The sequence below is a fragment of the bacterium genome, assembly GCA_023382385.1.
GTDB lineage: Bacteria > Electryoneota > RPQS01 > RPQS01 > RPQS01 > JABWCQ01.
The window spans coordinates 346,029-403,699 of the sequence record JAHDVH010000002.1; the positions used below are offsets into that span (position 1 = coordinate 346,029).

Sequence of the window (57,671 nt, forward strand, 5' to 3'; positions counted from 1 at the left end):
GCATTGCACCGAGTGTCACGATCCGCATCGCGGCACGGAAAAGAATCTGCTGAAGGCGTCATTGCCTTCCCTGTGTTATCAATGTCATGATGCGGCACAGTTTGAAGCAAAGCACAAACACAAGCCCCTCCAGCAAGGCTGCGGCGCCTGCCATGATATGCACGGCAGCGATCACGCAGCACTGCTGAATCAGGAGCAAACCCAGCTTTGCGCGAGCTGTCACGGTGGGCAGGACGCCACGTTTGCGAAGCAGCATGCGGGCTATCCCGTCGCGGGCAAGGACTGCTCAGCGTGTCACCTTCCGCACTCCTCGGAGACCAAAGCGCTGCTGCCCAAGACGGTACACGCGGTCATGGAGGGGCCGTCGTGCTCGGATTGTCACGTCGCGCCGACAGAGTCAAAGCCATTTGCGCTGAATGAGGACGAGCGAGCGATCTGCGCGACCTGCCACGATCCGCTTGAGAAACACGGTGCGAACACGCATGCGCCCGTGCAGGACGGAAATTGCACGGAGTGCCACAATCCGCACGTCACGACACAACCCGCACTGTTGAAAGCGAACGACTTGCAGGTGTGCGGCGAGTGCCACTCAACCGAGCTTGAGAAGACCAGACTTGCGCACGCGCACTCCGCCGCCAAAGACGCCTGTACGAACTGCCACGAAGGACACGGAAACTCCGAACAGAAACTCTTGAAGGACAAGAGTAACGGACAGTGCTTAAGTTGTCACGACAATATCTCGGTTGAGTTGAGCCAGCCGTTCACACATTCAGCAACAAAGCTTGGTAAGTGCTGGAGCTGTCACGAACCTCACGGCACAAACCGCGCGGGGCTGCTGAAGGAGTCGGAGGACAAACTGTGCCTGAATTGTCATGACGAATTGCGCAAGTCTTTTGCGCAGGTGGATGTTCACGATCCGTTCCGCAAGGGCGATTGCGCATCCTGTCACACCGTGCACGGCGGCACAAACAGCAAGCTGCTGAAAGCCACCGACAATTCGCTGTGCGCGACGTGTCATGCCACGGAAATGAAGATTGAGGAGACTTCGGTCGCTCATTCGCCGTTCGTGGACGGCGCGTGTCTCGATTGCCACCAACCGCATGCGTCCAATCACGACGGCCTGTTGAACATGTCGGTGACGACGACGTGCGGCGAGTGCCATTCGGACATCACGGATAAGATCAAAACGGCCAAGTCGGTGCATCAGCCGGTGGCGGACGGACAGTGCACAGCCTGCCACAATCCGCATCAAAGCTCGAACAAGCATTTGCTGCTTGCGCGAGCGGCTGACTTGTGCATCACATGCCATGCGGACATCGAGGGTGCGCGCACGGCGAAGTTCTCACACCCGCCCGCGGCATCCGGCGAATGCTTAAACTGCCATAGTGCTCACACCAGTTCGCACAAATCGCTGCTGACCTCCGCAATGCCGGGATTGTGTTTGGATTGTCACGACGTGACGACCGCTGATTTTCGCACAGCCCATTTAGGGCAGACCGGCGAAAAGATGAATTGTGCACTCTGTCACGATTCACACGGTTCCGACCGGGAACGGATGCTGATGCGCAACCAGCACGCGCCTTTCGAGTCCGGTGACTGCGCAACGTGCCATGTTGCGGAAGGAGACAAACGATGAGACAGTTTATCTTTTGGATAGTGCTAATCGCCGTTCTGAGTTTCATCGGCCTGACCGCTGCCCAGTTACCTAAGGTGGATCAGCGCAAGGTGTGTCTGGAATGTCATGACGATCTTGTGGCGACGCTCGCGAAGCCCAAAGTGCATCAGCCTGTGAAAGACGGCGAGTGCAGCGCCTGCCACGCTCCGCACGCGTCTCGACACGAAGCTCTGTTGATGGACAAGGAAGCGGAGCTTTGCGCAAGCTGTCATACGGAAGCTGCGGAGTGGCCGAAGCTTTCGCATCAACACGATCCGGTGGCTCGCGGCGAATGCACACGCTGTCACGATCCGCACGCCGCAGACAAGGCGGACTTACTAAATGTTGCGACGAAGGATCTCTGCATAACCTGTCACGTCGAAGTGCGGGATTGGCTTGCGAAGCCCAATACTCACGCGCCCATGCGCGTCGGGCAATGCGCGAAATGCCATAATGTTCACGGCGGATCTCATGACAACCTGCTGACTCAGAACCTGACACAGCTATGCAAGACGTGTCATGGGAACGAGCAGAGGCTGCGCGAGCGGCACGTCGGATTTGATCCTGTGAATGCGAATTGCTCGGCCTGCCACGACCCGCATGCGAGCGACTCTCCGTCGCTCGTCATGAGCAACAAACATGCGCCGTTCGAAGACAAGGACTGCGCCGCCTGTCACGTGGCCAAGCAGACCGCCGACGGCTATCCTTTGAAAGGTGCGGTTCAGAAAGTGTGTGGAGAGTGCCACGAGGCGGAGGCCGCACATTTCGCTCAATATAAACCGCACGGCGCAACGGAAGAGAATTCCTGCCAGATGTGCCACAACGGTCACGCGGCGGATCAACGACATCTGCTGACCGCCAATGAGAAGACGCTGTGTGTGAAGTGTCATGATCCGTCTAAAGGAGTGAAGGTGGTCGGAGATAATCCGCATGCGCGTTACGCCTGTGGAAAATGTCATGAAGCTCACGGCAACACGAATGCGGGATACTTGAAGAAGCCGAGTCTGGAACTCTGCGCGGAATGTCATAAGCATCAGCATCAGGTGGCGCATCCGATGGGCGAAAAGGTAACGAACCCGTTGACGGGCGGCCCGCTCGATTGCATCAGCTGCCACGATCTTCACTCCTGGACCGCCGCGCCGTTGATGATTGCGTCAGCCGATCGCGCACTTTGCGTGCGTTGCCACCGCGATAAGTAAGCGACTAAGTTAGCCAAGGAAGACCCGGGCGAAAGTCCGGGTTTTTCTGTTTGTGGTGCTGCAATCGGTATGAATTGATAAGTTTGCGCTGTGCTGCATTTCCGGACAAATTAAAATACCGCTCACTCCAGTATTCAGTGTTTTTGGAGGTGCGAGCCTCTTTTCGCAGGCCGTAGTATGAGACTCTGACGTAAGTGCCTTGAAACACAAGGGCAGGAGATGCGACCGATTTGGAGTTTTTTTTCCGTTTTTTTGTGAAGAACCTTGCAAACCAGTCACCATTATGCTATAATTTGCTGCTCAGCACATGTTTTGTAAGATATTAGTTTGCCATCATGAACATTTGAGGGAGAAGCAAGCATGAAAATGTGGAAAATGGTGTTAGCGGCCTTAGTCGTCGTGAGCACCGCGTGGGCGAACGAGCCTGCGGCTCCGGGTCAGACGCCCGACCCGGCGGTCGCGCTTCAGCAGCAGATAAAGACACTGTTGCTGGAACGCGAGCAGCGAGTTGCAGAGATGGACGCGCAGTATCCAACGCTGGCGCCGCACGAGCGGACGGCGTTTGATGTTGCGTACGCGAACCTGATTGAGTCCTATGAGATTCAGGTCCTCGGTCTGATGGTCGAATATTACGACCTGACGGGAAACGTGGAGCTTCGTCAGCGGGCCGAAGAGAGCCTTGCACAGCTGGCGGCAGGCCCTGTTACGGGAACTCCGCTTAACACCAGCCGCGATCGTGCGGGACAAGACGTGCAGGAGGTGAGATAAGATGAAGAAGCTTCTTTTGATTGTCACAGCTCTTTCCCTCCCGGTCTTCGTCCTCGCAGCCGATGTGGAAGTGAAGGGCGAACGCTCTGAAGTTATCAAGACGGTGCACTCGACACCGGCTCCGGTCAGCGTGGAGTCTATTCTCGAAGAAGTTGCTCTCGAAGCAGTACAGACTGTGCTGCAGCCCGAGTTCCAGCAGTTGGAAGATCGGTTTCAGAAGCAGATTTCCGAAGTGCGCGCGCAGATCGCACTTGCAACGGATGAGCAGGCTGAACTGCTTGAGCAGCAGATCATCGCTCTGAAGGCGGAGCAGGAGGAAGCGCGGCTAGTTGCGGTGCTGAATTATGTTCGCGCTCAGGGCAACCACGAGGCTGAGGCCCGTGTGCTTGCGGCCATCGAGAGTCGCAATAACCAGACACCGGTGCAGAGAGTGACGGTAGAACGCGACCCGCTGACGGGTGACGTCCGCGAAGGAGGTGCGAAGTGAAACTCCGCACACTTCTAATCATGCTGGCTTCCGTGCTGACGGCTTCGGCACTCTATGCCAGTGACACGATGATTGAACGCGACTTGGGAGAGATGCTTCCAAACGAGGAGCCGACCCGCGACTTTTCCAAGCGAATCGTTTTTGAGAAATATATTTGGGCCGAGGGTGTTGATCCTACGGCACGCAATCTGACTCGCCTGTTTGTGAAGTTCTTTGATGAAGACACAGTTCGTATCCGTAACAACGAGTTGGTGTCTTTGACGGGCCGCGACATTAACGGCACGAAGGCTTTCTTAGCCCGTCATCCGGAGATCAAGCCGCGCGTCATCATCACAAACCGCAGCGAGGAAGCCTACATGGCAGATCTCGCGCGCATCGAGAAGAAGTCCGGATGGGACTTGGTGGATCTATTCAGTTTCTACTGTTTCGATCTTCCGGAAGTGGCGGCTGATCCCAAGGGGCTGATCTATGAGATTCTCGAGAATCCGGAAATCGAAACGGCATATTATGAGCCGATTCCCGTGGATTTGCTGTGTCAGGACCTCGGCAATCCGACGCCCAATTTCATACCTAACCAGACGTATCATGATCCTGCCCCACTGGGCGTAGACCTTGATTGGGTTTTGGCGAATCATGACCCGGATGTCGTGGATGGGCCGGGAACGGGCAGGTGGACGGGAATTTTCGAGCGCGGTATGCAGACCACTCACGAAGATGTGACATTGGCCAATGTCGCCACGGCAGGAACGCCGGACAGCGATAACGATCATGGCACAGCGGTGATGGGCGTGCTCGGCGCGTGCGATGACAACAACGTCGGCTGTCTGGGCTTTGTCGCAGATCAGCAGATGCGATTGTACCAGCGCAATTCAGGGAGCTACGGATCTGTGGCGGACATTTATGATTTTGCCAATGGTCAGTTGCTTGCCGGTGAAATGACGAATTCATCCTGGGGATATTTTGCCAGCCCGCTGCCTCCGGGTCAGAGCTGTCCGTGCAACCCTTCGCAGAATGGTGTGGTGGCAGCCGAGTATGATGCGGCAGTGAAGTCTTCGATTCAGGCTGGCGTTGCCGACGGCATTCATTACTTTCTTGCATCGGGCAACGGCTGTGTCAATCTGGATCACGCGACATTCGGGACCACTTTCCGGAACTCGACAGATACGGGGTCTAATTACGTTTCCGCTGTTCAGTCTACGGTCGCCCACGATGCGTCATGCTTCACGAACTGGGGCGAGCGCTGCGACTTGAATGCGTGGGGTGATGGCAGCTTCACGTTGGGTTATTCAGATGATGGTACTCCGTTTAACCCGACATCGCGTGACGAATGGTATACGAACAGCTTTGGCGGAACATCGAACGCATCGCCCACAGTGGCGGGCTGCGCCGGAGTGATTCACAACATCGTTCACAATTACAACGGCACGACCATTTCGACGGCGTTGATGCGCGACTACCTGAACGACTTCGGCACGCTTCCGGGCACAACTCCGGGCAACATTGGCAGAATGCCGAATTTGTTCGGGATTCTTGCACCGGAATTGCTTCCGCAGTTGCGTGCGGGCTGGACGTGGTATATGGTGCCGCGCAACACGACCGGTGCGACCGGCTCGAGTTGCGTAATAACCTCCGATTTGGATCCTGCGCCGGCGACGACCTATTGGAACGGGGCAATCAGAAACTCGGCCCGCATCGGCTGGGCTGCGCCGGCACGCTATCGCATTTTTGTGGACGATGCGTTTGAGATTGGCTGGATTCAAGACACACTCCACGCTGCAGGCGAAGCCTTTGGTATAAATGCAGGAACGTCTGTCCGCGGCGGTCGTCATTTTGTGCGTTTGACCGCAGACCCGCTGGAGCAGGTCAACGAGCGGATCGAAACCAACAACCACGCTTACAATCAGTGGGCATGGGATCCGCGACAGATGAACGACGGCGAGATTCTGACGCAGTCCTCTCCTCCGATCAAGTATGCCACAGACCAGCTCGCGCAAGGCTACACCTACGAAAACGTGGATGGCTACGGCGGCGAGAATTTCTACAATACCGGTTGGTGGGACATCATGGCCGTCATGGCACAGACCTCGACCGCGGACTATGACGCCCGCATTTACAGCGAAGCGGTTAGCTCCACCAACGGTTTCGACGACTCGGAAGCGTCCTCTTCCTACGGCTCTTTTATGGACTTCGTCGGAGTCAATAACAACAACGTGGGACAGGCGCAGAGACTGATTGCTTCCGTACTGAACTTCGACGGCGAGTCCTCGCAGCATCGAGTGGAGTGCGGAACATCCACGATTCTTTCACCGAGTCAGCCGGGAATTGGCCGCAACGACTATGGTTCGCATTCGCTGAGTTCGACAGAGCTGTTTGACGTTTGGGAATTCTATGTAAACGAACTTGTACCGTACAGCATTGAAGCGGAAGTCACATCCGGCACGGCGAACATCGTCGTCTCGGTGTATGGTCCTGACGACACCTTCTTTGGACGCTCTGCATTCAATGTGCAGTCGAATTCAGGCGGCGCGGGCGCGAGCGAGCTGATTTCCTGCTGGACTCCGGCAGCAATCGGCTGGCATGCCATTGTGGTTCACAAGCACAACTATTTGGATTGGGACCAGAGTGCCAATTTCAATTTGTTTGTGGGCAAGTCCGGCTTTGATTTCACGCACGCGTTGGGTGTTGGCTGGTCGCATCAGTTGGTAGTTCGTCAGGCCGTAGGTGGTCAGCCGGCAATTCTTCCCGCGACGCTCACGGGCAATGCGCCAAACAACTACGTGAACATCTCGGCTCTCAATCAGGGCTGTGGTGCGGCGGTGGCGTCACTGGATGACCGCGTCTACCGCGATGGTCCGGCGGTCGGCACGTTTGCGAACTGGAACGGTCCGATCGTACCGGGCGGATCCGCCTTTGGATCGAATCGCAACATCGGCACGGTGCCAGGTGGCCGCCACCAGATCGGCAACGTGATTGACATTCTGAATGAGGGAGCCGAGTGGAATGAGACGAACAATCGTCGTGACGAGCAGTTCGTGTGGACTCCGGCGGTCTTGGCAAACAATGTGATGTTCACTTCCCCGAACGTGGCGCCGAACTGGAGAGACTTCCAAGCGGACTACTTCTTCCCTGATTACAACGTGGACGGATTCAGGTTTACGGGAAGTTCGTTCTGGAGCGGAGTGGGCATGATGCCGAACAACAACGTGGATGACGTATACAATTGCCTCCTGTATCAACCGGCGACCTCTTCAACGATCGGGTTCAGCAGCCCGCTGGTTCCTTCGTGGTCAGGCGGCGCGAATACGGAGTGGGTTTTGGAAAACGGCAACATCAACGGCATTTCCACATTTGACGTCGGTGTGCATAACAACACGGGGTGGCCGATGGACGTTTCGGTGGGGGCTTACCGCCTGCACCAGTCAAACCGGATTCACGACGTATTTGCCGGCGAACATTACGGTCCGTATCCTTTCCCCGACACGGAACTGATCAACGTGTTTGACGCCTTCTTTGTTGCGGGTCAGGCAACGAGAATCATTCTCGACAATCTTGGCGCAGGCGATCTTGGATTTGCACTCTACAATCCGAGCATGACTTACGGCAGCCGGTCGAGCTATACTCAGTTGATCAACATGAGCGGGGACGGTGCGGATGAAGTGCTTGTCTTCACGCCCACTGAAACCGGCTGGCACGGCTTGGTCGTGTTCAAGGAAGACATCACGGACTTGCCGAACAATCCGTATAATCTGATCATCGGGGATCGCACGCCGCGCAAACCTGAACGTCTCGTTATCAAGTGGGTGCAGAGCACGCCGAGCTTGATTCTTGAGTTGTCGTGGGATCCCGTGGTCGCCGACATGAACGGCGACCCGATCACGGTGGAGCGCTATGACCTGTACTACTCTTATGACTTGAACGCGGTCTATCCGACCGGCTGGGGCTACGGCGGCTTCGTGCCCGGCGCGAGTCCGACGGTTCAGGTTCCCATCTATCCGGATCCATCGCAGTTCGGGTTCCAGTGCCTGTTCCTCGCGGTGGACACGGACGGCTATGTGGTTGCGTCTTCGCCACTGCCCCCGGATATGCCGAGCGTGATTGGGCGGAGCGCAGACGAAGTTCGTGCAACCGCTGCATTTGAAGCGAATCTGTTCAGAACGAAGGAAGCGCAAGACGCATCAAAGTAACGTCTTAGCTTTCAGTCGACATATGAGGGGCTCCCGAGAGGGGGCCCCTCTGTTTTATGCGAATTTTCTGAATATGATAATATGTATCAGATTTTGATTTGAGAGGGACGGGAGTGCGTCAGGATTTGCAAGAGTGGCCAGCGAAGCGTAAATTATAGTTTGTTGCGATACAGCTATTGTAGTCATAATTTCATCATTGGAAGTAACTTGCATGATGCCTTCGGATTCGATTGATTTACTTGAAGTGAAACGGATTTTTCAGCCGACCTCGATTGCGGTGGTCGGCGCCAGCCGCCAGCCGGGTACGATTGGCCGCGATATGCTGCGGAAGATTCTCGATTTTGAGTTTAACGGGATTGTCTATGCCGTCAATCCATCTGCCAAGTTTGTAAATTCAATGCGCGCCTACCGGAATGTCTTGGAGATTCCCGATCCGGTGGACATGGCGGTGATTTGTGTACCAAAGAAGTTTGTGCTCCAAGCCGTTGATGATTGCGGCCGCAAGGGAGTCAAGTCTTTGATCATGATCACGGCGGGATTTGGTGAAGCTGGAGAAGAGGGCGCGAAGCTTGAACGCGAGTTGTTTGAGAAGGTGCGCAGTTACGGGATGCGGATGATCGGACCGAATTGCATGGGCGTGATCAACACCGATCCTGAAGTTAGTATGGACGCGACGTTTGCGGGTCCGATGCCGGTGCCGGGGAATATCGGATTTCTTTCGCAGAGCGGCGCGCTGGGCGTTGCGATTTTGGAACGCGCGGCGAGCATGCAGTTGGGACTTTCGTCATTTGTCAGTCTGGGGAATCGCACGGATGTTTCGGTGGACGATATTCTCGCGTACTGGAAGGACGATCCGCGCACGTCATTGGCACTGCTTTATATTGAGAGTTTCGGTAATCCCGCGCGGTTCATCCAGGTGTGCCGCGAGATGACGCGCACAAAACCGATCGTCGCGGTGAAGTCGGGACGCACAACGGCTGGCGCGCGGGCGGCGAGTTCACACACGGCAAGTCTCGCCGCGGCGGACGTTGCGGTGGACGCGATTTTTGAGTCGGCAGGGATTCTGCGGGTGGATACGGTTGAAATGCTGTTTGATTACGCGCAGGCGTTTGCGACGCAACCTATTCCACGCGGATCGAACGTTGCAGTCATGTCCAATGGCGGCGGCCCCGCGATCTTGGCGACCGACGCGGTGGAAGGCAACGGTCTGAAGATGGTCGAGTTTGCGCCGGAGACGACGGCGAAGTTGAAGAGTGTGCTTGCGGACCTGGCCAGTGCGAAGAATCCCGTAGATATGGTGTCCAGCGCAGGAGCAACACACTTTGAAGCGGTCGCAGATCTCTTGCTTAACGATCCCAACACCGATGCGATGATCGTCAATTTCGTGCTGCCGATCACATCGGATTCACGGGACGTCGCTGAGGCAATCGTGCGGGCTTACGAGAAGAACAAACATTTGAAGAAGCCTGTGCTGGTCTGCTTTATGACGCGCGACGGTGATATGTCCGGAACGCCGGTGCTGCGCGCGGCAGGGTTACCGGTGTATATTTTTCCGGAGTCGGCGGTGCATTCGCTGGCCGCATTGACACGATTCGGGAAGATTCAGAGTCGTCCGCAGGGCGTGATGCGAACCTTTGACGATGTTGACCGTGATCGTGTGCGTGAGATTATTGACGGGGCTTTAGCGGCTAATCGCGAGCAGCTGCAATCGGACGAGGTGTTTGGAATTTTGAAATCTTATGGATTTCCGACGCTGTCTCTCGATTATGTCGCCCAGCGCGAGGAGTTGGCTGCGACGGCCAAGAAGATTGGCTATCCGGTGGTGCTGAAGATTTCGGCGGAAGGAATCACGCACAAGTCCGATGTCGGCGGGGTGCGATTGAATTTACGGACGCAGCAGGAAGTGGAAACGGCGTGGGATGAGATTTCTGAAGCGATTGCGAAACTACCTTCGCCGCCAAAGACCTGGGGGGTGACTCTTGAGCCGATGGTCAGCGGCGGACGGGAGATAGTGATGGGAATTCATACGGATCCGACCTTCGGACCGCTGATCATGTTCGGCATGGGGGGTATCTACGTCGAGGTCTTAAAGGACGTGAGCTTCCGGCTTGCACCGCTCACAGAAACGGATGTCAAAGGGATGATGAAGTCGTTGCGGGGCTATCCGATTTTGGCGGGAGTGCGCGGCGAAGAGTCAATTTCCTTTGAGAAGATCACGGAGTTGCTGTTCCGACTGTCGCAACTTGCTGTGGACTTCCCGCAGATTGCCGAATTAGACATCAATCCGCTGCTGGCCTTCCCCGATGCGAAGAGATGCGTCATGGCGGATGCGCGGATCAAGCTTGGCAAGCCCGCTTAGGTAGACATTTGTTCAACTCTGGAGCTGTAGCAAAAGTTCCCCGGCCTGCTAAGTAGTTGTCCCATAATTAGGACACTTTGTAAGGCTACGAAATTGGGATGATATTGTTTACATTGAGGTTGTACTTGGCGTTCGGTGCGTAACTTTCTTGAGAATTTAAGCCCAATTCTTGCAGTTAGGGTGAGGGATTGGGATAGGTTATTATCAAATTTCTGTTTTTCTAAACTTAGCGGAGCGCGGCCAGAGTGTCATTCCATCGCCTGAGTCTTATCTTATTGTATTTATTGACTATCATGGCGACTGTTTATCTCGCATACGGGGGCTGGGAGTATTACTCATTGCCTCTACAGGAGCGGGCACGGCACGACAGCCACGAGGAGTGGCGCCCGAGCGGATTCATCGGCCATGGCGTGGGCGTGATTGGCAGCGCCCTGATGCTGATCCTGCTACTCTATTCACTGCGCAAGCGATGGCGGCCCATGCAACGGGGATGGGGCGACATTCGCTATTGGCTGAACTATCATATATGGATGGGAGTCACGGGACCGATATTGGTCTTGTTTCACACCAGCTTCAAGTTCGGCGGCATCGTTGCGGTGTCCTTCTGGTCGATGGCGGCTGTCGCACTGAGCGGAGTCGTCGGAAGGTATATCTACGTGCAGATTCCGCGCAGCCTGAGCGGCGAGGAGCTTTCTGTGACTGAGTTGCAGGAGCTTGAGAATAAGATGCGAGCACAACTATCCTCTGAAGCGGGGGGAAATACGAAGGCACTCTCGATACTTGAGGAGTTTGTAAACGACAGCATTCAGTCGGGCGGGGGACTGTTGAACTGGCTGCGGCGCGACTTGACCGCGACGTGGCGCTATACCGCACTTCGATCGCGGCTTGTTCGCGAGGCGAATCTCTCCGCTCACGATGCGAGGCATCTGGTGACGATTGCACGCAAGCGCGCCTTGCTGGATCGGCGCATCGCATTTCTCGGAACGGCGCGCAGACTTCTGCATCATTGGCATGTGTTTCATAAACCGTTTGCGATCATCATGCTGGTGATCATGGTCGTGCATGTGGTCGTGGCTGTGTCATTAGGTTACACGTGGATATTCTGAAGTGAGCGTTGAGACTTTGATCTACGTATTAACCACCGTGCTCGTGATCGCACTTCCGGTGGCGTATATTTGGAAGGAGCGCACGAGCAGCGCGCGCGCGGCAAAGACGTTGGAACAGTCGACGCTGGCGGGCCTTGACCAACCGGTGTCTTTGCATCCGGTGGTCGACCCCGACTCGTGTATCGGGTCAGGTTCCTGCACAAAGGCGTGTCCGGAACAGGGTATCCTGCAACTCATCAACGGGAAAGCTGCATTGGTCAATCCCGCGCGCTGCATCGGTCACGGGGAGTGCCAGCGGGCGTGTCCGGTGGACGCGATTACACTTGTTTTCGGCACCGAGAAGCGCGGTGTGGATATTCCGAATGTGAAGGGGACGTTTGAGACGAATGTTCCGGGAGTGTTCATCGCGGGCGAGTTGGGAGGAATGGGCCTGATTCGCAACGCGGTTTCGCAAGGACGTCAAGCTGTGGAGAATTTAGCCAAACAGATCGAACAGGATCGCGCGGGTGAAGCGCTTGACCTGATCATCGTCGGTGCGGGACCTGCGGGGATTTCAGCGTCATTGCAGGCGAAGAAAGAGGGCTTGAATTTCATCACGCTTGATCAAGAGGATCTGGGCGGCACCATCTACACTTATCCGCGCCAAAAGCTCGTGATGCTGCAGCCGATGGAGTTACCATTACACGGTTCGGTGAAGCTACGTGAAGTTGAGAAAGAGCCGCTGCTTGAGCTGTTGACGGAAGTGGTCACCAAGCATAATCTGGACATTCGCGCGGGCGAGCGAGTGACCGCCATTCAGCGGGTGAACGGGCACTTCAAAGTAACAACGTCCGTCAACGAGTATGTCACACGCAAAGTTCTGCTGGCGATTGGGCGCAGAGGGACTCCGCGCAAGATCGGCTGTCCGGGTGAGAAATCGGAGAAGGTGACTTACCGTTTGCTCGATCCAGGGAAGTATCATCACAAGAAGATTCTCGTCGTGGGCGGAGGGGACAGCGCGGTCGAGGCGGCGGTTTCGCTCTCTTCGCAGCCGGGGAATACGGTGCATATGTCATATCGCGGAGAGAGCATATTCCGAATCAAGGAAGGCAATCGCGAGCGTCTCGAGCGGGCCATTGATGAAGGGAGAGTCACGCTGCTGCTCAACTCGACCGTGACCTGCATCGAGCCGTCGCGCGTGATATTGGATCAATCCGGAACCGAAGTGACGCTGGCCAACGATCAGGTGTTTGTCATGATCGGCGGCGTGCTTCCGACGGAGTTTCTGCAGAGCATTGGAATAGAGTTCGAGCGCAAGTTTGGAACCGCCTAAGCATGACCAATTCAGTACACAGACCACCCAAGAACACCACACGCATCATTTTTGCGATCGCGCTGTTGGTGATTCCCGCTCTCCTGTTATGGATCTACTTTGCTCCGCAGCCGGGCGGCGAACCATCGTTTGAATCCCTGCAGCGCAAGCAAAGCCGACAGGAGCAGAAGCCGCCGATCGAGCAGATGCTGGAAATGTGGAAGACGGCTCCGGGTCACGGTCCAATTGCGCTGGAACTTGGCAATATGTACTTCATGGCCGGACAGTATGAGAAGGCGATCGAGTTTTACCGTGAGTTTTTGAAGACGGATACGACAGAGGACGGCTGGCTTGTGCGGCTGGACATCAGCAGGTCGCTTGCCGCGCTCGGCCGTGACAATGAGGCCATTACGGAGCTGAAGGATATTTTGAAAGATCATCCGGGCGATCCCGGAGCACTCTACAATCTTGGTGCGATTGAGGCGAACCGCGGAAACCACGATGTTGCACGCGACGCCTGGAGCGAGTTGATCAGACTGCACCCGAGCGACACGTTAGCGACTTACGCTCAGAAAGCGCTGCCAAGGCTCAAGCCTTCAAATCATCCATAAATCATGCGCATCTTCTGGCTTGTACTGCTTACACTGACTTCGCATCTTTACGCGCAAATCTCTCCGGGCAAATTGTCGCGCTTCCACGCGGCACTTGAAGGACTGAACAATTGCACTCAATGCCACGAGCTGGGCAAGGAAGTTACGGATACGAAGTGTCTGGCGTGTCACACGGCGATTGAGGAACGGCGTAAAGCGGGGAAAGGGTACCATGCCAGCGCGGACGTAAAGTCACAGCGCTGTGCGAAGTGCCACGGAGAACACTACGGGCGCGAGTTTGAGTTGATCTTCTGGAAGGACGGTCGGGAGAAGTTCGACCACTCGTTGACCGGCTATCCGCTTGTGGGTGCCCACGCGCGTCAGAAGTGTCAGGCCTGCCACACGTCCTCTTATCACAGCGAGGCGTCGCTGGCGCTGGATTCGACGACGAATCGCGCTCAGACTTTTCTTGGGCTAACTCCCGCTTGCATTTCGTGTCATGCCGACGAACACGGTGACCAGTTGACAAACGACTGCGCATCCTGCCACAATAGCGAGAAGTGGAGTCCCGCACCACAATTTTCTCACGACAAGTCCAAGTATCGGCTCACGGGCAAGCACGTTGAAGTGGCATGCGTGAAGTGTCACAAAGCGGAACTTGTCGAGTCTGCGCAGGCAAACCGGATTCCCGATCCCGTGCATCCTTCCGAGCGAACGAAATATCTGGGACTTGAATTCTCGAGCTGCAAATCCTGCCACAACGATGTTCATCAAGGAAAATTCGGAATCAATTGCAGCGGCTGTCACACCACGGAGAGTTTCGCCGTGGCGCGTATGGCGGCGGACTTTGATCACAACAAGACGGGTTTTCCGCTAACAGGCAAACATATCGGTGTTGACTGCGCGAAGTGTCACACGTCCGGGAAACTGACCGATCCGGTCGCGCATGCCGCGTGTAAGGACTGCCATAAGGACGAGCACCGAGGGCAATTCGCAGATCGCACCGACAAAGGCGCATGTGAGACTTGCCATACCGTGGACGGATTTGTGCCCGCGCGTTACGGTATCGCAGAGCATGCGGAGTCGATTTTCCCACTCGCGGGAGGGCATCTTGCCACGCCGTGCATTGCCTGTCATACCGCGACACTTTCGGACAAAGCCGGCACCTATGCCAAGTTCGCATTCGCGGATCGCACCTGTAAGGGCTGCCACACCGACGTGCATCGTGGGCAGCTTGACAAGTACATGCAGAATGGAAGCTGCGAGTTCTGCCACAATGTTGAGAGCTGGCGATCGATTACCTTCGACCACGCCTCAACGGGATTCCCCTTAGTCGGCAAGCATGACCAAACCGCTTGCATGGGATGCCACGTGCGAGAACGCACCGAAACCGACGAACAACTCATTCGGATGTCGCCTTTGGCGCGGGAGTGTGAGTTGTGCCATGCCGATCCACACCGTGCACAGTTTGTTATCGAACCGTTGTCCGAGATCAAGATCAATTGCAAACGCTGTCACACATCCGAGGCATGGAACGTACTCGCATTTGACCACAATCGCGACGCGCGGTGGGCACTGGACGGCGCGCACCAGAAAGTCGCTTGCAACTCCTGCCATAAGAGTCAGAGCGACTCGGAAGGCAGTTTCGTCGTTTACCGACCGCTCGCATCCGCCTGCACCGATTGTCACGGCGGAGCAACTCCCTCCAAACCATGAGACACACACCTGTTCTTCATCCCTGCGCGATCACACTGTCTCTGATGGCGATACTCATGCTTGCGGCACAGACGGCCACCGCCGCAATCGATTCCCCTCACGGTTCGCTTACACTCGACTGTCAACTCTGTCACACTACGGACAATTGGCTCAAGTTGAAAGATGACTCGGGGTTTTCGCACGACACGCAGACGAGTTTTCCGTTAGCGGGGAAGCACGTTGGGCTGAAGTGCGTGGCGTGCCACTCGTCTCTCGTCTTCACAGAAGCGGGGTCTGAGTGCCTCGACTGTCATACGGACGTGCATCGGGGCCAATTCAGCAATAACTGCGGAGAGTGTCATACGCCGCAACAGTGGGCCAACGACAGCTACTTTCGAAAGCTGCATGAGAGCACGCGCTTTCCGCTGGTCGGCGTGCACGCGACACTTGATTGTCAGAGTTGCCATGCGACCGGACAGTATGTGAATGTTCCGTCGGATTGCGGGAGTTGTCACTTTGGAGACTTTGCGGCCGTTACCGATCCGAATCACGTTGACGCGGGCTTTTCACAGAATTGCAGCGAGTGCCATAGCATCACAACGGCGGCTTGGAAAAATCCGCGATTTGCGCATCCGCAGACGTTTCCGCTGACAGGAGGGCACGCGCTCGGTGATTGCCGCGCGTGTCATGCGTCAGGTTTTGCGAACACAAGCAGCGCCTGTGTCGGATGTCACGAGCAGAACTACACTGCCGCGCAGAACCCTACGCACGAACCGGGAGCATTTCCCAACACTTGCGAGATGTGCCACACTACGAACGCCTGGCGTCCTGCAGAGTTTGAGAATCACAGTTTGACAAGTTTCCCGCTGACCGGAAGGCACGTTCAGGCTGAATGCTCGCAGTGTCATGTCGGTGGACAGTACACTGGAACGCCGGTTGATTGCTGGTCGTGCCATGAAGCGGAGTATGCTGGCACAACTAATCCCAACCATGCTGCGGCAAACTACAGTCATAACTGCGCTGTTTGCCACTCGACGGAGACGTGGGAAGGCGCGACATTGGACCACAATCTAACGGACTTCCCGTTAACCGGGCGGCATGTGCAAACCGATTGCGCCCAATGCCACATTGGCGGGCAGTATACGGGTACGCCGACCGATTGCTGGTCATGCCATGAAGCGGAGTATGCGGGAACGACGAATCCGAATCATGTCACGGAGAACTATCCGCAAAACTGCGCAATTTGCCACTCAACAGACACGTGGGAAGGCGCGACATTTGACCACAATTTAACGGACTTCCCGTTAACGGGGCGGCACGTGCAAACCGACTGTGCCCAATGCCACATTGGCGGGCAGTATACGGGTACGCCGACCGATTGCTGGTCATGCCATGAAGCGGAGTATGCGGGAACGACGAATCCGAATCATGTCACGGAGAACTATCCGCAAAACTGCGCAATTTGCCACTCAACAGACACGTGGGAAGGCGCGACATTTGACCACAATTTAACGGACTTCCCGTTAACGGGGCGGCACGTGCAAACCGACTGTGCCCAATGCCACATTGGCGGGCAGTATACGGGTACGCCGACCGATTGCTGGTCATGCCATGAAGCAAATTTCAATCAGGCAGAGGGTCATATAGAGAATAGTTTCCCGCATACGTGCGAAATTTGCCATACGACGTCAAACTGGGAAAGCAGTTTCAATCACGACAACACGCAGTTTCCTCTGACGGGCAGGCACGTGCAGACGAATTGCACGGACTGTCACATCGGCGGAGTGTATCAGGGAACACCAACTGATTGCTGGTCCTGCCATGAAGCGGACTACAACGATGCAGAGGGCCACCTTCAGAACAACTTCCCGCACGATTGCACACAATGTCATAACACAGGCAGCTGGGACAGCGACTTCAATCACAATAATACGGATTTCCCGTTGACCGGCAGACATTTGTCTGTAAACTGCCTTGACTGTCACGTCGGCGGTCAATTTGAGAATACTCCGACCGACTGCTGGTTCTGTCATGTAGCCGATTACAATGGCGCCTCGCCAGACCACAACACGGGTTACCCGCAGGAATGCGCGGATTGCCACACGACGAACAATTGGGATTCCAATTTCAATCACGATCAGCAGTATTTTCCGATCTATTCCGGCAGACATCGGAACGAATGGAATCAGTGCAGCGAGTGTCACACAACGGCCGGGAACTTTGGTTTGTTCAGCTGCATTGACTGCCACGAACACAGCAATCGCGGAGATGTCGACGACGACCACGAGGATGTCCCGGGCTACACGTACACACCCACGTCGTGCTACGCGTGTCACCCCGACGGCGAAGAGGGTCCGAATCGCAACTCGCGGCCAACGCCTCGGGTGAAGCCCGGTCGGACGGGGGTGAGAAATTGAGAGTCCTCGTTCTCGCGCTTCTCGGCTTCTCTATCATCGCAATGGCGTCCGAAGTCAGAACAACAGTACAGTATGTTTCAGCGACAACAGTCTATCTTGCCGTCGGCCGCACATCGGGGATTGCACCCGGCGACAGCGTTGAGATCACAAGGAACGATCAAGTCGTGGCTCGCTGCGTTGTCACATTTGTCTCCGACAATTCGACCTCTTGTGAGTTACCGGATGCCGCAACGCTGGTGTTTCGCGGCGATGCCGCTGTCGTGCGTGCCACTGGAAGCGAATCTGCATTGCAAGCAACAACCGACACCACGGAGTACTCAGAGCCTCAGGCAGTGCTGCCGGAAACACAAGAACGACTGACTTCCGATAGATCTTCGAACAGGCTAAGCGGTCTCATCGGTTTGGAGTACCGAGTTCAGGATGACCGTGAGCCGGTCAACTACGACTACTCCGAGCCTTCTTTGAGAATTCGCGGGACGTTCAGCAAAATTAGCGGAAGTGACATTACCGCGCGAGCTAATCTTCGACTGCGCCGTACGTTTCGCAGGAATGACGAACTGAGCGCGTCCACGCACCGAATCTATGAGGCAATGTTGGCATACGAGCCTGCTGATAAACCACTTGAAGCTGGTTTAGGTCGACTGCTGCTTCGCGAAACTCGCGGTCTGGGCTATCTCGACGGAGCCTATGTCAAGTATGACATCAGCAGCGAATTCGGATTAGGTGCCGTCGGAGGCATCGAACCAGACCTCCAAACGGCGCGCATTCAGACGGACATCACAAAGTTCGGTGCCTTTCTATCATACGAGAAGCGACTCGCCAAGCGGCAAAGCGTGCAGGCCACCGGCTCACTTGTGGGACGCTACCGAGAAGGCGAAGTCAGTCGTGAGTTTCTCTACCAACAGATTTCATACGTTTACGGCGGTAAACTTCGACTATTTGAGAGCACCGAAATCAACTACAATCGCGGCTGGCTGAAGGACGCAGAAGGCTCGACTCTTTCACTGGCTTCGCTGATTCTGGACGCTCGTTACCGTTTTGCGCGCGCGCTTTCGCTAAGCATAGGCTATGACAGCCGTCAGAACTATTACACGATTGAGACTCGCACTGTTCCGGATAGCCTATTCAACAACGCGTTGCAGCGCGGTTACAGAATAAGCGTTGAATCTCGATTCGCAGACTCTTATTCTGCTGAGATTGGATTCGGTCTGCGGGATAGTGATGATAACAGCTCGGAGGCAACCAGTGGTTGGCTTCAGCTAGGGACTACGCGTTTTGTGAACACTTCAAGCTCCGCTTTTGCCCGAGTTCGCTGGTATGATTCAGAGTGGAGTACGGGTGTTCAGCCGTCTCTTTCGCTCTCTTCACAAACAGCTGCGTGGCTGCGGACGACTGTGGATGTCGGAGTGAACGAGTATACGCTTGCCACGACGGAGGATCAGATATCTCAGAAATGGGCCGGCCTTGTGTTGGACGTTTCCGTTTCGCGTCAGTCATATGCCATGTTTGAGTTTGAACAAAGATTCGGCGACCATAACGACGCGAGTATCGTGACTGTCTCTATGGGATATCGCTTCTAAGCTCGACTTCCGCGAATCAAGAGGAAGCCCCTGACCGCATTGGTCAGGGGCTTTTTGACTTCCGAAAAGGCAGGGACGCTTACTTCTTTCTGCTGAATCGGTAGAACAACGAGGGAATCACAACCATGTTTAAGAAAGTAGAGGTGATCAACCCGCCCAAGATGACAATTGCCATCGGGGTCTGGATTTCCTTGCCCGGTTCACCACCGCCGAGCGCCAAAGGAACCAATGCCAAACCCGCGCACATCGCAGTCATCAAAATCGGGTTCATGCGCTCGAGGCTTCCCCGAATGACCGCTTCATGGTGACCCGAATTCTCCATATTCATGAGCTGATAATAGTGCGCAACAAGCAAGATGCCGTTGCGTGCTGCAATGCCGAACAAAGTAATGAACCCAACGAGAACCGCGATTGTAATCACACCATCCGTCAGCCAGACCGCAAACATACCTCCGACTAATGCCAAAGGAAGGTTGATCAGCACGAGCAACGAGTCGCGGATACTCTTGAATTCCGAATACAGCAAAACGAATATGACTCCGAGAGACACAAGACTCAGCAGGAGAATGACACGTCGCGCAGCCGCAGCGCTTTCGAACTGACCGCTGAACACAACATAGTAGTCGTCCGGCAGTGCAACTTGCTTTCGAATCCTTTCCTCGACATCCTTCACGGTGCTCCCAAGATCGCGTCCGGAGACATTGGCTTGTACAACAATCTTCCGGCTCACGTTTTCACGACTGATGGAGTTCGGGCCGCTTGAGCGATACACATTGGCCAGTTCACGTAAAGGCACCAACGGACCCGCCGGTGTGGAGAATACTGTTCTGGCAATGGCCTCGTCATCGGCACGGGCTGCATCGTGATATCGCACAACCAGATCAACAGGGTTCTGCCCTTCCAGGACCTGCCCAACGACGTCTCCGTTAAAGGCAGTTCTGATGTTTTCCGCGAGGTCGGATACTTGAACACCATACATGGCCATCGCTTCGCGATTCATGTCGATTCGCAGCTGCGGAACATCCACTTGCGGTTCAACGGCCAGGTCCACCAGACCTTCAACGTCCGTGATCGCGTTCTTGACTTCATGTGCGACCCGCCTTAACTCATACAGGTTTGGACCAAATATCTTGATTGCCAGAGCCGCCTGTGTACCGCTGAGCATGTGGTCTATGCGATGGGAGATAGGCTGACCAACCGAAACATAGGCACCGGGCACAGCGAGCAATGCCTCCCGCAGCTCATCGAAAACTTGCTCCTTATCAAAGTTGTCCCTGTGAAACGTCACCTCGAACTCGGTCTGATTGGAGCCAAACGAATGTTCGTCAAGTTCACCACGACCAGTTCTGCGGGTGATGTTCTTGACGGCGGGGTTGCGAGACATGAGTTGCTCCGCCATGCTACCGAGGTCTGCAGACTCATTCAAGTTGGTTCCAGGGGGTGCGATCACAATAACGGTCGCCGAGCCTTCATTGAACTCCGGCAGGAACGACGTTCCCAAGCGTGTAAAGACGAATGCTGTCGCAAGAAAGAGCACAATACAGCTCGCGATGACCACTCCGGAATGTCTGACGCTCCACTCCAAAGCGGGTTGATAGATTTTCTTCAGTTTACGAACGACGAGCGACTCTTCACGATGGGACGCAAGTGACGCCGGCAGCATCCAATAGCATAATGCAGGCACGACCGTCAGCGCTACCAAAAGCGACGCAAACACGGAGATAACAAACGCAAAGCCGAGCGGCTGCAACAGACGACCTTCCACGCCGGACAAGAAGAACAACGGAAGAAAGACGGCAATAATGATCACTGTAGCAATCAACATCGGCTGCCTGATTTCGTTGGACGCCTCATAGACCACCTGCATCGTACTTCGCCGTTCAGTTTCAGGCAATAGCGCATTGGCACGCAGGCGCCGGAACACATTCTCAACGTCAATGATGGCGTCATCCACCAGCACACCGATCGCGATTGCCATTCCGCCGAGCGTCATTGTGTTCACAGTCATGCCCAACCACTGCATGCACAGAACGGCGGCAACAAGTGAGAGCGGTATGGCCAGCAGGCTGATCGCCGTCGTACGCCAATTCGCAAGGAACAGGAGCAGAATGATCGTCACGAGAATCACGCCATCCCGCAGAGCATCCAGCACATTGTGAATCGCCGCAGAGATGAAGTCTGCTTGCCGAAACACTTCCGTGTCTATCTTCACGCGATTCCCGACCAACGCCTGCAACTCCTCGACGGCACGGTCAATGTCCTTCGACAGGTCAAGCGTGTTGGCAGATGGCTGCTTCTGCACGCTGATGATAACCGCCGGTTTGTTGTTCACGGAAGCCGTACCATATCTGAAGGCGGGACCGATTTCCACCTGTGAGACTTGCTCCAGCAGGATAGGAACTCCGTTGCGCACAGTGATAACGCCGGAGCGTAAATCGGCAAGCGATTGAACGCGTCCGATGCCTCGAATGACGAATTCCTGACCAGCGGCTTGAAAGACTCCTCCTGCGGCATTCACATTCGACTTTCGCACGGCGGTAATAACGTCCTCAAACGTAATCCCATACATAGCCAGCCGCTCAGGGTCGACTTTCACCTGATACTCTTTGCGGAGTCCGCCAATCGCGACAATCTGGGAGACTCCGGGAACCGACAGCAATCTGCGCCGCAGAATGTTATCCGCAAATGAGCGTAACTCCAATTCAGTCAGTGTATCGCTGGTAACGCCTACCAGCATGATCTCTCCCATCAGCGAACTTACCGGCGCAAGCATAGGCGGGTCGACCTCTTCGGGCAGTACAGAGGCGACGGACTGGAGCTTCTCTGTGACAACCTGTCGTGCCTTGTAAATTTCGGTACCCCACTCAAACTCGACCCATGTCACCGCGACACCCATGCTCAATGACGAGCGAACACGCCGCACGCCAGTGGCTCCGTTCATCGCGGTTTCAATTGGAAATGCCACGAGCGTCTCAATCTCTTCCGGAGCCATGCCATGCGCGTCCGTGAGAATTGTGACGGTCGGCGCCGACAAGTCCGGGAAGATGTCAACCGGAATGTGCGTAGCTACAATTCCGCCTCCGACCAGCATCACGCCCGCAATTAGCAGTACGAAGATGCGCTTTTCGAGCGATATTCCGATTAATCTTGAGAACATGACCGCTCCTTAATGTGCGTGACCATGGCCTGCGTCCTCCGGATTGATCTTGGTAGAAGCGAGACGCACTTTGTACGCGCCTTCAATCACGACACGTTCCCCTGCATCAAGACCCTTGAGAATCTGCACCCACTTTCCGTCTCGAACTCCCGTCCTAACGAACCTCTTCTCAAAAGACTCTCCGCCCTTTTGCACATAAACGACTGGTGTACCGTCATCATCTATCAGTGCGGAGTGCGGCACAGCGATGACGGAGTCCTGCTTATCCGACAGCAGGTGCATCCGAACATAAGCTCCCGGACGAAATCTCCCTTCTGGATTCTCAATTGAGAATATAAACGGCGCACGACGCGTTCGGGGATCGAGAATCCTGTTTGCAGAAACAAGCTTGCCGCCAAGTTCCGACACACGATATGTTGTGGAGGAACCCGCTTCAGTGAAGTCGGCATCCACAACATTGCCAAGCGGCTGAAGATCGGAGGTCGCAACCTGCGCTTCGATCCAGACACGAGACGCATCCACAATGTTAAAGAGATGCTCGCCCGCCTGCACGCGTTGTCCGTATTTCAGATGCACATCTGTTAAGACTCCAGAACGCGGAGCACGCAAGGTAAGCTGGGGTCCCTCCAAGTTGAATTCATCCACTCGCTCCTCTGCCACTCCTAATGCGGCTGCCATTTGGGCGCGTGTGCTTCGCAGCGCGACCTTAGCCTCGTCATAACGTCGTTGGGACACGGCACCTGATTTAAAGAGCTCACTCACGCGGGAGTGTTCTTGCTGGGCGAGCTGGTAATCGCCAACCAACCGAACCCAGTCTGTTTCGGCGCCGGGAACTGGCGAAATGCGTAAGAGCGCATCTCCTTTTCTGACATTCTGACCGGGAATAACGATTTCCCCATCGAGTGTTGGGTAGAGTAGTCCGGCGAATGGCGCCACAACTTCTGCTTCGTTCGTGCCTGCCGAGGTGATTTCACCAAGTGTGGAGACCGAGTGCGAAATTGTCTGCCGTTCCACCACCGCTGTCCGCATACCAAGCATCCACTGCTGTTCTTTCAGATATGAAATGTAGTTCCCGGTTTCCGGTTCCTCAATATGAGGTGCGGCACCTGAATAGACCACTACTCTATCAACTGCGATCGGCGCCGTTTCGTCCGCATTCTTGTACAGGGCAACAAGCTCATAGGTCCCCGCCTCAGGTGTTGTCAATGATCCGGAGAAGATTCCCACTCGGCTCACCTTCATGAACTTCTGGCTTTTGAAGACGTTTCCGCCTTTCAACCACTGAACCTCCAATGAGCCGGAATTCACGGGATCTCCTGAATCCAAGTTCGTCAAGTGCCAAACCGATTCGACGTTCGATTGAGCTTGCAATGGTCCCCATTCGGCAAACAATTCAAGGCCGCTTTCCCATCTCGTGACGGAAGTAAAGACCTCTTCATGAGCATGATCATCGTGACCACCAGAGTCAGTGACCTCGCCGTGGTCATCGTCGTGGTTGTGACCTTCGTGATCATGCTCGTGGTCGGAAGGCTTAGACTGCGATTTGTTTGTTCCCGACTTGACATCGATCGACTTGCAGCTCGGACCAAATACAAGCAGAGAACTGCTAATCAGAGTGAGAAGAATGTATTTCATCATATCATTTACTCCAGAATGTTAAGTCCAGTCACGCGACGGAGCTCAATGTTTGCGTTTGTCCACTCGGCTTGAAGCTGCTGAAATGCCGAGAGCGCGTCCACACTTGTTCGCAGGGCATCTACGAATTCCTGCGCACTGAACTCACCCGACGTGTAAAGTCGCGTGCCTCGGTCCAACCCAATAAGCGACTCTTCAACACCGTAGCGCCTTTCCCTCGCAGGCGAGCCAGACACGCGCGTCCACCGTTCCATTGCGAGATTGATTTCAAGCGACGCTCCAGTTTCTTCGGCACGGTGAAGGAGCTTGGCCCGCTGGTGTTCCGCGCGAGCAAGTTTTCGTTGAGCAGAGCGGCGATTCCAGAGTGGGATTTCCAGATCTGCTTCCCACACGAGACCGGACCACTCCGGATCTGCCGTCATGTATGCAACACCGACTCCAAAATCGGGCAGCTGCTTTCGCTTTGTGGCGCGCTCCGCCATCTTGGTGGAGTTCACCATGATCTGCTTTTCCCGCAAAGAAGACCGGTGCTCAAGGCCGTAAGCTACGGCTTCATCGACGTTATTAAAGGGCGGATCCGAAATCACGGGTATCGACAGAGTTTGCAAGGACTCCATTCCAAGGCCGGTCAGCGCAACAAGTTCGCGTTGGAGCGAACGTATTTCGCCGTCGGTCTGCAACTTACGAAACTCGATCTCGACTAACTCTGCTCGAATCCTCTGGGCTTCATATTCGGAAATGTCTCCCTTGTCCAAACGGGCATCCGTGGCGCGCTCTGCACGGCCTGCAACGGCGAGCACACTGTCCAACAGCATGCTTTGGTCAGCAAGCTGCCGCAGTTTCACGACTGAACTCACGACTTGTACGATTAGTGCGCGCCGAGCTTCTTCGAATGCCGCTTCTCTGCTCTGCAGGTGAAGTCTGCGCGCCGCTGATTCAGAACTTCTGGACCACAGAAAGCCCAGAGGCTGATGTACGCCGATGGTCTGCTCCGACTCGTTGGTCGACCCGTCTGAAAGCCTTTGTAGTTCATACCCCGCGACGGGATTCGGCAAGGCGCGACTCGCCGAGAGCTCCATGTGTGCTTCAGCAAGGCGCATCCTCGCCTCTGAAAGCACGGGAGACGTCGAATCGAGCGCGGCCAAAACTACGCTCCATTCACGTGATTCGGCATACGCTCTGCCCGCGTGAAGCAAGACAACAAACGCCACTCCGGTCAGGAGCGGCGTTAACAAAACTGAAAAACGCATTCCTGTCCTCCAAATACGATAGGAAAGTACTTCTGCAATGCGCAGAAGCTATCACTAATACGGTATCAGGAGAACGGTCGAGGAGGTCGGTCTATGGAGGGCTTGGGGGGGGAGGGTGGGATGATATCAAGACTTGAGTGGAACTCAATGTCTTTATAATGAGTAGGGGTTGAAGACGGCGCAAGCAATGTTGCGGCGGTCGTGTTATGATGACACACACAACCGCAACCACAAGCGTCAGCCGTATCGTGATGGTGGTCGTGCGACTCCGCCTCGTGTGCCTCGCAGGAGTGGTGGACCAGCACCGATATCGCCGATATCGGTGCAAAGGCGAGGGCCAGTAATAATAGCAGGGCAGTAAGTCGCATCGGGTATTAAACGCTCCAGAGCAAGAGTCGTTCCCAAAAGATAAAATTCATCTTCAAAACACGCAATCTTAAGCAAGCAGTTCGTAACGCTTACATTAGCCGCCTAAGCGCAGAACTTATTAGATTAAACTATTATATATTATTAGCTTACCAAGATTCTGGGTTTTGGGTCACCTGTTACTGGGATCCCCCCTTATATGCGTAGAGGAGAAAGCCCCCGGCATCTCCAGCCGAGGGCTTTGGACAATACTGGCAATTCTTTGGCAAAAGCCTCCAATCAAGTTGACCGGAGTCAACCCACAAATCACCGCTCGGCTATGCTACAGCCAACCGACCGCACCAAGCAGTGTGATGAAAATCCCCATCAGACTTTCTCCTGCGATGATTCCGGAAGCGGAGGCAACGGTGTACTCTTCAGCAATCGCGGGACGCATCCTCGCATACACGAGCGCAATCACGCCGCCGATGAACATCGAAAGTGCATTGTAGAAAGGCAGCACAAAGGCAAGTCCGAGTCCCATTGCCGACGGAATCCACTTGCGCCATTTGGGGAATAGCCGCTCACACATTGGAATCAGAAGACCCACGATGCCGCCAATGACCAGCGCAGCGCGAGCGGTTGGGTGCAGCGACTCAAGACCATTGGAAAGCAATCTTGCAACCGACGCCCAGACTTGGGCCGCAGGTGCAGGGAATTTTGTTGAACCGAGAATCGAAACGTCCGGCACCACGAGAAAGAAGGCCGGAACCGTAACGGCGGTTCCGATAAAGATTCCGGCAAACTGTGCGAGAAACTGTTTTCTCGCATTTGCGCCGAGCACATACCCGCTCTTTAGGTCGGTCAGCAAGTCGGAAGCGGAATCCGCCACGCCCGCCGTGATACAGGCCGACATCAAGTTTGTGTTCATTTGCTTGGGTGCAATCGCGCCAAAGATCAATTGGGTTATCTTGCCCATTGCGCCAACCGGAGTGGTATCGGTCTCGCCGCAAGCACGACATGCGACCAGCGCGAGAAAGAACGACAGGAAGACGGCCAGCAACGCCATCCACCATGGGATCATGAAGTAAACAGATGCAAGAAAGACAATGCCCAATGTTCCAATTACCATTCCGCCCGCGAACCAAGAACCGGGCACCTCGATGCGATCGAGTGGGTCCTGCTCGTGACGCGGTTTGGCGCGCGCAAAGATGGTCTTCAGGCCCGAGAAAGCCCGCAGAGCCGTGCGCCACTCAAAGACAAAAGCCAGCAGTCCGCTTGTCACCATACATGCCGCTCCGCCCCACAGACTCCAAGAGACAATATTGCGGAATCCGCCGGGCGACTGAGTGTTGCTGTCTCCGGACTCAAAGGCGAGCAACTGACTTGTGGACGCGGCCGCAATCACCAGCTTCTCATCTTCAGACGACAGTTCAAAAGTGCCCGGGAGAAGATTAGCTTCTCCGTTCTTCATCCGCGGAGATTTCAAGTCTGAGACTAATTGTGCGATGCTCGCGTATTGTGCCGCTTCCGGCCAGACGAATTCATAGTCTTTGGAATTTCCGCCTTCCGCGAGCGTAATTGGTAAGGTGAACCCTGCGGGGATCTCCAGAGGGAAATTCGGACTGGCAACCAGTTCATTAGAGCCAGCCGACCGAATCTTTAACGTTTGCACGGCAACTTCTGAGGTTGAAACTGTTACTTCTGGACTCATGAGAGTCAACGCAGTCTCAACATGCATCGCGCTCTTCAAAGAGCTGTCCACTCGCAACTCAAGCCGCCTGCGCAAGTAGGCGTCTTCAGGCTCCATGACTCGCAGTTTCCCGAAGAAGGGATTCGTACTGCCGTCTTTGAGCCTCGGGCTGTTCAATTCTGCGGCGAGTTCACTCAGACTGTTATAGGTCGTTTGCTCTTTCCATGGGAATTCGATGATTGAGGTGGTTGCGCCGTCCTCGATCAAGTAGTCGTTGCTGGCCTTCACCAGTTCGAAGCTGAGCACGCGACCGGCAGAAATGGTCAGCGGGAATTGCAGATCCTCTATGGAACGAATATATGGAAGCGGGTGGCTGATGACTTGCTTGTCCATCATCATCGGTGCGAGGATTCCCCAATTGAGAATCCCGCCGATCAGCACGCTGACCGCGACTTTGAAGCCCATCAGCGCTCCTGCGCCCACCAAGATCATGCTCGCATCAAACTGAATCGTGTACATCCCCATTCGGGCACCGAAAGTATTGTATAGAGCGGGAATCCAAGCGAACCAGTCGCGCACCGCAGCGATAGCGATCCCGATGCCGCCCCACAGGAACAGCAGCTTGGCCGACTTGGACTCTTTTCCATTCCCCCCGACTCCGTGCAGACTCTTGAGGGTTTCAGCCGCCGCAATGCCTGACGGAAACTTCAACCGCTCAATGTTGATCATCTGACGCTTCATCGGAATGGCCATCGTGACCCCCAGCACGGCCAGGAAGAATATCCATGCCGAGAGCAAGCCGTAGCTGATGTGCACTCCGTTGACGAGAAGATACGCGCTGATTGCCGAGACGATTGTTCCGCCGGTCGAATATCCTGCAGAGGAAGCGGTCGACTGCATCGCGTTGTTCTCGAGGATGGACATATCCGTCTTTACCCATCGCGGGAACATCTTCCGAAGTGACTTCCAGATCGTGTAGCTGAGGATACACGATGTGATGGCCACACCCAAGCCCCAGCCGGTCTTCAGGCCGACATAGAGATTCTGGAGCGACAGAAACGCCCCAAGAACCGAACCCATGATGATCGAGCGAATCGTCAACTGCGGCATGTCGTCGCCGCGGTAGACGTTCTCGTACCACTCTCGCTCGAGTTCTTCCGGCGTCATTTTTTTGACGGGCAGTTCATCGGCCATTGTATCTTTGGCTCCGTTGCATTGTCAAGAGTGAGGAACTCAGCTATAGAATACCGAATGCGATGAGTGCTGCGATAAGGACACCCATGATACTCTCGCCTCCGATCAAGCCTGAGGCCGTCGGAATAGTATACATGTCGTTAAACTTAGGTGCGCGTTTTTCGAGGAACCATGCGATCAAGGCCCCGACAAACATGGCAAAACTCGTATACGCAGGAATCGTCATGGCAATTCCCAGCGCTGTCGGAGAAGGTGTATAGGGCCTGAGTTTAGGGAATACCTTATCCACAATCACGATCACGACCGCGAGCACAAATGCGATGGCCATCGCCAAGACTGCGCTGGGCGGCAAGGTGCTCAGCCCCTGCGCCAACACCTTTGCGACGCCCATCCATACCAGTGCGGACGGTGCGGGGAACTTGTCACCGCCGAGCGTGCTGACATCGGGAACAAGAATAAAGTAAGCGGGGACTGCCAGCAGCGCGCCAGCCAGCACGCCGAACAACTGGGCGATGAATTGCTTGCGCGGGTTCGCTCCTACCATGTGTCCGACCTTAAGATTTCCAATCGTGTCGCTGCAGCTCGCCGCCGCACCTGCCGTGATTCCGGCGGTCATCAAGTTCGCCGTCACGTTTCCCGCTGAGATCACACCAAACGTGAGCTGCGTGACTTTTCCGAGCGCTCCAATCGGATTGATGCCGACTTCAGCGCCCGCGCGGGCGGCGACGGCCGCCAGAATGAAGGTCAACAGCACGGCAATCGCGCCCATGTACCAATGCACCCCAAAGCTGCCAAACATCAGGGACAAAGTCACTATGCACAAGATTCCCGTAATCACAAATCCCGGAACAAACCAGCTCATGGGGATTTCAAGGTCGTCAAGAATGCCTTTTGTCGCGCCGTCTTTCTTTCGTCCGAAGCTGCTGAAGATGCTGCCAAAGGTTCTCCCTAAGGTTCGCCATTGAAACGCGAGCGCCAGCAATCCGCCCACAACGAGAATCGTGGCTCCCGGCCACAACGACCACGCACTGATGTTCCGGAATCCTCCGACCACCTGCAGTCGGGATTGTCCGGGTTCGAATCCTAAGGCCTGCACGATTTGAGGCGACGATTGCTCTTTGTCTAATGTGAGTTTCGATTCCCAGTAGACGGAGTTGGAAGCCTCAATAAACAGAGCTTTGGCTCCAACGCCGTTTGCCTTGCTCAGCGTATCTCGCACGCTGATCACGCCGTAGAAAGGATTGGGCGTGCCGTCGCTCAATTGAGGCGCATTGAAGTCGCGCACAATTTCTTCATTGGAACGATAGACTTTCGGCTGAGTCCACGTATAGCGGTAGCTCTTCGTGCTGCTTCCCGAAGACAACTCAGGTCCGACATTCGCTTCTTCCAACGTGACTGAAATACTCTGGCCGGCTTCAACCATAATCGGAGCGGCCATCAGCGTCGCTGCGTGAACTTGAGGTGCGGGGTGCTTAATAATCTTATTGTAAATAAGATTTGGCGCCAGCACCCCGTAATTCAGCACCAGACCGAACAGCATACTTAGACCGACTTTGATTCCGAACAGAGCGCCGATACCGATGAAGATGAGACTTGGCTCAAAAGTCAGTGTGAGTTTACCCATTCCGACTCGAGCGATCGACAACGGCAGGGCAAACTGCGCGGGAATCCAAGCAAGTCCGTCGCGCAAACCGGCTATCAGGATACCGAGGCCGCCGGCCAGACCGAGCGCTTTGGCCTTCTGAACTGCCTCCGTGCCTTTGGAGTACATCGCCTTAAGTGTTTCACCGGTGGGAATATTGGCGGGGAATCGCAGATTATCCACTTGAATCATCTGCCGCTTCAGAGGGATTGCCATGAACAAGCCCAGATACAGAATGCCGCCGATCAGAATTGCCAGTTGCCACCACACGAATTCATATCCGGTGAGCATGGACAGCGCGGGAACCGCTGACACCAGGCCTGCGGAAGAAATCCAGCTTGCCGCCACTGCCACAGTCATCATGATCGTGTTTTCCATCATTCCGAATTCACGACTGACAAGACCTGCACTTTTCAGTCCTTTGAAAATGGAGAAGATCAAAATTACCGCGACAATATCCACACCCAGTCCCCAACCGGATTTCAGACCGATGTATAGGTTTGAGAGTGACATCAGTCCTCCGAACAGCATGCCGGAGATAACTGCACGAGCCGTCAGTTGCGGTACGTCTCTCTGGTAGACATTCTCGTACCAATCGCGATCACGTTCTTCAACGGTCTTGTTCTGGGTTTCGTCAGACATTGGTCACCTCTGCAATGCGGAGAGTTATGGTAAACATCCGGAAATTATGCTTGGGAAGACATCAGAAAGCAGGAGTTGCTCAGGGAAGGAGCAGGAAAAACGCTTGGGATGTCAGATCAAAGTTGGATATACAGACGTTTTCGAAGGCGAATAGGTTGAGACTCAGAGAGGTTGTGCCGCAGGAACTGACGGCGGCAACATCAAAAGGCAATACTGTTTGCAGGACGCTTTTGCGCAGGCAGCTGCCGGAAACTGCGTTCAGAGACAATAGCCGACGGGGAAAGCCAAATCAGTTCAATCTACATTGTTCTTTATGATTTTGCAAGTGGGGAATCTGATAAACCCAACAATAATAACTTAATAAGATACTGCCCGTCCAATTTGCCCGGACAATGAAACTCATGATTATCTTTCAATTGGCTTCCCGGCACCGCCGTCCGCCTGGAAAGTGGTCTAATTGGCAAGAGGAATGTCCTGTGAGCAGTGCTTGGAGAAGAACGGCAGATTGCAAAGTGAATTTTGGAGTTCAATATCGCTCGGCGGAACTTTTGCACTCTGAGTGCGTTCTACTATCCCAGCCCAGCCGCCAAGCGGTTCCGAAGTACCTGCACTTATCGGAATCCCCGCCGACAACACCCCTTGATTGCGAGAAAAAAAAGCCTATCTTGACTTTACTTGCGCGCGAGAGTTCATAAGTAGTTTTATGCCCGCGACTCATTCCTGCTACGTCTCCCACTCACAATTCTCCTCTGGAGCTTCCGTGGACAACAATAAACACCCTGTTACTTTTGTTCCCTATCAGCAGAAAGACGAAACCCCGCGCGTTGCCGCAGTGACTCGAGTTGAATTCTCGCTCGACGGTTTGTCCGATGCCGATTTGCAAGTGCTCGGCCATCTTTCCGATGCTGCGGACTTGATCAACCCGATCTATCGTGACCAGTTTGAACCGAAAACACCTGCGATAGAACGCCTGCTCGACGGCATCATCGGTGTGGCATCGTCGGAACAGAAGGTCAAGATTCAGAATTACCGTACGATTCTCAATCTGCAAAACAGCCCGTATAGTCTACTTCCCCGCAAGAATCACCTGTTGGGTCTGACAAAAGACGAGGTAGCGGAGCTTGTCAAAAAGTCCGGCAAGAACAACCTGGAAGCGGACTTGGCGCTGGCCGCTCCGTTTTTGTTCGACGGACTCGCCTTGCCCGATAAAGCAGGGTTGTATCCGGATGATATGACTGAAGAGGAGTGGCGGGTGCTGGGCGACGAAGCAAATATCGTCAACGCGAGTTTTCAGCGAGTGAACGGCAAAGTTACGGGTAAGTTAAACGAAGACAAGTATCGTGCAACTCTTCAACCCGTCATAGAACATCTCATCAAGGCCCGTGACCTGACGCCTCACATCGGTTTCAGACTCTATCTCGATAGCAAGATTGAAGAACTTCGTCATGGCACACTCGAGTCGCGCCGCATCGCCGACTACATGTGGATCAAGCACAATGCACCGGTCGACTTGATTCTTAGCACGGCGCTCGAAGTCTATCTGGACAATTGGAAGAATGCGCGCGGCGAAGCGGCTGCCGCCGTCATGGTTGTGAACAACGAGGCGCAAAGCATGCTGCATGCGCTGGTGGATCGGCTGCCTGCACTCGAAGCTTCCGCTCCGTGGACGCACCGCAAGATGCAGATCGACAAGGACAAGTTGCCGCATTTGCGATTCGTGGATGTGTTGAATTGGAGCGGCGATTATGTCAACGGGCCTATGACGATTATTGCGCAGTCACTGCCGAACGATCATTGGGTTGTGAATCAAGTTGGCTCTGTCAACATGGTCTACCGGAATACAGGGAAAGCCGTTTACTCGCTTTCCGGCGAAATGATTGCAAGGGAGTTCCTGCCCAAGGATGTTTTTGAAAAGTACGGCGACGTGATGTTTGAGGCCACGCAGATCCATTCCGCATTGCACGAGTTGGGTCATACGACCGGAGCAATGGCACCGGAGCATTCCGGCAAGGAAGCCCGTGATTTGCTTGAAGCGGAATACTCTCCGCTCGAGGAAGCGCGCGCAGAATTATTTGGAATGTGGGCAATGCCGCAGATGGCCCGCGAAGGGGTCTTTCCGATGAAGCTGGCTGAGGCTGGGCACTACGGAATGGTCATCAGTATGGTTGGCGGCTTGCGCTTTGTTCCTGAGCAGGCGCACGTCAAAGCACGCAACCTCATGTGGCACTATTTCGTTCAGAACGGCGGAGTTGAAGAAGTCGTGGAAGAGGGCAAGAAGCGGTTTCGACTCAGGATTTCCCGTATTGAAGAACTCGTCGCGGAACTGCTTGGCATTGTGGGGAACACGAAAGCCGCCGGTGACAAGGCCGGTGCAATCAAGTTGCGGGAGACCTATTGCTTCACCGACCCCCTGCGCGAGGATGTGGAAAAGCGCATGGCTTCGTTTCCACTTGGCCGCGGCCTGATCTTCCCGCGCCTCAAGCGCGACGGCGACCGCTATGCGGCCGAACTTGAGTATCCCTCGTCGTTCATCGATCAACCGAGATACAGTGCCCGGCTGCTGGATGAAACAGCTTAGCAATTCCCCCGCGCTAAGAGATGGTGCAGACAACGACTGTGGGTTGATGCATCAGGCCCAAACTTAACAAATTCACAAGAGCCCCTATATCGGGGCTCTTGCATTCTTCTGCCTGATATGGACAGGTTTAATGCATAGATTCACACACGAACACTTGTCTGTAACTTCCGTCGTTTAGAAGAATGGGAGCCTCCATCACTTCCCTAATCCCTTCCGGAGTGATGAGCGTCGGATCGTACTTGAAGATGACTTTGTGCTCTGTGGCGAAAGTCTCAATTCCAGCGATTCCGGGAACGTCGGCATACAGATTTGTGAAAAAGTTCGCCGTCCCTTTGCACTTGACTCCCTGCACGGTGCATGTCACGGTCTCTCCGGCCACCGCTTCGAAGGTTGCATTGGTCGTCGGCTGTGTAAACACGTTACGCAACATGTAGCCGCTTAGGATTGCGGCAGTCACCAGAACAGGAAGAATGAAGCTCGGCACTTTCATTGCTTGCTCCTCAGATCGTTGCCTTAAGTTCCAGAGCCTGGTCCACCGGACAGGCGTCAACACATTCCAGGCAAAGCGTGCAATCGCGATGCCGCAGCTTTACTGTCGCATGCGGCGCAAGGTTCTGCGGGCACTTGCGTTGACAGTTACCGCACATGTTGCATTTACTTTCGTCACGAACCACCTTCAAGATTCCCAGCCGGCTGAACGGGTCAAATGTCGCGCCCATGGGACAAAGGTAACGACAGAAAAACATCGGGACGACGAACGCTCCGACGACCAGAGCAGCCAGCACAATCCAACTGACGATCCCTAACGAACCATGCCCAAAACCTGAGAACAGTAAAAAGAACGGGTCATATCCGCGGAGAATCAACTCACCTGACTTGTAGGTGAAATACAGGGCCGCAACAAGAACCACATAACGCAACAGCTTCAAGTATCCCTCTACTTTTTTTGTCGGCTGCGGACGTCTGCGCCAAAACAGTCCGGTGAATCTCGCGGCAAGTTCCCCCAGAAATCCGATAGGGCAGGCCCACCCGCAAAAAGCTTTTCGGGCAATCAATGCCAATACCAGAACACCGACCAGCATGGAGAGATTCAGAGGGCCGAGCGCGCAGCTGAACTCGCCTGCCTGCACCAATCCCCAGAGGCTTTCCATGCCTCCAAACGGACAAAAGGCCTCGAAACTACGGCTGCCGTAGCCCAAGGCCAGATAGACAATCAGTCCAAGAATAACCGTGAAAATGGAATACCGCAACCAGCGGGTGGGGTGCTTGAGTGCTCTCATAATCCACTGAGCATTTTATCTATTCAATTAAGAAATGCAAATATCTACTTATATATCCTGAAATCCGCAGAAGGCGATGACGTACTACAACGAGAGAAGTCAAGATAGTGAATTAAACACTCTTAACCCTCTTACCCTCCTTTCAAAACATACACTCGATTCAAACGAAAAGCAAGCCATTCTTCACAGCCCCGCAGGATTCTTATTTGTAACTTCCCAGCGATTGGAACGGTTCCAGACGCCTGATGCGCGGGCGATGCGGATGCACGCTGTATCAAGCCGTCAGCTTACGATACAGTGAACGGCGTGGACGATCATATTGCGACCCGAGTTCAGTGCGGCGACGCTGCTCATAGGCCTCAAAGTTACCTTCGAACCAACGAACAACTCCGTTACCTTCAAAGGCTAATATGTGCGTGCAGATACGGTCCAAGAAGAAGCGGTCGTGGCTGATTACCATCACACAGCCGCTGAAATCGAGTAGTGCGTTCTCCAGACTGCGCAGAGTTGTGATATCTAAGTCGTTACTCGGCTCATCCAGCAGCAGGAAATTCCCGCCCTTTCGCAGCAGTTTCGCAAGATGCACGCGATTGCGCTCTCCGCCCGAAAGATTGCCTACGAACTTCTGCTGATCTCCGCCACGGAAATTGAATTTCGACACATAGGCGCGCGATGAGATCTCTTTGCCACCCATGAAAATTGTGTCGGTTCCGCCTGTAATCTCTTCAAAGACGGTGTGTTTATCGTCCAAGTCATCCCGCATCTGGTTGACGTACTCAAGAACTACCGAAGGTCCGAGACGGATTGAACCGCTGTCGGGCTTCTCTTCGCCCGTGATCATGCGAAACAGCGTCGACTTTCCTGCGCCGTTTGGGCCGATAACGCCCGTGATACTGCCTGGCGGGAGAAACAAATTCAGGTCCTTGATAAGATTGACGTCACCGTAGCTCTTAGATACGTTCTCAATCTCCAAAACGACGTCTCCCAGATGCGGTCCGGGTGCAATCTGAATATCCATGTTCTGAGTGTTCATCTCAAACACTTCTTTGGACCGTTGCTCATACTCGGCCATGTGCTTGTGACTCTCGGCAAGACGATCCCGCTGCGTCATCCTAATCCAAGCCAGCTCGCGTTTCAAAGAGGCCAATTTTGCTGAAGGCTTTTTGTCCGGACTCTCCATGGTCTGAATTTTTTGCTCAAGCCACGACGAGTAGTTGCCTTCCCAGGGAATTCCCTTTCCCGCATCAAGCTCGAGAATCCACTTTGTTATGTTGTCCAGAAAATAGCGATCGTGAGTGGAAATGATGACCGTCCCCTCAAACTCCCGTAATTGCTTTTCCAGCCAGAGCACGGTTTCCGCATCGAGATGGTTTGTCGGCTCGTCAAGCAGCAGAATATCCGGACGCTCGATCAGCGCACGACAGAGCGCAACGCGCCGCCGCTCGCCGCCGGAGATCTGCGAGACCGGCATATCACCGTCCGGCAGGAAGAGGGCGTCGGAAGCCACTTCAACTTGATGCTCGAGGTTCCAGCCGTCCACCTTATCAATCTCGTCCTGCAGATGCTGCATGCGATCAAGGGCTTTCATCATGGCATCCCCTTCCATCGTCGCCACGTCGTTGGCAAGCTGATTGTACTTGTTCAGCAAGCTAAGGGTCGGAGCAAAAGCCGTCTCAACATTCTCACGGACAGTCTTGCTCAAGTCGAGTTCGGGCTCTTGAGCGACGAGCACGGCACGCACACCTTTAGCGGGCTCCGCAGACCCCTGGAAGTCTTTGTCCAATCCTGCCATGATACGAAGCAGGGTTGACTTCCCCGAGCCATTGTCTCCCACCAGTCCGATCTTCGCTCCGGGATAAAATGCTAGGTTGATATCTTCAAGAACCTTTTCATGACCATAGAGCTTGGTCAGGTTCTGCATGACAAATATGAATTGAGGAGCCATATGCCTTTCTGCAAAAGTGAAACATTGACTTGAGGCGTTTCATGGCCTCACTACTCGAGAAACTAACGGCGGCGATGCCGAGTTCTCATTAATCGGACTTCGGTCGTCTGACAAAGACTGCCACGATGGCGACTAAAGCACTGATACCGATTGCCCACCTAAGCTCGAGTGCGGTCTGATAGTGAGTGGCGGCCCAGGTTAGCAGAAGAAAACAGGCAACACCTGCAATGACACCTCGCACAAGCGGCCACAGGAAGAATGACGCCACCTTGCTGATAATCCCGAACACGACAATTACAGCGAGCAGCCCCAAACCAACCTTAGTCCAAGTCAGATCATTAAGCCAATCAGTAGTTATCGGTAAACTAAAATCCATTTGTAACTCCTCAGTCACGCAAGTGTATAGTTAATAATATTCCAGCATGTACACAGATTTCCGCGGCCGCTTTTGCACCACAAGACCCTGAGCCGAAATACCATCACACGGAACTCCGCTAAAAATCCTGCAGTTATCACATTCAGCACAGCCTCGTTCTGGCACTCACGCTAATGAAAGTAGTCACTATAGAGAAATCGTTTTATCTTGCGCGTGGAGGTCTTCTCAAATTCACCTTCAAGCAACCGCCACTCTCGAATGTTTTGATACGCCGGTGAACTACTGTTGTATCTGCGGATGACTTCAGTTGCAATCTCCTCGGGAGATTTTTGCGACGAGTGAAGTTGGACGTACTCATCATCCAGTTTTATCAGCGCGCACAGTTTCTCTCCCCTTCCGCCCTTTCGCTCCACCGCGAGCACCAAAGCATCGGAGATCGCCTCCTCTGCCATCAGTTTAGCCTCAATTTCCTCCGGATACACATTCTTTCCCGCCGACGTGACAATCACATTCTTGAGCCGACCCGTCAAATACAAATACCCGTCACGATCGAGATACCCTGCATCCCCGGTATGCAGCCAGCCCTCCTGCAACACGCGGCTTGTTGCGTCCGGGTTTTCATAGTACCCCTGCATGATGTTTGGCCCACGTGCGCATACTTCGCCGATTCCAGCCTGATTGGGATCCTTGATCCTCAGAGTGACACCTCGCAATGCGGGTCCCACCGAACCAATCTTGTTTCTCGCCGGCGGGTTAACGCAGAGGACCGGACTGGTTTCGGTCAGTCCATAGCCTTGAACCAGCACAAAGCCCAGCGACTCGAAGAACTTGTTCACAACAACCGGCAGAGCTGCACCGCCGGAAACCATGAGTCGAACCGAACTCAGTCCAGCTTTTACACGGAGTGACTTGAAAAGAGTGCGACCTGGATTCAGACCGAGAGGCCGAATGCATTGCGAGATCCACATCAAAGCATAGAAAAGCGTTTGCTTCATCGTCGATGATGAATCAACGGCACGCAGAATGCCGATCTTGATATTTTCGAACAGTTGCGGAACACCTACCAGCACGCTGACTCCGCAGATGCGTATGTCATCAATGACGTCGCGGGAGCGAAAGCTGGTAGCAAGTGTCGCACGAGCACCTTTCGCGATCGGAAGCAGCATCGTGACCGTGCTGGCGAACGTATGATGCAGCGGCAACAGCAACAGGAAATTGTCTTCCGCCTCTATCTCGCAAACCTCGCAGCACGCCAACACGTTGGAAATCAGGTTCTCATGCGTGAGTACAACGCCTTTCGAGTGACCGGTAGTCCCGGATGTAAAGATCACAGCCGCCACATCCGTCGGACGCCGGTCGAACGGGACATCTTCCAAATTCGCATCGTCTTCCGCGCCCGTTACTTGCGTGAAGCATTCGACTCTCACCAGATGTTTTTGCTTGTCTTGAATCTCTTGAAGCTGAGTCACAAAACGCTCGGAACAGAGCACAAGACTTGCATCGGACAGTTCGAGGACATGCAGAATCTCAGCAAGTGGCATGAGCGAATCTATCGGCACAACAATGCATCCGGCCTGCAAAATGGCGAGATACGCTATCACCCAGTCGCTGCTATTCTCCCCAAGCAACGCGATCCGATCATTCTTCTGAAGACCCGCGTGAAGTAAACTCCTCGCACGTCCTTCGATCTTTGTCAGAACATCGCCGTAGGTAAGCCGGAAGATTTCTTCACCCTTCCGATACTGCAGGAACGGCTCAGCGGATCGCTTAGCTGCTGCTGCACGAAATAGTGCGGGGATTGTGTCGGCAATTACTCCCGCCATAGCTGCTATCCTTGCACCTTTGCGGGTTTCCTGATCCATTTCCTAATCAGGAGCAAACCAATTGGCGAAACCAAGGCAATTAGACCATAGATTGCCCATAGGGTTCCGCTGTCTTGTGCGCCCTGTTCGGGGATGAAGTGTTCGAGCATTGTTCCAGAGTACAAACCCGTCGTGAACTTGGCAAGAAACCACGGTATCCCTGCCAATCCCATATACGCGCCAACTTGGCCGGCAGGAGCAAGTTCCGCTACGTATTCAAAGAACCTGCTCGACCAGATGGCTTCCCCCAGCGAAAATACCAGAATATAGGTGATGAGCAGCGTTACGTCCGGTGTTGTCGCAAGGATGAATGTGGACAATGCCGACACTACGGTCCCGACGATCATCATGGAGATAACATTCACTTTGCGCGTCATCGCCGCGACGAGCGGCACGGCAAAGGTGATGATCAGAGGATTCAGTCCCTGAAACCACTCGTAGCGCGCGCCAACTGCATCTGGAAAGCAGCGCATTATGTAGTGCGGCATGGTCAACCACTGATGCGCAAACATTGTTCGCACCGGCAATAGCACAAATATGAAAGCCATAAATCGCGAATCCAGAATCGGGAGCGATCTAAGTTTCTGACTCAATGTTAGTCGTTCAGAGTGCTCCAGCTTTATGTGCACGACGCGGTCATGATCTTCCACTTTGCGTGTAAACAGCAAGAGTATCGCCAACAGCACTACCCCGTTCACTGCGGCCATCGTCCAGAACACCGATTCAATGCCGCCGCGCTCGCGGATGTAAGGTGAGACATAACTTTCAATCACAATCCCGAAGTTCATGATCGCATAGATCAAACTGTAGCTGATTGCGGAAGTCCGCGGGTCGGAGAACTCCTTTGCACCTGCGTAGAGCGACGGCTGCAGGACGCCGGTCCCGAGCGCCATTAACGCGAGGCTTGTCCAGAGCATAATCTCGGATGCGTCAAACAGAGGGCTTGAGGTGAGGAAGATGCGGCCCACAAGTAACAGCAGCAGCGAAACCATCAGCGCCTTGCGCACTCCCAGCCGATCCGAGACAAAGCCGCCAAAAAACATAAACAGCGTGACCGCACCCGTAAACATCGAGACGGCCACGCCGGTCATCTGGTCGGTCAACCCCAGCTGATCGTGGATGAACAACGTCAGCAAATTCAGAATGCCGAAGTAGGCGATTCCGTCACCGAAGTTGACAAGGTTAACAAGCCAGTATGCGCGTGAAGCGCGGGTCATGATTCGAAAACTCTCTCGCAGCGAGAGATTCTCGGAGTCAGCTATGGGCGAAGAAGTACCTTTTGTTGCAGACATTGAGCAGAATTGAAAAGGTGTTAGAATCTTGGCAAAGTGGAGGATTGATCAGATGCTATTGTCCTGCTTGCTCTGTTCTAATCAGACCGGACAAATCGTAACCCAGTCGTTTGATCTCATCGAGGATGCTCTGCAAGAGAGCATCCTCCATCTGCGGAGCGCGGGATAGAATCCAAAGATACTTGCGGCTTGGCTCACCCACGGCAGCATAACTGTAGTCAGACGCGAGGCTAATGATCCAATAGTCTCCCCACACAAATGGAAGGAAAGAGAGCAACTTCGGAGCAAAACGAACTTTCAGTTTCGAGTTCGGTCCGTTTGCTGTCGCCCGTCTTGCAATGCCTTCTGCTTGCGTCGTGAGACCGTTCTTGCCCTTGCAGCTATTCACAACGCTGACTCGCCCGTCCGGCAAGAGAGTATATGTGGCGACTACATCAGCCGAGCACTTCTTCTGAAACCAGTTAGGCAGTCGTGCGATCTCATACCACGTGCCGACGTACCGATTCAAATCGACTTCGGGAACGGTATTCAGTGTTGGCATGCTGTCCGCAGTTGCATTCAGAATGAGGCCGAGAAGTGCGAGAGCTAAAAGTAAACGTACGCATTGGGGTTTACCCCCATGCTTGGGATAACAAAGCGAATAACGCATAAGGCTCCGAAAGCAAGGTTTTACTCCGGATTTCCCTTTTTCAGGATCAGCTTGTCATATAGAACAAGGATGATGGCCGTTGCCAGCGCCAATCCTCCGAAGATCATCCACATCAAGTCTGGTCGTCCCTGATCGCGCGCCAGCGTGCCGTAGAGTTCACCCGAAAGCCGACCTCCGAAGATATTCCCAAGAGCGATGGTCCAAAAGTAGAATCCCATGTACATCGCCACCTTTTGCTGCGGTGCAATACGGCCAACGTATTCCTGACTCTTTGGAGAAGCGATCATTTCGCCGAATGCAAAAATGGTTATCGCAAGCGTCACCAGCCATCCCGTCGCAAGCCACGCGCTCATACCGATACCGATCGCCGAAACAATAATTCCGATGACCATTACGGACAGCGGCGGGAAGAAACCTATCAGGAACGAAACAAGCACCTGAAAGACGACGATTGCTCCCGCGTCGATGTTGATGATATACTCGGGATTGACCTGCCGATACTTCTCTGCCCACGTGTGCGCCAGAGCTTTGACTGCGGCCGAATCCGCACTCCATGGTTCTTTCCCGTTGGACGCAGCGGGCAGCGCGGCAATGGAGGCCCGAATGTCCTCCTCAGGCACGCGCACTTTGAAGTCAAACAGCGTGCGCCGGATTTTCGCAGTCTCCTCCGCACTAAGCATCGTCCCGACTTCGCCTTTGCGCATCGCGGCGGCAGTGTGGATTTCGGAAGCAAGCAGATCTTCATTGACTGCTGCGAACTCGCGGGCGAAATCTTCGCCTACCCAGTTGCGCGCCGTATTGACCATGTCGCTCGTATCCACGAAGTCACGAATGTACTCAGGCATGGTTAGAAAGATCTGATTAAACGAAGTCCAGAAACCTGACAGAATCAGCAGGTAGAGAGCGAACTTCCAATTGCCGAGCTTGAGCGGCTGCATGAGCCAAGACGACGCCAAAGCTTTCTTGGCCCGTGCGCGCAACGGAACATCAAGCAGCAGATTCAACACTACCCACACTGCACCGATGACCAACATTTGATTCCACGAAATGTAACGGCCGGAAATCGCCAGCAGCGTCAGCAGAACAAAGACCAAGAGGAAAAAGCGGCCATTGCCCAGCACCTCCACGATTCCCGACAGCACCTGCTTTATCGAGCGTTTCTCACCGCTGGTGGCTTCGGTAGTCGGCTCTTTATAGAAGAACAGGAGCCAGAAGAAATTGCAGGCGATCCAGAACGAAGAAGCGATGAACACCCAATCCCAACCGTATCTCACTCGCACCATTCCCGCGACGATCGGCCCGATGAATCCGCCGATGTTAACCATCATGTAGAAGATGCCGAAGCCCATGGACGAATTTGTTTCGTCCGTGGTTCGGGCCACCGTTCCCACGACCACCGGTTTGAAAATCGCGGCACCAATGGCAACAAAAAGAAAGGCCATGAAGAAGGCACCGAACGAGTGGAACTGACCGAGCAGGTAGTATCCAGGCACGAGTAGTGTGTAGGCGACGATGAAGGTCTTCTTGTAGCCGAAGCGGTCGCCCAATGCGCCAAACACGACGGGCAGGAGATAGAGAATGAACGGAACGATACCCTGCAACATGCCGCGCTGCTCGGAGGTGAAACCGAGCGCGCCTTCTGCCTTGGAACCGGTGATGTAGAGGGTCGAGACGGCAAAAAAGCCATACCAGGCGAGCCGCTCGAAGATTTCCATCGTGTTGGCGACCCAGAAGCTCTGCGGCAATTTGGAGCGCGGACGCTTGGCCGCGTCAGGGGAGATTGGAGTAGCTGTCATTGAGATACCCGTGTGGGTGAAACGTAGGTTGGCTCAAGATAGGGACTTCGCACCACGAAATCAAACCAGTATGGCCAGGAATCCCGCATTCAAGACGGCTGCCTGCCCCTCAAACCGCCCCTAATGTGACGTTTTCACAATGTGATGGCCCCGTTCTTCGGGCGGGACATGGGGCGTTCATCTGTAAGAACACCTTGAGTAGCGTCTGAAAGCGCTACTCCATGCCACTCTCTCGAAGTCCCGAGCTTGTAGGAAGCCAGGAACGACGGTCAAATCCGCCGGATCCCACGTTCGTCCACGACTCCGCAACAGTCCGACTTGAGGCAAATACCACTCAATACGCTTCAAGGATTCGGGTTTTCTCAACTCTAAATTATGAAAGGAAACAACTTCATTTCCAGTCGATTTCTTAGAAATTCCTCTTAGTAAGCTCGTTCATTTAGCTTGGAAAGAGTTATCGTTTGAAGATAGCTGCATTTGCAAGTTTAGAACTTAGATTTTCGATCACGGGGACTCACAGTTAGAAGCTTGTGGATCTGTGGATTCAGTGCTAGATAAATAGAAAGCGTTGCATCATGCCTTTCGCTCAACTATCGGCACAAACAAGCATTCACATGTCCGCGACACAAATACGAGCCAGACTGCCATTCATCCAGCCGGGAAAGGCCTTCGATGAAAGGTCACGTAAACTCCGAGTCTTCAAGAGAAATGAGATCTTGGTAGTTCGCGGCTGGCCGGACTTGATGGCTTGGCAAAAAACCGCGGAGAATCCACAGTGGCGATACATCAGACCTAAACTTACTGTCATTCCCCCTTGGACTCCTGGACTACAACTGTCCTTCTATTTCGCTCTATCTGATCGGGAGATTCGCTGGCAGAAAAACAGAATCGCCGAGTTGTGTTGGCACGGTCTTATTCCAAGAGAAATTCGCCGAAGTGTTCACTATTATCCCTGTCGACATTGGCACCTGTTGCAACTCGCCGCGCGCTGTGGCAAGCCGGGTGCGGATTTGCTGCAGACCAATCCTGCACTTGCATATGCGCTGTCATCTGGTTGGGTCTTTCATCCGGTCAAGCGTCACTTGTCGAGTGCCCGGAATCTTTTGAAGGCCGGACGCGACCAGCGCGATATTCTGAATTGGCTGGGATTTCCTCCCACACAGCAGGTTCGACGAATTACATCGCGGGTTATTCATCCAGCGTTGAACATCACAAGATTGTTATACCTGCGTGATGCTGTTAAAGATAGTGTGACGACAAAGCAACTCTCGCACTTGCCTCGCTTGAACGCCGGAGTATTGCGCATTGTCACAGATTCCAAACTGCTGCCGTGGGCCAACATGTCTCTGCTTTCCCAAGTTTCCCAAGCTACGCAGGAAGACAGCTATCCGGAAACGGCCCGCCTGCTGCTTGACTGCATCGAGATCGGTACCAAGCTCGGAATTCGAACGTCTAAACTCGCAAGCAGAAAGTCATTCGATGAACTTCATCAACTTTGGCGGTCACTTGCCACTCGACGCAATCTCTATGAACTGTGCAAAGGCGACACTTCCTTTCCCGATCCGCCAATTCCCGGAACGCCTGACATTGTTCCCATCGATTCGCTTGACGAGATGATTGATGAAGGCAACTCCATGAGAAATTGCGTAGCATCGCCCAGTTACTTGACTGCAATTCGCGGAAAGAGACTCTACCTCTATTCCGTTCGGGAACCTGTTCGCTGCACCCTCTCCATTGCCTGGGTGGCGGAATCAAATCAATGGAGTGTGGATCAACTTCGCTCAGTTTGCAACGGTACCGCACCTCTTGAGGTCCAGCGTACGGTGCACGACTGGATATCGAAGCATGAAGACTCGACCGGTTCTTCCGAGAATCACGCAACACATAGACTCAACATCGAGACTGACATTGACGAACCGCCCCCCTTCGCCGATGATGCGCCATTCTGATCCGACTCTGCCGTTATAGGTAAAGCGATCGCATCTATCGACTTTGCGACTCTTATCCAGCGTTGGACACAAGATCAGATTTGATCTATGACAGATAGTAACCAAACAGTTCCATCCACCGCGCGCTTGCAGAAAAACGATTCACTAACCAAAAGCCGAGCCGTGCAACAGTCTGCACTTTTCGCTGTGATATGCCGAATAGAAATGAAGCAAGTGTCGACACAGTGTAGAACCATGATCATCCGAAACACAAAGCCCCTGACATCATCATGTCAAGGGCTAAGTCATCTGCGGAGAGAGGGGGATTCGAACCCCCGATACGGTTTCCCGTATGCACGCCTTCCAAGCGTGTGCCTTCAACCACTCGGCCACCTCTCCAGCACGCCGCTCTCGAAGAACGGCGATCGTCTTCAAACTAATCTATCTCTTTCTCGCCCACATCTTCTCGATGTAGGAAACTGCCTCCGGTGTCTTGCAGTTTGTCTGGCCGTGATCCACATGAACCTTGCCGATTCTTTTCGCCGTGGCGACTGCAAGTCTGCGCAGTTTTTCGTTTCTCCCGCCAATACAAATCACAGCGTTGTTCATCGCGTAACGAGTGTAGTTCTTCGCGCTGTGGATCTCTTTTTCGATGATCTTGAGCCGGTCCTCGAAATATGAATCCGGCAATCCGGACTTCAAATTTAGTGCCAATCCGCCCACTATCGTCCAGCCTGTTTGACTAATCCATTCGTCTTTCGACTTGATCCATGTCTCCGCCTTGGAGTGCGCAAACTTCGTCTTGCCGATTAGATTGCCCAGCATCATACAGACGCCGTAGTTTCCCAGGTCCTTAACCCAACGATCGATTTCGCTTGCTGAAAATTGATCCGGATCCGCAATCATCATCGCCAGATTTCGCGCATCGGCATTCTTTGATGCCCACAATTCTTGCGCCAAAGCGTGATCAACCTTAATCTTCTTCTTAAGCTTGTTCAACTCCGCAAAGCTGACACCAAACATCGGCTCAGACATGCCGTGACGCTTATAAATCTTCACGGCCTGCGCCGTTCCGAGTTTCTTCATCTCGGCCATCAAGGTCTCGAATGTCCAGCCGTGAGTTCCGTTCGGAGAACCGGAAGCCTCTTTTGAACGTGTCGCCTTAGCCGCGCTCTTGGCGGGCTTAGCGTCCACCTTGTTGCTCAGCTTTGCCGCTTCTCTCAACAACGATGCAAACTTGCGCGGCTGAATTTCTCCAAGAGACGCAACCTTGACATGCCTCATGCCCTTTCCAGCCCCTTCGAGCAAATCGCTGTCAAGCTCTGCTCCGCGCGGGAATCCGAAGTTGATACGCTTTGCCACTCCCGCAAGATATGCGACATTCTCGCCGTTCAATTCGTACCACGGATACCCCCACCTGACGCGCACTTTTACCTTCGGCAATGTGCTTGCGATCAGAGCATGAAGTGCTTCAGCGATTTCGCGTTGCGGTTTGGCCAGCGTTTTGAAGTAACTCTCGGCGGACGCTTTGCCATCAATGAGTTTAACCGTTGCCTTACTCATGTGACCCCTAAATCTTTCCCGGCAAACCCAACGATCTTCTCAGGCTTCCCAACTGTCCCGCGTGATACGCCTCGTGCTGTAAGAAGAATTGCACGCGCCGACCGTAAGTTTGTAGACTGCCTTCTTTGCGCTGCGGCCACAGATCATCCCAGTCGATTGCGAAATTCTCAATCCCTGCTTTTAGAATCGCGTGAGTCTGCTCTTCATCCGCTTTGAGTTTCGCGAGACTCAGGAGCTTTGCCTTGTCTGTCTTTGGCCACGATTCGTCATAAACGGAAAACTTCGCGTCGTTCCACGGATGCTTCACTTCCAGAATCTTGCATACGTGCGTCCGATAAGCCACGATGTGCCCCAGCACATAGTTTACTGGATTACCGGAAGGTTTCGGTTCCTGCAACGCTTGCGCTTCCGTCACCTCCTCAAGATTCGTGATGATGCAGAAGTGGCAGAATCCCAGTTGAGCGAGCAAGTCGTCTGTAGTCATCCTGATACTCTGTTCGATGGGGCGATACTGCCCCGGCTGTTTCCTGACCGGGGCAGTGTCCGTTGCGGAGAGAGAGGGATTCGAACCCCCGGTACCGACAAGCGGTACAACGGCTTTCGAGGCCGCCGCATTCGACCACTCTGCCATCTCTCCTTACTTTGCTCCGGGCCGGTCGATGACCCGTTGCAATTTCTCAATCTACATATCCACTCTCTTCTCGAGAGCGTCAGATCCTATTCGCCCTGCAGAAGTTTCGACACCTCGTTCGTGAACACCGAACCGAAAATCTTCATCGTGCGCATTAGCGCGCTCATGTCCGGGAAGCTCTCACCGCCAAGTTGAGCGGAGTCAAACAGCGCGTTGCTCACAGCCGATCCAGAAGCAACACCGGTAATTCGCGCATTAAAGATCTGTGATCCATCCTGCACCGCCCGCAACTCGTGCGGAATTACGTAACCCGCGCGCACTTCCCGAAAATCCGAAAACTCCATGCGCACCGGTTTCGAGTCCAGGGTGCTCTCCGACTGAACCAGCACAAAGTGTTCCTTGTCATACCAGCTCGTCATCGTGATATCTTTGCCGTTGGACTCTTTGAGCGGCGTCGTGATCACACGGCACAAGCGTCCCTGCACGTACTCTTCGCCGACGAGCACCGAACCTGCCGCCGGTTCCTCCCAGTAAAGATAACCACGCACGCGGTTGTCCACGTCTCCGCGCGGAACTTTCAGCTTCATCCCCAGTATCTTCGCCCACACCTGCTGCCCGTCGAACAGCACCGTTAACGGAAATCCGTCGCTGCTGCCTTCCTTGAAGAGCGTCGCGTCCGTGCGCCACTGGCTTCCCCGCGCGTAATAAGTCGCGTCTATTGTGAAGACGTCCTGCTTCGGCTGCGTGATTTCTCCCCGTATCTCCAGCATGACGCCGTTCAGCGCATCCTGATGCTTCGCATGATGCGCCTTGGCCTCGCGCACAAAATCGTTGATGTCATAGGCAAACGCAGAGGTGGCGACAATGATCGCGACAAGGAAAATCTGTAGCACATATCTTTTCATGACTACCCACCCTTTACATCACAGCGCTTTCGCTTCCGTTCAGCTCTTTTGCCCTTGCAACTCCCCATTCGCAGGCAAGTTCAAGAATTGGTTTCAAAGATTCGCCGCACTTTGTCATTGAGTACTCCACGCGCGGCGGAATCTGAGGGAAAATCTCCCGCCTGATTATCCCGTCCCTTTCAAGTTCCCGAAGCTGATGAATCAGCATTCTCTGAGTGCACCCGTCGATCTGTTTCCTCAGTTCACCGAAGCGCTTGGTGCCATCTTTAAGATTCCACAGAATCAAGGTTTTCCATTTGCCTCTGAGAATTCGTAATGTAAACTCAATGTAGCATTCGAATTCTTGGTCATGAACTTTGAACATCGCGGCCCCACCCTTGGTATACTTCCTCGCACCATGTTACAAAATTGTAAGCACTTGATTGAAGGTAATTTACTCATTACCTTCACCGAAGAGATGCAATGTAGCTCTGACCTGAATCACCCGCAACCCTTACAACCGCAAAAGACAGGAGTCACCATGAGAACGCTTGGAATCTTAATCCCTCTTCTCGCGCTCTGCTTAACCCCTCAATTGTGGGCTGCCGACGGAACTGCTAATCTGAATTCCGCCGCTAAGAAGAGTCTCGCGACGCCCGATGAAGTGCGCGAGTTTCCCTTGGGAAAACTGGAATTAGTGCAAGTTGGCGGTGTTACAATTGGTCGGGCAACCTTTGAACCGGGATGGAGATGGTCGACATCCCTTCAGCCGATTGCTCAAACTAAGAGTTGCGAAGCGCCCCACTTCCAATATCACGTCTCGGGAACTCTCAGGGTTCGCATGGACGATGGAACGGAATTTGAGTGCAAACCGGGAGACGTTTCACTCTTTCCTTCTGGTCACGACGCATGGGTGGTCGGTGACGAACCCGTTGTGGTCGTGGATTGGCATGGAATGGTAGAGTACGCGTCGAAGAAATAGCGAATCGCTCTCGGAATTCATCGAATCTGAAACCGTAGCGCCGACTGCCTGACAGCCTGATTCGCCATTGTGTGCAAAGGACAACCTCTTCATGCAGTGGCGAATCAGGAACTTCTTACTACGAGATACTCCTTCTTCCCCTTGCGCAGCACGAGCAGCTCCCCGTCTATCGCCTGCGCAGCATTTACAGTGTGTGAGGCGTCGCTGATCCGCACGTTGTTGACATACACCCCGCCCGCCTCGATCATCCGCCGCGCTTCGCCCTTCGACTTGAAGAGTCCCGCGTCCACCACCAGATCCACCACGTTCCTGCCCTGTTCGAGAGCGCCACGCTCCAGTGCGTGCGACGGCACATCCGCAAAAATCCCCAACACATCTTTCGCGCTCAGGCCGTCCAGCTCACCGCCGAACAACACCTTTGCAGCGCGCTCCGCCGAGTGCACGCCCGCAGCGCCGTGCACCAGCAACGTTACTTCGCGTGCCAGCACGGTTTGCGCTTCACGCTTCTCCGGTGAACTCGCCGTCGCTTCCGCAAGTTCCGCAATCTGCTCGCGCGGCAAGAACGTAAACGTCTTGAGATTGCGCTCCACGTCGCGGTCGTCGGTGTTATACCAATACTGATAGAACTGATACGGCGACGTCATCTCTGCGTCCAGCCACACGTTCCCCGCCTCAGTCTTGCCGAACTTCTGTCCGCTGGCTGTCGTCAACAGCGGAAAGACCAGCGCGTGCGCTTTGCCTTGTCGCTTCCGTCGGATCAGATCCGTTCCCGCCGTGATATTGCCCCACTGATCGCTCCCTCCGATTTGCAGCGTGCACTGGTAGCGGTCGAAGAGCATCAGATAGTCATACGCCTGCATCAGACTGTACGTGAACTCGGTGTAGGAGATTCCGTCTTCGCTTTCCAGTCTGCGCCGCACGGATTCTTTCTGCATCATCACGTTGACCGAAAAATTCTTCCCGATCTCGCGCAGAAATTCGACCATCGTGACTTTGTTCAGCCATTCGGCGTTGTTGACAAGCCGCGCAGGATTGCTCTTCGCGTCAAAATCGAGAAAGTGCCGCAGCTGCTTCTCCATCCCGATCATGTTCTCGGAGATCTGCTCAAGCGTCTGCAGATTCCGCTCTGCCGACTTCCCCGACGGATCGCCGATCATTCCCGTCCCGCCGCCCGCCAACGCAATCGGAGTGTGACCGAAAAATTGACAGCGCCGCAGCTGCAGCAACGGAACCAGACTTCCCACGTGCAGCGACTTCGCCGTCGGATCAAAACCGGAATACACGACCAACGGCGATTTCACCGCTTCCGCCGTCTCCGCGGTGGCGTCGAAAATCAGCCCGCGCCACTGAAATTCTTCGAAGAGCGTCACCGGAATCTATCCTCGCGGAGCTTCGTACTTGCGTTGCATCCGTGTGCGTTGTGCTCGAACTCGGCTGCCTGTATGCAGAGCTTCCAAAGCCGCGATCGCAGTGACATCGTTCACCGCTAGCACCTCGTTGCTGCTTGGCACACACAGATTCGGAGCGGAGTCAACCCACCACTTCGTCTCGTCGTCCTGTCGCAAATTGAGATGCTCGCGTGCGCTGACCAACTGCTCGGCAAACCGCGCGGGACGCAAACTCAATCCGCGAATCGCCATCGCCGTGTGCCACGAAGTCAACCCGCCGGCTTCACCGAATCCGCCCAGCACGTGCTGCTTCCCGATAATCCACTCGAGCGAACGTTCCACCTGCACTCGGTGACCGCCGAATGCGTCGAGCGCTTCTACGGCCAAAACCGTTGAGACAAGTTGCGACTGCATCGTCGAACGCGGAAACGAACCGTCGCGTGACTGTGCCCGCCTGACGAAATGCGCGGCTTTATTCATCGCCCGCACTGCACCCGTCTCACCGCTTTCACACAGCGCGAGCAAAGCAAGACTCGTGGCTTCAAGGCTTGCATGTGTCATCACACCACGACGCGCCAACCAATTCCCGCGCGGCAACAATGCAAAACTTCCGTCGCGCAACTGCACGGCCGAGAGAAACTCAACCGCGCGCCGTCTCGCCCAGCGCGTCTCCAGCGGCTCGTCTCCGAACAAAGACAGCGCGTCCAACGCCAACGCGGTCGTCATCACGTCCACCGGCTGTCCGCTGCCGATCGACCACCCGCCGGAAGCATCCTGCGAATGTGCGAGTAACAGCGCGTGACCGGCGACATCGTTCGGCTCCATGCCCGCCAGCAGCAGCGACCGCAACACCATCGCGTGCAGTGCCATCGAGACGTCGTTCGGAGCTTGCACAAGGTCCTCGCCGTCCCACTGCTGCAGCACACGCAAAAATCTGTATCCTCGTTCAAACAGCGTGTCACTCGCGGGCAAGCCTGCTTGACGCAAAGCGGACATCGCAAGTGTCGTCGTGCGCGCGTCGCCGTTCCACGAACCGTCGCTGTGCTGTCTGCGAATCAACTGCGACACGCGCTCCGCATCCGTCCCGGGGTCGTTCATCAGCAGATGCGCGGCGAGCTTGCGAGAACGCACTGCGTGACGGAGACTCCATTCCAGTGCCGCATGCAGCGCAGGCTTGGCAATCTGTTTGTATCGCAGTGGCGCGCCGAGTCCCGTCGCGTGACCCAACAGCAACAGCGTTTCCACGCGCAGCTGCTTCTTGGAAGGATGAGCTTCCAACCAATCCACCGCTCTGGACAGCGCCGGTCTGGCTTCCGGTCGCTGCGACTGACTTAGCGCCTGCACAATCTCCAGCGTGTGCGAAACGTCGTTGCCCCACGACCCGTTCTCAAGCTGTTCGAGCAGAATCGGCCGGACGAGCGGCGCGACATCGTCGTTCGGCAGCTTGCCTAACAGTGTTCCCATCAGCAACGCAAGCGCATTGCGTTCGGCGCATGGCTTGACGGCCACCGGCCAGACGGGTAAGTTGCTGTCGGCGCGTTGCGCGAGGCGCGTGCGCAGTTGCTCAATCGGATTAGTAGTCGGGGTGGCCAAGCTTTTTGTCTTCTCGCTTCTTTGCAAAAAACGCAGAGAGAAGTTCGGAGCATTCCGCGCCTCGCACGTTCCGCACGAGGTGACTGCGATGATTAAGTCGCGGATCGGAAAGCAGGTTGTAGAGACTGTCCGTGGCGCCCGCTTTCGGGTCCGCCGCGCCGTAGACAACGTAGGGAATCCGGGACAGAACGATGGCACCCGCGCACATCGCGCACGGCTCCAACGTCACATAGAGGGCACAATCCAATAAACGGCGGCTGCCGAGTGCTTCAGCCGCCGCCGTTATGGCTATCATTTCCGCGTGCGCGGTCGGGTCCTGCAGGGTTTCGGTCAGGTTATGTCCCCGCCCGATCACGACCCCGTTATGCACTATGACGCAGCCAATCGGGACTTCGTCTTTCTCGGCGGCTGCTTGCGCTTCCGCCAGCGCCGCCCCCATCCAGCGATCATGATCCGGCTTGCCAAAGGACTCAAGGATGCTGTTCATCACGATCGGGGCCTGCGCCTCACGTTCCCTTTATCCTGTATCCTTTTTCTCGTACGCCCGTAGGGATTCGAACCCCAAACCTTCTGGTCCGTAGCCAGACGCTCTATCCAGTTGAGCTACGGGCGCATGCAACTTCTCGAAAAACAAACATTTCACGCAAGTCGCAAGTAAACCCAAGTATATGGATTTTGAGGACTAAAGTCAAGGCGCATCCTCTTACATTCGCACCTCGCCTTGTCCGCTTTCACGTAATGTTTGTCCCGCCCATTTTTCCTCCTCTGTCATACTGGCAGCAGGAAGGAGTCCACGCAGAGTAGGTCACGCCTAAGCGAATTCCCAACAACCGGAACAGCTCGCCATACTGGATAAAGTGCTTGACCCCGCTTTCCCCCCATAACCTCAATTTGCCCAAATGTTTACAACATTTTTACGAAAACTACTTGACTTTTTGTAAATATTGTATTATATTAGCATCTGTTCGTCACATGGGTCCCCCGTGACGGGCCCCACCGCGCAGACCATCCCTTACCAATTCTGAATGCGCAACAACGAGTCCAGCAGCTTCGCACTCGCACGTAATGAGTCATTCATTATCTGAATCTTGTCCAGTTCGCGCGACTGCACTACCGCATCTTCAAAATGTCCCCACTCATACGCCAGAAATCCCAACGCCAGCCGTGACGGCACGTATGCCGGATACCGCTTGACCGCCTCCTCCCACAGCGAATCCGCCAAGCGCGGATAGTCCAGCCGCAGCGCGAATACCCCCATCCAATGCAGCCACTCCGGATTGTCCGGATCAAGTTCGTGCGCCCGCGACATTGACTGATACGCCGACACATAATCCGGCAGGCGCGCCTGCAATTGCGCCCGCGTCACCCACAAATCGCGCACCGGCAAACTTTCAATGTTGGGTATCTCCTTATCGAGATAAGCCAGCGCTGCCGAATCGCCCTTGCTCGCCGCAATGTCACTGATCACCATCTGCAATGAATCCAGCGGCGCACCGGAAATATCGTCCGGCGCCGGAACTCCCGCCCGCTCGTATTCTTCGCGCGCCTGATCAAAATTGCTCGTCGCCCACAACGCGTCCGCCAATCCCAACCGTGCATCATCGTTACTCGGATCAATCGAAAGCGCGCGCGAAAAACTCGCAATAGCTTCCGAATACAGCTTGCCCCGCAGCGCGGTCTGTCCGAGATTCGCAAAATCCACACGCGGGAATACCGTCGCCGATGCTTCCGCCGAGGGAAGATTCGCAGGCAGGAGCAACGCAAGATAAGCCGCTAACGCAATCGTCACGCGCACCGTCTCTTTCTTCCGAAACGCCTCCACAACTCCCACCAGAGCCGCACCTGCCAACGGAATGAAGATCGCCATCAGCGGAAAACGATACTCCGACGAAGCGAAAAACACCAGACTCGTGAGCAGATAACCGAGCGTGTAAAGCCCGAAGACGGCAAACTTGCGTCTCTGATGCCAATTGAGAATCACACCAGCCAGTGCCAGCGGAAGCAAGAGTCCCCAGCGGAGAGGCAATTTGTCGACCATCGGCACGACCAGTTGCGTCGCGCGAAACGAAAAGTTGTTGGCAATCTCTTCATTACGAATCGTCCACCATAACTTTTTCATCGCCAGCCGCGACCAACCAAGCGGATTGCGCGTCATATTGCCGAGCGCCTGATCGCGCCAGTAATTTGCCGCCTGCGGCAGCGTCAGAATCTTCCCCGCGCGTTTGCTCGCCTCTCGCCGAAAACCTTCTGCCTCAGTCGGCGCATCGAACGAACCGACGAAATCGAGTTCGTCATAGATTCCCGAAGCTCCCGCGCGATTGCCGATGTAGAAATTTACACCGCCGGACGCCGTGACGAACACCGGACTACCTCCAGCCGTCGCATTGCGCAGTGAAATCGGCAGATGCACAGCCAGCAGCGCGAGCACGAACACCACCAGCGGCGCCGCGAACACCTTGCGCATGCGGATTTGCCACACGTAGTACAACAGCAGTAACGCGGCAAACAGCAGCACCGATGGCCGTGCCATCGCCGACAGCGCACACAACGCTCCCGCAATTCCCCACACCCACAACCTCTTCGGTTCACCTTCCCACATTCCTCCCGGCACGAGCAGCAGATAGAGCATCCCGCTGTTCAAAAACAGAATCCACGACGCGGAAAGCAGCATCCCGTCAAAGTAAAGCCACGGCGAGTAGAGCAAACCGATGACTCCTGCGACAAGTGCGGCGGTGGCTCCGAAGAGCTTCCGCGTGAGCAGCAGGATAATCAGAAACGTCGCGCACGAGAGGAACATCTGCGCCAGCACAACCACGGCGGGAGTATGATCTCCGAAGAGACGGAAGATCCAACTGATGAACAGCGGATAGCCCGGTCCAAGCCAGAACGGACCATCCGGATGACCGTGTCCGGTCGCCAGCGAAAACCCCCACAAATAGTAGGTCTCGCTGTCGAGCACCGGAACTTTCAACAACACGGTTTTCTCGAGCTGGCCGAACGTCGTATAGCGGACAAACGCGAAAAGCGCCGTTAGTGCGGCGGCGAGTTTGCTGAAGTGCTTTTCCGAAAATGACATGAACCCTCCAGTCTGTCAAGTTTGATAAGCTAAGGGTTTTGCGCGAGGGAAGCAAGCGCCGCGCTGAACTGCGTGCACGGGAGCAGAAAGCCCCGCACGAATGCGGGGCTTAGTGATTGGGCGGAGAAGGAGGGAGATTGCTTCTACGCCACGGGCTTGCTCAAGGCCCTGCCTACTTCGCGAGCAGGATGCGATGCACGACCGACTGATTCGGTGCTTCCAAGCGCACGAGATACAGACCGGACGTCAGCGAGGACGCATCGAAGACCAGGGAGTGCGATCCGGCTTCGAAGGTTCCGCTGGCCAGCGCCGCAACTTGCTGTCCCAGTAGGTTGAAAACGGTCAGATTGATGTCTGCCACTTCCGGCAGCGTGAAATGGATATTGGTCGTAGGATTAAACGGATTCGGATAGTTCGAGACTTCCGGTCGCGTGACCATCGACATCGCCGAACCGTGCGAACCCGGCGTCACCGTCGTCGGCATGTGCAGTTCGTTGACGCCCCACAGATGAATCTGATCCTGAGTGTAGTGGGTCACAATACCGTTCGGCCACAACACGGAGACAGAGTATTCTTCGCTGTGATCACTCGAAGTGTTATAGAAGAATTTCGTCATGCCGTCCACACCGGGCTGGCTCGCATACATCGAAGTCGCGGCCCACTGCTTTCCGGTCGGGAAGGTCACTTCAACCAGAGCGTCCATCACCGGCGTCGTGCACGTTCCCGGTCCGCAAAGCTTCAAACCGAAGAACTCATTGTTCAATACGGCATTGTTGCGGAACAGTCTGACGGTGCCTATACCCGTAGCCATCACACAGTCGAGGTCCCCGTCGTTATCGAAGTCCGCCCACGCCGAAGAGAACGACCCTGCGCCCGGCTCAATCAACGGATTGCCGCCCACCCACGGACGCCAGCCGTTACCGGAGAGGTTGATTAGTACGACGTTTCCGAGTCCTTTGCTGCGCGAGAGATACAGGTCGGTCCAGCCGTCCCCGTTTACATCCACAGCGTGCGCGCTGTGTGCATACTTTGTGAGGCTGCGCAGTTCGAATGCGTCGCTCATGTTCTCAAACCACGGAACTTCACGCGGGTCGTTTGGCGTGCGCTGATAGAAGAGACAGTTGTTCTCTTCGGAGCCGCACAAAAAGAGATCCAGATTGCCGTCCCGATTGAAGTCCGCCCACGTCAAACCGCTTTGGCCGCCGTTGCTCGGAAGATCAGTGTAGATCGCGAGGTTGCGATACGAGTCGCCCTCATATCGCCAGAGGCTGGCTTCGCCGTTCAACTTAGTGATAAAGTAATCGAGGTCCCCGTCCTGATCGAAGTCCACGGGACTGATTTGCGCGACATTGGATTCCATAAGCGGTCCGTCGCCGGCGCGCTGTTCGGCATACTCCTGCGCAACTTGCGTGAGCAGGACCATTCCGTCCGAACTGCTCGAGCGATTGCTGAACAAGAGGTCGAGCGATCCGTCCTGATCGGCGTCGCACCACGTCGCCGAGCGAATACCCGCGTCAGACAGCTGCTCGAGGTTCAATACGACTCGCTGGTAGCGCAGATTGCTGTTCAGACGATACAGTTCCGCACCATCCGCGTTTCCGGTCAAGCAAAACAGATCCATCCGTCCGTCGGCATCGAAGTCGACGAAGCGGGCGCTGCGCACACGCGTGATCTCGTCAACATCATATGCGCTCGACGCGTCGGTCCAGTTCCGCCCGTCATTTAAGAACAACTTGCTTCCGGTGTTGAACGAGCTTCCCAGGAACAAATCTACATTTCCGTCACCATCCACATCCGCCCAAGCCACGACCGAGTAGTGCCCGTTTCTAAACTGATTGGGCGTCACTTCGGTAAAGCTCTGACCAAACGCGGCTCCCGCAAGCGCCGCACACAGGGTCAGGATTAACGTGGTGCTCTTCATATCCATTTCCTCCGCACATTTTTCTGCAAACATTCATCTTTATATCCGTCGGGTCTTCTTTTGGCAAGCCATGCGCCAAGCGAAAAAAGTCAAACGGACACAGCGAAACTGTGAAAGAAATGAGAGTTATGATAGCGACCCGAAAAGTCAATGTGGTGTGAAATCCACCGAATACACATTTGTGTTGCGGGAAATCCACCACGAGGGCAATTTGCGTTAGAGTCGTTTTGAAATGGCTGCGGTGCAGAAAAACAAAAAGAGGTGGTTGAACTTCACCACCTCTTCGACGATCGGTTCAAGCAAACCTGTTACGCTTTCTTTCCGACGAAGATCCAGCCGCCGCCTTTCCGGTTGTCCGTGCGCAAATCCATCCACATCGCGAACGCCGCCAACGGATAGACGACCGCAATCCACGGTACGACCACGACGAAGAACAACTTTGAAACATTCAGCAGCTGCATCGGCAACCGTTGCAAAAGCTGCCAAGCGATCACGCCCCATACGGGACCGTAAGTGGCATCCAATCGGTCAATCTCAAAACCCGCGCGCGTGGCCTTGTCAATGAACTCCTGCCGCGTGTAGCCTTCACGGACATGCTCGCCGACGACGGAAATGTCTCCTTCCACATACTGCTGTGTGCCTTCCAGACAGGCTGGTGTTGTGGCAATCAGATAGCCGCCGCTGCGCAGTGAATTGTAGAAGTTCGCCCAGAGTTTTTCGTCTTCGAGCACGTGTTCGAGCACGTCGGTGTTGAGAATCAAGTCATAGCTGTCGGCTTTCGAATACTGGGTCAGATCACCGACGTCATACGTAACATTCTGTTGGCCGACCGCTTTCGAGAACCAGCGGCAATCTTCAATCTGCTCGGCTTTCACATCGAGCGCGTAAACTGTCGCGGAGGGAAACGTCTTTGCCATCTTGTAGGAGAACTGACCGAACCCCGAACCGGCATCAAAGATGTTCCACTTGTTCTTTGTGGGACGCAGACGATTCAGTTCGCGGCGGATATACCAGTTGCGCAGGAAAAGCGCGCCGAGCA

General features: G+C 54.6%; 38 protein-coding genes and 3 tRNA genes (2 of these 41 cut by a window edge). 15 read left to right on the forward strand and 26 right to left on the reverse strand.

Going from position 1 to position 57,671, the window contains the following annotated elements; genetic code table 11:
- The 12 genes from KJZ99_05710 to KJZ99_05765 all read left to right on the forward strand — a co-directional run.
- Nucleotides 1-1,636, forward strand: partial view of a cytochrome C gene (locus tag KJZ99_05710; GenBank protein ID MCL4305391.1) — the 3' portion only. The gene continues 356 nt to the left of window position 1, outside the view; only the last 1,636 of its 1,992 coding nucleotides appear in the window; its start codon lies beyond the left edge, outside the window; the stop codon is at nt 1,634-1,636.
- Nucleotides 1,633-2,853: a cytochrome c3 family protein gene (locus tag KJZ99_05715; protein ID MCL4305392.1), complete on the forward strand. Its 1,221-nt coding sequence runs from the start codon at nt 1,633-1,635 to the stop codon at nt 2,851-2,853. Before KJZ99_05710 ends, KJZ99_05715 begins: the two co-directional genes overlap by 4 nt.
- Before the next feature lie 360 nt (nt 2,854-3,213).
- Nucleotides 3,214-3,621 (forward strand): hypothetical protein, encoded by a 408-nt coding sequence (locus KJZ99_05720; GenBank protein ID MCL4305393.1) that lies wholly within the window; start codon nt 3,214-3,216, stop codon nt 3,619-3,621.
- Between the two features lies 1 nt (nt 3,622).
- Nucleotides 3,623-4,108 carry a hypothetical protein gene (locus KJZ99_05725; GenBank protein ID MCL4305394.1) on the forward strand — a complete coding sequence of 162 codons (486 nt, stop codon included), beginning with the start codon at nt 3,623-3,625 and terminating at the stop codon, nt 4,106-4,108.
- Nucleotides 4,105-8,292: a S8 family serine peptidase gene (locus tag KJZ99_05730; protein MCL4305395.1), complete on the forward strand. Its 4,188-nt coding sequence runs from the start codon at nt 4,105-4,107 to the stop codon at nt 8,290-8,292. Before KJZ99_05725 ends, KJZ99_05730 begins: the two co-directional genes overlap by 4 nt.
- A gap of 211 nt (nt 8,293-8,503) precedes the next feature.
- Nucleotides 8,504-10,651, forward strand: a complete 2,148-nt coding sequence (locus KJZ99_05735; GenBank protein MCL4305396.1) for an acetate--CoA ligase family protein — start codon at nt 8,504-8,506, stop codon at nt 10,649-10,651.
- Nucleotides 10,652-10,944: 293 nt separating this feature from the next.
- Nucleotides 10,945-11,757, forward strand: a complete 813-nt coding sequence (locus tag KJZ99_05740; GenBank protein MCL4305397.1) for a hypothetical protein — start codon at nt 10,945-10,947, stop codon at nt 11,755-11,757.
- A gap of 16 nt (nt 11,758-11,773) precedes the next feature.
- Complete coding sequence (locus KJZ99_05745; protein MCL4305398.1) at nt 11,774-13,069, forward strand: NAD(P)-binding domain-containing protein; 1,296 nt, start codon at nt 11,774-11,776, stop codon at nt 13,067-13,069.
- A gap of 2 nt (nt 13,070-13,071) precedes the next feature.
- The gene (locus KJZ99_05750) at nt 13,072-13,659 is read left to right on the forward strand and encodes a tetratricopeptide repeat protein (GenBank protein MCL4305399.1); all 588 of its coding nucleotides are present in this window, start codon (nt 13,072-13,074) and stop codon (nt 13,657-13,659) included.
- 3 nt (nt 13,660-13,662) lie between these two features.
- A complete protein-coding gene (locus KJZ99_05755) occupies nt 13,663-15,354 on the forward strand; it encodes a cytochrome C (protein ID MCL4305400.1) in 1,692 nt (563 codons plus the stop codon).
- A complete protein-coding gene (locus KJZ99_05760) occupies nt 15,351-17,750 on the forward strand; it encodes a hypothetical protein (protein ID MCL4305401.1) in 2,400 nt (799 codons plus the stop codon). The genes KJZ99_05755 and KJZ99_05760 overlap by 4 nt, the downstream gene beginning before the upstream one ends.
- On the forward strand, nt 17,747-19,330 hold the full coding sequence (locus KJZ99_05765) for a hypothetical protein (protein ID MCL4305402.1): 1,584 nt from the start codon (nt 17,747-17,749) through the stop codon (nt 19,328-19,330). The genes KJZ99_05760 and KJZ99_05765 overlap by 4 nt, the downstream gene beginning before the upstream one ends.
- 79 nt (nt 19,331-19,409) lie before the next feature.
- Here the strand turns inward: KJZ99_05765 and KJZ99_05770 are convergent, their stop codons facing one another.
- The 5 genes from KJZ99_05770 to KJZ99_05790 all read right to left on the reverse strand — a co-directional run bounded on the left by KJZ99_05770 (nt 19,410) and on the right by KJZ99_05790 (nt 30,888).
- Nucleotides 19,410-22,487, reverse strand: a complete 3,078-nt coding sequence (locus KJZ99_05770) for a CusA/CzcA family heavy metal efflux RND transporter (GenBank protein MCL4305403.1) — start codon at nt 22,485-22,487, stop codon at nt 19,410-19,412.
- Between the two features lie 9 nt (nt 22,488-22,496).
- Entirely contained in the window at nt 22,497-24,125 is a 1,629-nt protein-coding gene (locus KJZ99_05775) for an efflux RND transporter periplasmic adaptor subunit (GenBank protein MCL4305404.1), read from the reverse strand.
- A gap of 5 nt (nt 24,126-24,130) precedes the next feature.
- Complete coding sequence (locus tag KJZ99_05780) at nt 24,131-25,372, reverse strand: TolC family protein (protein MCL4305405.1); 1,242 nt, start codon at nt 25,370-25,372, stop codon at nt 24,131-24,133.
- A 688-nt stretch (nt 25,373-26,060) separates the two neighbouring features.
- Nucleotides 26,061-28,604, reverse strand: coding sequence for an OPT/YSL family transporter (locus tag KJZ99_05785; protein MCL4305406.1), 2,544 nt, complete (start codon nt 28,602-28,604; stop codon nt 26,061-26,063).
- Between the two features lie 43 nt (nt 28,605-28,647).
- The gene (locus tag KJZ99_05790) at nt 28,648-30,888 is read right to left on the reverse strand and encodes an OPT/YSL family transporter (protein ID MCL4305407.1); all 2,241 of its coding nucleotides are present in this window, start codon (nt 30,886-30,888) and stop codon (nt 28,648-28,650) included.
- Nucleotides 30,889-31,648: 760 nt separating this feature from the next.
- On the opposite strand from KJZ99_05790, the gene KJZ99_05795 reads away from it, so the two are divergent.
- Nucleotides 31,649-33,466, forward strand: coding sequence for a hypothetical protein (locus KJZ99_05795; protein ID MCL4305408.1), 1,818 nt, complete (start codon nt 31,649-31,651; stop codon nt 33,464-33,466).
- A 127-nt stretch (nt 33,467-33,593) separates the two neighbouring features.
- On the opposite strand, the gene KJZ99_05800 is transcribed toward KJZ99_05795, so the two are convergent.
- The 8 genes from KJZ99_05800 to KJZ99_05835 all read right to left on the reverse strand — a co-directional run bounded on the left by KJZ99_05800 (nt 33,594) and on the right by KJZ99_05835 (nt 42,666).
- Nucleotides 33,594-33,956 carry a hypothetical protein gene (locus KJZ99_05800; GenBank protein MCL4305409.1) on the reverse strand — a complete coding sequence of 121 codons (363 nt, stop codon included), beginning with the start codon at nt 33,954-33,956 and terminating at the stop codon, nt 33,594-33,596.
- 10 nt (nt 33,957-33,966) lie between these two features.
- Complete coding sequence (locus KJZ99_05805) at nt 33,967-34,746, reverse strand: 4Fe-4S binding protein (protein MCL4305410.1); 780 nt, start codon at nt 34,744-34,746, stop codon at nt 33,967-33,969.
- Nucleotides 34,747-35,020: 274 nt separating this feature from the next.
- Entirely contained in the window at nt 35,021-36,691 is a 1,671-nt protein-coding gene (ettA, locus tag KJZ99_05810) for an energy-dependent translational throttle protein EttA (protein MCL4305411.1), read from the reverse strand.
- Nucleotides 36,692-36,779: 88 nt separating this feature from the next.
- Nucleotides 36,780-37,067, reverse strand: a complete 288-nt coding sequence (locus KJZ99_05815; GenBank protein ID MCL4305412.1) for a hypothetical protein — start codon at nt 37,065-37,067, stop codon at nt 36,780-36,782.
- Between the two features lie 170 nt (nt 37,068-37,237).
- Nucleotides 37,238-38,890 carry an AMP-binding protein gene (locus tag KJZ99_05820; GenBank protein ID MCL4305413.1) on the reverse strand — a complete coding sequence of 551 codons (1,653 nt, stop codon included), beginning with the start codon at nt 38,888-38,890 and terminating at the stop codon, nt 37,238-37,240.
- Between the two features lie 5 nt (nt 38,891-38,895).
- Nucleotides 38,896-40,146 carry an MFS transporter gene (locus KJZ99_05825; protein ID MCL4305414.1) on the reverse strand — a complete coding sequence of 417 codons (1,251 nt, stop codon included), beginning with the start codon at nt 40,144-40,146 and terminating at the stop codon, nt 38,896-38,898.
- Nucleotides 40,147-40,276: 130 nt separating this feature from the next.
- Nucleotides 40,277-40,870: a lipocalin family protein gene (locus KJZ99_05830; GenBank protein ID MCL4305415.1), complete on the reverse strand. Its 594-nt coding sequence runs from the start codon at nt 40,868-40,870 to the stop codon at nt 40,277-40,279.
- A gap of 20 nt (nt 40,871-40,890) precedes the next feature.
- Entirely contained in the window at nt 40,891-42,666 is a 1,776-nt protein-coding gene (locus tag KJZ99_05835; protein ID MCL4305416.1) for an MFS transporter, read from the reverse strand.
- Between the two features lie 971 nt (nt 42,667-43,637).
- Here KJZ99_05835 and KJZ99_05840 point away from each other — a divergent pair.
- On the forward strand, nt 43,638-44,615 hold the full coding sequence (locus KJZ99_05840; protein MCL4305417.1) for a PcfJ domain-containing protein: 978 nt from the start codon (nt 43,638-43,640) through the stop codon (nt 44,613-44,615).
- Between the two features lie 291 nt (nt 44,616-44,906).
- Here the strand turns inward: KJZ99_05840 and KJZ99_05845 are convergent.
- The 6 genes from KJZ99_05845 to KJZ99_05870 all read right to left on the reverse strand — a co-directional run bounded on the left by KJZ99_05845 (nt 44,907) and on the right by KJZ99_05870 (nt 48,057).
- Nucleotides 44,907-44,993, reverse strand: a tRNA-Ser gene (locus KJZ99_05845).
- Nucleotides 44,994-45,035: 42 nt separating this feature from the next.
- Nucleotides 45,036-46,157 (reverse strand): DNA alkylation repair protein, encoded by a 1,122-nt coding sequence (locus KJZ99_05850; protein MCL4305418.1) that lies wholly within the window; start codon nt 46,155-46,157, stop codon nt 45,036-45,038.
- 7 nt (nt 46,158-46,164) lie between these two features.
- A complete protein-coding gene (locus tag KJZ99_05855; protein ID MCL4305419.1) occupies nt 46,165-46,641 on the reverse strand; it encodes a DinB family protein in 477 nt (158 codons plus the stop codon).
- Between the two features lie 65 nt (nt 46,642-46,706).
- Nucleotides 46,707-46,794: transfer RNA gene (locus tag KJZ99_05860), tRNA-Ser, on the reverse strand.
- Between the two features lie 80 nt (nt 46,795-46,874).
- Nucleotides 46,875-47,693 (reverse strand): hypothetical protein, encoded by an 819-nt coding sequence (locus tag KJZ99_05865; protein MCL4305420.1) that lies wholly within the window; start codon nt 47,691-47,693, stop codon nt 46,875-46,877.
- Between the two features lie 13 nt (nt 47,694-47,706).
- Nucleotides 47,707-48,057: a helix-turn-helix transcriptional regulator gene (locus KJZ99_05870; GenBank protein MCL4305421.1), complete on the reverse strand. Its 351-nt coding sequence runs from the start codon at nt 48,055-48,057 to the stop codon at nt 47,707-47,709.
- A gap of 237 nt (nt 48,058-48,294) precedes the next feature.
- Between KJZ99_05870 and KJZ99_05875 the strand changes: the two genes are divergently transcribed.
- Nucleotides 48,295-48,654, forward strand: a complete 360-nt coding sequence (locus tag KJZ99_05875; protein ID MCL4305422.1) for a cupin domain-containing protein — start codon at nt 48,295-48,297, stop codon at nt 48,652-48,654.
- Nucleotides 48,655-48,758: 104 nt separating this feature from the next.
- Here KJZ99_05875 and KJZ99_05880 read toward each other — a convergent pair whose 3' ends face one another.
- The 7 genes from KJZ99_05880 to KJZ99_05910 all read right to left on the reverse strand — a co-directional run.
- On the reverse strand, nt 48,759-50,024 hold the full coding sequence (locus tag KJZ99_05880) for a tyrosine--tRNA ligase (protein ID MCL4305423.1): 1,266 nt from the start codon (nt 50,022-50,024) through the stop codon (nt 48,759-48,761).
- Between the two features lie 6 nt (nt 50,025-50,030).
- Entirely contained in the window at nt 50,031-51,635 is a 1,605-nt protein-coding gene (locus KJZ99_05885; protein ID MCL4305424.1) for a hypothetical protein, read from the reverse strand.
- On the reverse strand, nt 51,616-52,122 hold the full coding sequence (gene tadA, locus KJZ99_05890; GenBank protein MCL4305425.1) for a tRNA adenosine(34) deaminase TadA: 507 nt from the start codon (nt 52,120-52,122) through the stop codon (nt 51,616-51,618). The genes KJZ99_05885 and tadA overlap by 20 nt, the downstream gene beginning before the upstream one ends.
- A gap of 52 nt (nt 52,123-52,174) precedes the next feature.
- Nucleotides 52,175-52,248, reverse strand: a tRNA-Arg gene (locus tag KJZ99_05895).
- A 399-nt stretch (nt 52,249-52,647) separates the two neighbouring features.
- Nucleotides 52,648-54,711 (reverse strand): tetratricopeptide repeat protein, encoded by a 2,064-nt coding sequence (locus KJZ99_05900; GenBank protein ID MCL4305426.1) that lies wholly within the window; start codon nt 54,709-54,711, stop codon nt 52,648-52,650.
- A gap of 172 nt (nt 54,712-54,883) precedes the next feature.
- A complete protein-coding gene (locus tag KJZ99_05905; protein ID MCL4305427.1) occupies nt 54,884-56,632 on the reverse strand; it encodes a T9SS type A sorting domain-containing protein in 1,749 nt (582 codons plus the stop codon).
- A 308-nt stretch (nt 56,633-56,940) separates the two neighbouring features.
- Nucleotides 56,941-57,671, reverse strand: the 3' portion of a protein-coding gene (locus KJZ99_05910) for a class I SAM-dependent methyltransferase (protein MCL4305428.1). Its footprint extends 94 nt past the window's final position; 731 of the gene's 825 nt are visible here — the last part of the coding sequence; the start codon falls outside the window, past its right edge; it ends in the stop codon at nt 56,941-56,943.

Bases quoted from the DNA above. Each gene is read 5' to 3' on its own strand.
- KJZ99_05715 (MCL4305392.1), top strand. From the start codon at position 1,633: ATGAGACAGTTTATCTTTTGGATAGTGCTAATCGCCGTTCTGAGTTTC.
- KJZ99_05720 (MCL4305393.1), top strand. From the start codon at position 3,214: ATGAAAATGTGGAAAATGGTGTTAGCGGCCTTAGTCGTCGTGAGCACC.
- KJZ99_05725 (MCL4305394.1), top strand. From the start codon at position 3,623: ATGAAGAAGCTTCTTTTGATTGTCACAGCTCTTTCCCTCCCGGTCTTC.
- KJZ99_05735 (MCL4305396.1), top strand. From the start codon at position 8,504: ATGATGCCTTCGGATTCGATTGATTTACTTGAAGTGAAACGGATTTTT.
- KJZ99_05740 (MCL4305397.1), top strand. From the start codon at position 10,945: ATGGCGACTGTTTATCTCGCATACGGGGGCTGGGAGTATTACTCATTG.
- KJZ99_05750 (MCL4305399.1), top strand. From the start codon at position 13,072: ATGACCAATTCAGTACACAGACCACCCAAGAACACCACACGCATCATT.
- KJZ99_05755 (MCL4305400.1), top strand. From the start codon at position 13,663: ATGCGCATCTTCTGGCTTGTACTGCTTACACTGACTTCGCATCTTTAC.
- KJZ99_05760 (MCL4305401.1), top strand. From the start codon at position 15,351: ATGAGACACACACCTGTTCTTCATCCCTGCGCGATCACACTGTCTCTG.
- KJZ99_05770 (MCL4305403.1), bottom strand. From the start codon at position 22,487: ATGTTCTCAAGATTAATCGGAATATCGCTCGAAAAGCGCATCTTCGTA.
- KJZ99_05775 (MCL4305404.1), bottom strand. From the start codon at position 24,125: ATGATGAAATACATTCTTCTCACTCTGATTAGCAGTTCTCTGCTTGTA.
- KJZ99_05780 (MCL4305405.1), bottom strand. From the start codon at position 25,372: ATGCGTTTTTCAGTTTTGTTAACGCCGCTCCTGACCGGAGTGGCGTTT.
- KJZ99_05785 (MCL4305406.1), bottom strand. From the start codon at position 28,604: ATGGCCGATGAACTGCCCGTCAAAAAAATGACGCCGGAAGAACTCGAG.
- KJZ99_05790 (MCL4305407.1), bottom strand. From the start codon at position 30,888: ATGTCTGACGAAACCCAGAACAAGACCGTTGAAGAACGTGATCGCGAT.
- KJZ99_05800 (MCL4305409.1), bottom strand. From the start codon at position 33,956: ATGAAAGTGCCGAGCTTCATTCTTCCTGTTCTGGTGACTGCCGCAATC.
- KJZ99_05805 (MCL4305410.1), bottom strand. From the start codon at position 34,746: ATGAGAGCACTCAAGCACCCCACCCGCTGGTTGCGGTATTCCATTTTC.
- ettA (MCL4305411.1), bottom strand. From the start codon at position 36,691: ATGGCTCCTCAATTCATATTTGTCATGCAGAACCTGACCAAGCTCTAT.
- KJZ99_05815 (MCL4305412.1), bottom strand. From the start codon at position 37,067: ATGGATTTTAGTTTACCGATAACTACTGATTGGCTTAATGATCTGACT.
- KJZ99_05820 (MCL4305413.1), bottom strand. From the start codon at position 38,890: ATGGCGGGAGTAATTGCCGACACAATCCCCGCACTATTTCGTGCAGCA.
- KJZ99_05825 (MCL4305414.1), bottom strand. From the start codon at position 40,146: ATGACCCGCGCTTCACGCGCATACTGGCTTGTTAACCTTGTCAACTTC.
- KJZ99_05830 (MCL4305415.1), bottom strand. From the start codon at position 40,870: ATGCGTTATTCGCTTTGTTATCCCAAGCATGGGGGTAAACCCCAATGC.
- KJZ99_05835 (MCL4305416.1), bottom strand. From the start codon at position 42,666: ATGACAGCTACTCCAATCTCCCCTGACGCGGCCAAGCGTCCGCGCTCC.
- KJZ99_05850 (MCL4305418.1), bottom strand. From the start codon at position 46,157: ATGAGTAAGGCAACGGTTAAACTCATTGATGGCAAAGCGTCCGCCGAG.
- KJZ99_05855 (MCL4305419.1), bottom strand. From the start codon at position 46,641: ATGACTACAGACGACTTGCTCGCTCAACTGGGATTCTGCCACTTCTGC.
- KJZ99_05865 (MCL4305420.1), bottom strand. From the start codon at position 47,693: ATGAAAAGATATGTGCTACAGATTTTCCTTGTCGCGATCATTGTCGCC.
- KJZ99_05870 (MCL4305421.1), bottom strand. From the start codon at position 48,057: ATGTTCAAAGTTCATGACCAAGAATTCGAATGCTACATTGAGTTTACA.
- tadA (MCL4305425.1), bottom strand. From the start codon at position 52,122: ATGAACAGCATCCTTGAGTCCTTTGGCAAGCCGGATCATGATCGCTGG.
- KJZ99_05900 (MCL4305426.1), bottom strand. From the start codon at position 54,711: ATGTCATTTTCGGAAAAGCACTTCAGCAAACTCGCCGCCGCACTAACG.
- KJZ99_05905 (MCL4305427.1), bottom strand. From the start codon at position 56,632: ATGAAGAGCACCACGTTAATCCTGACCCTGTGTGCGGCGCTTGCGGGA.